The sequence below is a fragment of the Xanthomonas sp. BRIP62409 genome, assembly GCF_003992965.1.
GTDB lineage: Bacteria > Pseudomonadota > Gammaproteobacteria > Xanthomonadales > Xanthomonadaceae > Xanthomonas > Xanthomonas euroxanthea.
In genome coordinates this window covers 115,343-173,013 of the sequence record NZ_QEZJ01000026.1, presented here as the reverse complement: position 1 = coordinate 173,013, position 57,671 = coordinate 115,343, and the positions used below count along the sequence as shown (strand labels likewise).

Sequence of the window (57,671 nt, the reverse complement as noted above, 5' to 3'; positions counted from 1 at the left end):
GGCGTCAGCCATGTAGCGGGCCAGACCGTCGGAGATCTGCTTGCGATCACCGTCCTTGATCCCGATATCGATGTGTGGTGCCGATGCTGCGGCGACCGGCAGTGCGTCCAATGCTTCATTGATGACGACGGGCTTGTTGGCGTTCTTTTTCTTGGACATGGGAATGGTCCTCCTGAGGAAACAGATATCGGGTCACAATAGACAGGCTAAAGGATCTGCTGTCATTCAATCTTTCACATTTTTCGATCAATGAGCGCTATCGACACCGACCTTGCCAACACCTTGCGTGAGCGCCGCCGCGCCGTCGATGGCGCGATGAGCCGCGACCGTGGCCGGTTGCTCGGTCTATGGTCGCGCTGGCAGGGCAAGCCCGGCAACCCGCAGGTGCGCGAGGCCTTCGAGCAGGCGCTGGCAGCGTCGCAGGCGCAACGCCAGGCGCGTGCCGAGCAGCAGCCGGCGATTACGCTGGACGAGCAACTGCCGATCGCGCGCGAGGCCGAGCGCATCATCGCGCTGATCCGCGACCATCAGGTCGTGGTCATCGCCGGCGAGACCGGCTCGGGCAAGACCACCCAGCTGCCCAAGCTGTGCCTGGCGGCCGGGCGCGGCGCGGCCGGCATGATCGGCTGCACCCAGCCACGCCGGATCGCCGCGCGGGCGGTGGCCGCGCGCGTGGCCGAGGAGCTGAACACGCCGCTGGGCACCACGGTGGGTTTCCAGGTGCGCTTTACCGACCGGGTCGGCGAGCAGTCGCGGATCAAGTTCATGACCGACGGCATCCTGCTGGCCGAGATCGCCAGCGACCGCTGGTTGTCGGCCTACGACACCATCATCGTGGACGAGGCGCACGAGCGCAGCCTCAACATCGATTTCCTGCTCGGCTATCTCAAGCAGTTGCTGCACAAGCGCTCCGATCTGAAGTTGATCGTCACCTCGGCCACCATCGACACCGAGCGCTTCGCCCGGCATTTCGACAACGCGCCGGTGATCGACGTGGAAGGCCGGACCTTCCCGGTCGAGGTGCGCTACCGGCCGCTCGAGGGCGAGGCCGACGACGGCGGCGAGCGTGGCAATGGCCGCGATGGCGAGCGCACCGTCAACGATGCGATCGTGGCGGCGATCGACGAGATCACCCGCATCGATCCGCGTGGCGACGTGCTGATGTTCCTGCCGGGCGAGCGCGAGATCCGCGATGCGCACCAGGCGCTGGAACGGCGCAAGTACCGCGAAACCGAAGTGGTGCCGCTGTACGCGCGGCTGTCGGCGGCCGACCAGGACCGCGTGTTCAACCCGGGGCCGCGCCGGCGCCTGGTGCTGGCCACCAACGTGGCCGAAACCTCGCTGACGGTGCCGCGCATCCGGTATGTGGTGGATCCGGGCTTTGCGCGGATCAAGCGCTACAGCCCGCGCCAGAAGCTGGACCGCCTGCATATCGAGCCGATCTCGCAGGCCAGCGCCAACCAGCGCATGGGCCGCTGCGGCCGCATTGCCGAAGGCATCTGCTACCGCCTGTATGCCGAAGCGGATTTTGCCGCGCGGCCGGCATTCACCGACCCGGAAATCCGCCGCTCGTCCTTGTCGGGCGTGATCCTGCGCATGCTGCAACTGGGGCTGGGGCGGATCGAGGAGTTCCCGTTCCTGGAAGCGCCGGACGAACGCGCAGTCGCCGACGGCTGGCAGCAGTTGCTGGAGCTGGGCGCGATCGATGCCAATCGGCGCCTCACCGCCATCGGCCGGCAGATGGCGCGCCTGCCGGTGGACGTCAAGCTGGCGCGCATGCTGGTGGCCGCGCAACAGCACGGCTGCCTGCGCGAGATGATCATCATCGCCGCGTTCCTGGGTATCCAGGATCCGCGCGAGCGCCCGCCCGAAGCACGCGAGGCGGCCGACAACGCGCACGCGCTGTTTGCCGATGCACGCTCCGAATTCGTCGGCATCCTGCGGTTGTGGGAGGCGTACCGGCAGGTGCACGAGGATCTTACCCAGTCCAAGTTGCGCGATTGGTGCAACCGGCATTTCCTCGGGTTCCTGCGCATGCGCGAATGGCGTGAGCTGCATCGGCAGCTGCGCCTGTTGTGCGAAGAGCTGGGGTGGAGCGAGGAGCCGGCCGCTGCGATGCTGGCGCCATTGCTGGCAGGTGCCAGCGCGCCTGCGCGCGAGGACGGGCACAACGCCAACCGGCCGACGCGCGGGCAGTTGCATCGCGCTGCGCGGCTGGCGCGCGAAGGCAAGCCGGATCCGAATGCGCCACCTGCGCAAGCCACGTCCGCCGCAGCCGGCAAGCAGGCCGACCTTGCCGAGGCCTCGGCACGCATCGGCGAGCGCGAACGCGCGGCGGCGTATCAGGCCCTGCATCGTGCGCTGTTGGCCGGCCTGCCCACGCAGATCGGCCATCGCACCGAAAAAGGCGATTTTCTCGCCGCGCGGCAGCGCCGGTTCGTGCCGTTTCCCGGCTCGGCACTGGCACGCAAGCCGCCGCCGTGGATGCTGGCCGCCACGCTGCTGGATACGCAAAAAGTCTGGGGCATGACCAATGCCGCGATCGAGCCGGACTGGGCGATCGCCGAGCTGGGGCATCTGCTGGCACGCAAGCATTTCGACCCGCATTGGTCGCGTGCGCAGGGGCAGGTGGTGGCATCCGAGCAGATCAGCCTGTTCGGCCTGGTGCTGGCGCCGAAAAAGCCGGTCCACTTCGGCAAGATCGATCCGGCCGGCGCACACGACCTGTTCGTGCGCCAGGGCCTGGTCACCGGCGAGATCAATACGCGTGCGGCGTTCATCGCCGACAACCTCAAGGTGCTGGAGCAGGCGCGCGAGGAAGAAGCCAAGCTGCGCCGGGCCGGCATCGTCGCCGACGAAGACTGGCAGGCGCGCTGGTATCTGGATCGCATCCCGGCCGAGCTGCACTCGGCCAGCGGGCTGGATGCATGGTGGAAGACCTTGCCGCCGGACAAGCGCCGCAGCCTGCACTGGACGTTGAACGACCTGTTGCCGGGCGAAGGCAGCGAGGCCGACCGGTTTCCCAAGTATTTCCCGCTGGGCGATGCGCGGCTGCCGTTGCATTACCGCTTCGAGCCGGGCGCCATCGATGACGGGGTGACGCTGGATGTGCCGCTGCACCTGCTCAATGCGCTGGATCCGGCGCGGCTGTCGTGGCTGGCGCCGGGCTTCGTCGCCGACAAGGCATCGGCCCTGATTCGCAGCCTGCCCAAGGCGCAACGGCGCAACTATGTGCCGGCGCCGGATTTCGGGCGCGCGTTCTACGAGGCCTACAGCATCGCCTCGGCCGACGCTATCCGTGGCGAGCTGGCGCGCTTCCTGACCAAGGCCACCGGCACGCAGGTGGCGGCGCTGGATTTCGACGAAGAGTCGCTGGACACGCATCTGCTGATGAACCTGCGCCTGCGCGATGACGACGGCAAGGTACTGGCCGAGTCGCGCGATCTGGACGGATTGCGCGCACGCTTTGGCGAGCGTGCCGGCCAGGCCTTCGCCGCACGTGCGGGGCGCGCGCTGGCGGCCGAGGGCTTGCGCGATTTTCCGTCCACGCCGATTCCCGAACAGGTGGCCGGCGAGGCCGGCGTGCCGGCGTATCCGGCGCTGGTGGACCAGGGCGAAGACGCGGCGCTGCGCATTTTCGCCGACCGCAACGAAGCGGCGCAGGCGCATCCGCGCGGCGTGCGCCGGCTGCTGGAAATCGCGCTGGCCGACAAGATCAAGCAGGCGCGCAAGCAACTGCCGGTGTCGCCCAAGACCGGCCTGCTGTACGCGGCGATCGAATCGCAGGAGCGTCTGCGCGGCGATCTGGTCGATGCCGCGCTCAACGCGGTGCTGGCCGATGGCCTGGGCGCGATACGCGACCCCGGTGCCTTTGCGCAGCGCCGCGACGAGGCCGGCAAGCGCCTGTTCGGCGAGGCGATGGAACGGCTGACGCTGGCCGAAAGCATCCTTGGCGCCGTGGCCGAACTCAAGCCGCTGCTGGAGGCGCCGTTGATGGGCTGGGCGCGCGGCAACCTGGACGATATGGAACAGCAGCTGCGCGCGCTGGTGCATGCCGGCTTCCTGCGCGAAACACCGGCCGAGGCACTGGCCAGTTATCCGCGCTATCTCAAGGCGATGATCCTGCGGACAGAGCGTGCCAAACGCGATCCGGCCCGCGACCAGGCGCGCATGCTCGAACTCAAGCCGTTCGTGGATGCATTGGACCAGGCGGCCGCGCGTGGGTTGCAGCAACGTGATGAATGGCAGTCGCTACGCTGGGATCTTGAGGAATTGCGCGTGTCGGTCTTTGCGCAGGAGCTGGGCGCCAGGTCGGGCGTGTCGGCGAAGAAGTTGTCGCAGCGGGTGGCGGCGTTGCGCAACTGAGTGGTGCTGGATGCGCTGGTGACGACGGCTTGCCGTCATCACCAGCGCGCTGCATCAGCGCAGGTCCTGCCATCAACGGGTTGCTCATGCCGCGCGCTGCGCTTGAAGCCACCAACGAAACATAGCGAGCAGTGGTCGGCTGGGCGTGGACGGCGCGCTCGGAACCGGCGTATACGAGGTGTACGTGCCGATTCCGAGCACGGGCCACGCCCGCCTGGCGGCGAGCGCAGCCGTTTTGCCAGCCGCTGCTAGAACTTCATGTGCAGGCTCGCCATATAGCGGCGCCCGCTTCTGTAGCGACCAGCCAGGTGGTCGGTGTCGCCGAGATACTGCAGGTATTGCTCGTCCAGCAGGTTCTGCGCGTCGATCTGCAACGACCAGTTCGGACTGAACGCATAGCCGATGCTCGCGCCGAGTTCGGCATAGTCGTCCACGCTTGCCGGCGCGGCGCCGGCCACGTAACCGCCGGCCAGGTAGCTGTCGCGCCAGTTGTAGGTCAGCCGCGCGTTGAGCGGGCCCTTTTCGTAGTACGGGCTGACTGCCACGCTGTTGCGCGACTGATAGGGCAGGGCATCGCCGGTGTTGTTCTGGCCATTGGCGTAGGTGTAGTTGGCGGTCAGGCCGAAGCCGCTGTCGCCGAACGGCTGCTGGAATGCGATGTTGAAGCCCTTGACCTTGCCATCGCCGGCGTTGCGTGGCCGCTGGATGCTGTAATCGCAATAGCCATCGGCGGTGCAACCGTTGCTGCCGAGCAACTGCGCCCAGCTTTGCGGCGCGGTATCGCGTAGCGCGTTGTACTGGCGTTCCACGCTGGCGCTGGTATCGATGTAGTTGTCGATCTTCTTGTAGAACACCGACCAGGCCACCACCGACTGCTGGGCAAAGTAATACTCGGCCGACAGGTTGAAGTTCCAGGATTCGTACGGCGACAGCTCGGCATTGCCGCCGCTGCCGGTCAGCGTGGTGTCGTTGAGGAAGGTGTTGTTGACCATCTGGTTGTACGGTGCCCAGGCGATCACTTTGGCCGCGGCAAACCGGAACACCCAATCGTCGACGGCCTCGTAGGCCAGCGTGAGCGAGGGCAGCAGGAAATCCTCCTTGCGCGTGCGGGTCTGCCACAGGCTGTCGGCGTTCTGCAGGGTGGGCGTGCCGCTGTAGACGAAGCCGCTGCCCTCGGTTTTTGAATCCACATAACGCAGCCCGAGATTGCCGCGCAGGCCGCCGCCGGAGAAATTCAGCTGGGCATAGGCGGCGTTATTGGTCTGCTGCAGCGCCCAGGTGTTGTTGAGGTAGCTGGCCGGGTCTGGCGCGCCGTAGTCGACCGGGCTGTTGCGGATCCAGTCCAGCACGTTGTTGCGGCCTGCCTGCACATGCCGGCCGTGGTCGGGATGGAACTCCTGCAGGTCGGTGAGCCCGATGGTGCCCACATCGGCCAGCGTGCCTGGCGTCACGCCGCCATAGACGTTGAGCTCGAAGCGCTCCTCGTGCTTGCCATGACGCACGCCCAGCAGCAGTTGATTGAACACGCTGTCGAACTGCAGATTCAGATCGAGCTGGCCGTAGGTGTCCTTGCTTTCAGTCGAGAAGATGCCGTTATTGCCGAACCAGCCGCCGGCCGAGCCCCAGTTGGCCGGATCGCGCGCACGCGCCGGGTCGTCGAAGCGGATGCCGCGCCGCGTGTCCCAGCTGAAGCCGCCGTTGTAGAACGGCTCGATGAAGTACTGCGACAGATCCTTGTTCTCGGATCTGCTTTGGCCCACCTGCCCATTCAATCCCCAGCCATCGCCGCGGAATGCGCCGCGCAGGTCCAGGCCCTTGGTGGTCACTTCCGATTCGCGCACATTGTTGTCGTAGATCACGGTGCCGCCGAGCGGGTCGGCATTGGCGCCGGAATGCCCGCTGGTCACCACGCCGTTGCGCAGGCCGCCGAGTTGATCCACTGCCGCCACGGTGCCGGCATTCCAGGTCAGGAAGCTGTACATCGACTGGTTGTAGTTGTCGAAGTTCTCGTTGATGTACAGGCCGCTGAGGTTGAATTCCAAGGCCTCGCTGGGCTTGAGCTGCAGGTTGACCACGGCGCTGTCGCGCTCGCGATCCTGCTGGAACCAGGCCGCGTTGATCGAGTTGGGCACGTCCGCATCGGCGGGCACGCCGCCTGCGGCATTGGCAAATGTGCTGGCGGGTGCATAGCCGAACACTTCCATGCCGCGGCGATCGACGCGCTCTTCGTAATGCTGCGCCGATACCGCGATGCCGAAGGTGTCGGCCGCGTTTTTCCAGCTATACAGCAGCGCGGCATTCGGTTTTCCTTCGCTGGCCTGTGCGCTGTAGCTGTAGCCGATGGAGGCGGCCACCTCGTTGACGTCCAGGTCCAGCGGTTGCCGGGTGTGCATCAACACGGTGCCGCCCAGGCTGCCTTCGGTCAGGCGCGCTTCGGAGGATTTAAGGATTTCCGCGCGGCCCAGGATCTGCGGCGCCAGCAAGGTGTAGTCGAATCCGCGGCTGGGTTGCTCGCCGTAGAGCCATATCGCCTGCGCCACCGGGTGGCCGTCCAGGAAGGACAGATTGAGGCTGGGGTCGGTGCCGTCGATGCTGACGCGCTCGCCCTGGCCGAAGCGCCGGTCCAGGGTGACGCCGGGAATCTGCGACAGCGCCTCGGCCACGTTGGTGCTTGGAAACTTGCCGATGTCTTCGGCGGTGATCGCTTCGGAAATGCCGGCGTTGTTGCGTTTGGTGTCGAGCGACTTTTCCAGGCTGGCACGGATGCCGACCACCTGCACGGCATCCAGGTCGGTGGCCTGGCGGTCGACCGTGTCCTGGGCTTGCGCAGTGAATGCCAGCGACAACGCGATCGCGCTGGACAGCAGGGTGATGCTGTATTTCATGATGTCTCTCCTCATCACGCACAGGGAAGGACGGCGGGCTGCTGCTCGCCGGATGCGGGGTCTTGCAGACGCGCGCTCGGGACCGAGCGCGTGGTGGATCGCTTACGACAGGTCAGCGTGGTGTTGCAGATACCAGTTGGCCGCGCCAAGCACGCCCAGTTGCCCGTGCTCGACCAGCTTGACCGGGATGCGTTCGAGCACCGCGCGCATGCGGCCTTTGGCCAGAAAGCGTTCGCGGAAAGCGCTGTTCTGCAGGAACGGCCCGATCGTCGGCAAGAAGCCGCCGGCCAGATAGATGCCGCCGGCCGCGCCGTAGGCCAGCGCCATGTCGCCGACCGCGCTACCCAGCACAGCGCAGAAGATCTGCAGGCACTCGCGTGCCAGCGCATCGTCTTCGTGCAGCGCGGCATGCGTGATCGCGGCCGGCAGCCGATGGCGCGGGGTGGCGCCATGCAGTTCGCACGCGGCGTTGTACAGGTGCAGCAGGCCGGGCCCGGACAGCACATGCTCGAGTGGCAGATAGCGCTCGCCACGCAGCAGGATCCGCAGCACCTGCAGTTCCACCTCGTCGTTGCTGGCCAGGGCGACCTGGCCGGCTTCGGTGGCGAGCACGATCGGCCGCGGCCTGGCATCGATCCAGACCGCCGCACCCAGCCCGGTGCCGGGGCCGACCACCAGGATCGGGCCGGTGGCGCGCGCATGCCGCGGGGTCGGCCCGCTCAGTTGCAGCGCGGCGCGTTGCTCCATCAAGGGGGCGGCGTAGGCCACCGCTTCGAAATCGTTGACCAGGTGCACGCGGGGCACGGCGAGCGCGGCACGAATGCGGCCAGGCGAAATCGTCCACGGCAGGTTGTTGCTGATGAAGCTGCCATCGTCCAGTGCGACCCCGGCACTGGCGATCACCACGGCTTCGACATCGCGTCCGGTCTTCAGGAAGTCGGCAAGGATGGCGTCCAGACTGGCGTGTTCGGCGCAGCGGTAGGTGCGGTAATGCGCCAGCTCGGCTGCAGCGTTGTCCGCCTGCGCGATGTGGCCGACCCGCACATGCGTACCACCGACGTCGGCCGCGATGAAGCCGGTGGCAACCGGTGCGGTGGGCAGGCCGGTAGCGAGAGCAGAACGCGAAGTCGCAGCCACGTGCAGTCCTTTGGGTTCGTCCGGTCGGCCAATGCGATCGGCGAGTAGCGGCCTGTGTAGAAGCTGGTGACAACGATGTCAATGGTTCAGTCGGGTTGGATCGATCTTGTTGGCAGGCTCAAGTGCAGGATCGCCCGATTCAGCGCTGTCTGCGCGGAGGTGATTGCGCAGTGCGGAAGGCGCGCGCGGGCCACTGCGGACCGGTAGCGGTGGTGGTTGTCGCCATCCGGGGGGGCATCGTAGGCATCGACATCGACATTCGATACCGACAGCCTGGTTGTCAGTTGTCGGCGGAGTCGCCCACTCAGCGCGCAGTCGCCGCAGAGGCAGCGCCCGGCAAGGTGCTGCAGGCCGCGCCATCCGTGGGTGGCGCCTGCGTCGGGTACTGCTGCTTGCCGAGCACGTAGGTCTGGCTGGTGGCGACGAAGCCGTCCGCGTAGGTGGCCTCGATGAAGTACGCGCTCCAGCCGGCCTCGGGCATCCGTACCGGTACCGACACGGTGTTGCCGCGTGCAGGCGTGATCGGCGTGGCGCTGTAGCGAATGCCGCAGGCATGGCGGAAGTCGCGCGCCACCGGGTTGCTCGCCTGCCACAGGCGCAACTGCGCAGGGCGCTCGGAGGAGTGGAGGCGGAGCTGCGGGTGTTCGCCTGCGCGCAGCGAATCGCGCACCTTTGGCAGCGCGCGTTGCTGCTGCAGCCGGGTCACGAAGGGCACCAGGCTGTCGACGATGAAGGCGCGGATGCCGTTATGCGCGCTGTTGGGCACCATGCGCAGCGCCTTGCTGCCGGGCAGCGCGTTGTAGAAGAACTGCGTGTTGTCCGGCAGGAAAAAATCGTCGCCACTGGCATTGACGATGTACTTGGGCACGGCCAGGCGTTTGCGCTGCGGCGTGTGCAGATAATGCAGCGGGTCCTGCAGTTGCACCAGTTGCGCAAAGGCCGGCGTGTGCAGCTGCGTGGTGATGCCCTGCCTGGCGTAGGCGTTGAATGCGATCGGCCAGTTGCCGCCATAGCTCCGGTACATGTGCTCGAGCACTGCCGGCATGTTGAGGATGTCGATCACCAACGGCACCACGGCCTCCACGCGCGCGTCGGCGATGGTGGCATGCCAGCTTGCCCAGCCACGCTTGGAGGCGCCGGCGAGGATGAAGCGATGAATCTGCAACGGCGCCAACTCGCGTTCGGCCAGGCTCATGGTGCGCGCGATGGCGGCGGCCATCGGCACATGCAGCGGCAGGGTCTTGCGTTGCTGCGGCGATGCCAGGAACAGCGACCAGCTGTAGGCGACGCTGTCGTCCTCGCGGCGCGGCGTGCCGTCGTTGCGATAGGTCAGCGCCTGGCTGGGGATATCGCCGAGCGCAATCACCACGGTGCGGCTGCGCTTTGCTAGCGTCGCCAGGGCCTCGGGCGACAATTCGCTGGGCGGCTGCGGCGCGCCGCCATCGGCTGGATGACGGGTGCCATTGGTGGAGAGCAACAGTGCACGTGTCGGCAGCGCATCCGTGGGGACATAGATCGCGACATCGTGTTGCCAGCTGGCCGGCTGCACCAGGGCCTCGGGCGACCATTGCTGCGAGGTCAGCAGGTAATCGCGCCGCTCGACGCCGGCCACCGTGCTGGTGGCCACACGCCGGTAGACCAGCGGCTGGCGTTCGATGGCATCGTGATAGCACACCAGCGCCTGGTCGATGCCGACCTCGGGCGCGTCGGCGCACTGCTGCGCTGACAGGGCGGCTGCAGTGGCCGCGCCTGCAGGCGCAGCACCTGCGAACCAGCCCAGCGACGCCAGCAACACCAGGCTGCAACGTGTCATCGACCGCATGCATGTTCTCCCAGTGGCGTGGGTGCGCCAATCCCGCTGGCGGGCTGCGCGGTGCCCGGTTGGGCTTACTTGATCCGGCGGACCTTGGCCTGGGTGTTGTAGCCCTCGATCTGCAGATACCACACGCCGACCAGACCCGGCTTGATCTTGACCTTGGGCGCGGTCTTGCGCACGCCCGACAACGTGGCGGCGTCGGTCTGCTCCCAGTCCTGGCCATTGGCGAGCGTGTAGACGCGCCCGGTCGAAAAACCCTTGAACTCGCCAACGATGTTGCTCTCGATCGGCTCCTTGCTGCCGAAATCGAAGAAGCCGCGGTTCTTGACGATCACTTCCTGGCGGCCGGCTTCCTTGGCCTGTTCGACCACGACCGCAGCTTCCTTGGCGACCTTGCCCTGCAGCCAGTCGTTGAGCGCGGCCAGTTCGCCGGCATCGAGCTTGTCCAGGCCGGCGGCCTTGAACTGTTCGGCGCTCATCTGCGACTGCAGGTCGCCCTGCACCGCGCGCTGTGCCAGGGCCGGGGTGGCGTTCAGGGCAAGGGTCAGGCAGACCAGCAAGGGAATGCGGCGCGCGAGCGACATGGAAGCCATCCAGAAGACGAAGAGGCCGCTAGTGTAGACGCTGGAGCGCAGCGTGCAGCCTGAGACCACAGGTGCTGATGTGTGCGGGACAGCCCCGAGCCGCCTCGCACAGCGTGGAGACACCACCAGGGTGTGGGGCGCTCCGCCACCGGCGACGTAAGGTCTACGCGGGCACTTTCGCACGCTCGGGACGGCGGTAAACAAACTCCGGTGCCGGCGCTGCAGCTTCGCGTTCGGCGGTGGCGCGCACCTCGGCATGCCGCGGCGAGCGTTCGCAGACCGGGTCCAGCGTGGCGGAATCGCCACTGAGCGCCAGCGCCTGGCAGCGGCAGCCGCCCCAGTCGATCTCGCGCTTGGGGCAGCCCTGGCAGACCTCGGGCATCCACGCGGTGCCGCGGAAGCGCACGAAGGCCTCGCCGTTGTTCCAGATGTCGGCCAGCGAACGCTCGCGCAGGTTGTCAAAGCGCATGCCGTCGATGGTTTCGGCTGCGTGGCAGGGCAGCACGTCGCCGCGCGGGGAGATGTTGACGAAGCGCTGGCCCCAGCCGCCCATGCACGGCTTGGGCTGGCGGGCGTAGTAATCGGGGGTGACGAAGTCGATCGCCAGGCGGTCGCCGAGCTCGCGGCGGGCGGTTTCCACCGCATCAATCGTGGCCATCAGCTGCGCGCGGCTGGGCATCAGCGCGGCGCGATTGCGCAGGCCCCAGCCGTAGTACTGGGTGTGCGCCACTTCGATGCGTTCGGCCTGCCACTCCAGCGCCAGCGCGATCATGCCGGGCACGCGCTCGGCGTTATGGCGATGCAAGACCGCATTAAGCGTCAGCGGCAGGCCGCGCGCACGTACGGCGGCGGCAAACGCGCGCTTCTTCGCCAGGCTGTTGCGATAGCCGGCGATACGGTCGGCACCGGCCGGGTCGACATCCTGCACGCTCAGCTGCACATGCTCCAGTCCGGCCGCCTGCAGCTGGTCCAGCATCGGCTCGCCGCCGGCTACGCCGGAGGTGATCAGGTTGCTGTACAGCCCGAGCGCGCGTGCGTGCGCCACCAGCTCGGGCAAGTCCTTGCGCAGCATCGGTTCGCCACCGGAAAAATGCGCCTGCAGCACGCCCATGTCGGCAGCCTGCTGCAGCAGCGAGCGCCAGCCGGCAGTATCCATTTCCTCGCGCAGCGCCGCCAATGCGATCGGGTTGGAGCAATACGGGCAGGCCAACGGGCAGCGATGGGTCAGCTCCAGCAGCACCGACAGGGGTGGCGGGGCGATGGTCATAGCCGCAGCAGACGCTTTTGATGCAGCGTGTTGGTGAGTTCGATCACATCGACTTCGATATCGGCCGCGTCGGCGTCGAATTCGCCCGCCAGTTCCTGCGCGATCTGCGCCAGCGAGCGCGCACCGTCGTAGCGCTGCGCCACCACCAGTGCGATCTCGTCCAGCTCGACCACCCGTTCCGGCGCCAGCAGCACCCATTGGTCGCGCGCGCGGTCGTGCTGCAGGCGCACGCCTGCGCGCAGGGCCGGCTGGCTGTCGCGGGTGATGCTGCTCACGCCGCTGCCCGGCTGGCGTCGCGGTCGGGCACGAATGCATCCGGCCACACGATGCCCGGGGCGACGTAGGCCACGTGCAATGCGTCCAGCTGCGCCCACAGCACCGAGCACTTGAAGTGCAGCGCGGCCTTGACCAGCTCCTGTTTCTCGACGGTATCGGCGTGCTGCTTGACGTAGTCCAGCGCAAAATCCGAATCGCGTGGCGCCTCGGTCAGGCGATGCTCGAAATAGGCCAGCGCTTCGTGCGAAACGAAGTCGTAATGCTTGAGCATGCCGGCCACGCGCCGGCCGATGATGTTGGGAGCGAACAGCTCGGTCAGCGAGGAGGCGATTGCCTCGAGCAGGCTTTTTTCGCGCACGAACTGCAGATAGGCCTGCACCGCGAACCGGGTGCCGGGCAGCAGCGCACGGCCGGATTCCACCAGCGTGCGGTCCAGGCCGAGCGCGTCGGTCAGGTGCAGCCAACGGGCAATGCCGCCATCGCCGGGGCTGTTGCCGTCGTGATCGAGGATGCGTTGTCGCCAGATCCGCCGCAACGCCGGGTCCTCCATGCGCGCCAGGATCGCAGCGTCCTTCAATGGAATGCAGCGCTGGTATTCGAAGCGGTTCAGCGCCCAGGCCTGGACCTGGCCGCGATCGAGCTTGCCCTCGTGCAGCAGCGCGTGGAAAGGATGCTGGTCGTGATACAGGCGGGCGCCGATGGCGCGCAGGTCCGCCTCCAGCTGGTCCGGGGTGAGCAGGGTGGTCACAGGGTGATCTCCAGGCCGTCGTAGGCGACGTCCCAGCCGCTGGCACGCGCACTGGCGTACTCCGGCGAGTGGATGTCGAGCACGGGATTGGTGGTGTTGAGATGGATGAAGATCTTGCGCGCCACCTCCAGCGGGGCAAACGCGGCAATGGTGCCGTCGGGGCCGTCGATGCTCATGTGGCCCATGCGCTGGCCGGTCTTCTGGCTGATGCCCAGTTGCACCATCTCGTCGTCGCGCCACAGCGTGCCGTCGAAAAACACCAGCTCGGCGCCTTGCAGGCGCGCGCGCAAGGCATCGGTCATCGCCGCGCAGCCGGGGATGTAGTGCACGCGGTGCTGGCCATCGTCGATGGTCAGCCCGAGGGTTTCTTCATTGGAGCCGGCCAGGTCGCCGCCGCTGCGCGATTCCATGAACAACGGCACCTTGCCGGGCACCGAGAAGGGCGTCAGCTGCAGGCCCAGCAGCGATAGTGGCGTCTCCAGCGCAAACGGCTGGCGCTGCACGTAAGCCGGATTGACTGCATCGAAGATGGGGTTCTGCGACAGCAGGTCCAGCACGCGGCGGCTGGCATGCAGCGAGAACGCCTGGCTCTCGCGCATCGACAGCAGCCCGGCGATATGGTCGATCTCGCCGCTGGTCAGCAACACCGCTTCGATCGGTGAATGCCGCAGACCGCGTTGCGGCCAGAGCGCGGGCGTTGCGAGGAGTTGTTGACGGAAATCGGGTGAGGCGTTGATCAGGACCCAACGTTGGCCATCGGCGCTGACGGCGATGCTGGCCTGGGTACGACGTTGGGCACCGTCGGCTTGTTGCCATGCCCGCCGGCTGGCGGGTGTGTGGCAATTCCACTGCGGGTGCCCACCGCCGGCCGCCGATCCCAGAACGATGATGCGCATGGAGAACTGTTACCTATCTGCCGGCAATCGCCGGTCATGCATCGGGAGGAAGGGCGGCAGGTGCGCTCAGAATTCGCCGGAGACGTAGCAGTTGATCTCGGCGCCACAGTTGACTTCACGAACGACAGGCTTCTTCCAGGTCTTCATCGGCTACCTCGCAGTTGGTTGGAATGACGTGGCCGCGGCAGGACGCAGCGGCAACGCCAATGGAGGATAGGCAGGCGGTCTGGGCGAGTTGTAAAAAGCATGTAAAAAGCCGATTGACCGTGCTGATCGGCTTGCGGCGCTGCAGCAATCCCGGCCCGCAGCGGTTGCGAATCAAGACCTTGGCGGGTGAACCGACCATAAGCGCAGGCGCGTGCCGTTGCGCCGACCACGACGCACTGCGCGTTGTGGAGAAGGTGACGCGCACGTTACCGTAGCTGTCAGCCCCTTGTTGTTGCCGATCGCCGTGTCCACCGCTGTGACCAGTTCCTCTTTCGAGCGCCTGCATGCCTTGCTGCAGCGTCCTGCCCTCGCATCGATCGCGCCAGACCTGCGTGACGCGCTGGCGCAGGCCTGGCAGCAGCAGCCTTCGCCGAGCGAGGACGTGCCCTGGGCGCTGCTCGCCGACACGCTGGACGCGTTGGGGTTGCTGGCGGCCGACGAGGCGACCCTGATTGCGGCACTGTTGTTCGACCTGCCGGCGCTACGCGGCGCGATCGCCGGCCTGCCGTGGCAACCGGCCGAGCGCCGTGTGGCGGTGGAAGGGCTGCTGGACGGGCTGGATGCGGCCGACCAGGTCTGGGCCCTGCACGCCGGTCGCGAGGCCGGGCGCAACAGCGAAGGCCTGCGGCGGCTGTTGCTGTCCATCATCCACGACCTGCGGGTGGTGCCGATCCTGCTGGCACGGCAGTTGGCGCGCATGCGCGTGGCCGACCGCCTGAGCGAAGAGCAGCGCCGTGCACTGGCCCAGCTCACCCGTGACATCCATGCGCCGCTGGCCAACCGGCTGGGCATCTGGCAGGTGAAATGGGAGCTGGAGGACCTGGCGTTCCGGCACCTGGAGCCGGACACCTACCGCCGCATCGCCCGCGAAGTGGACGAAACCCGCGTGGCGCGCGAGCGCTATCTGGATGCGGTCAAGCGCACCTTGTCGACGACGCTGGCGCAGCAGGGCCTGCGCGCGGACGTGAGCGGGCGGCCGAAGCACATCTACAGCATCTGGCGGAAGATGCAGAAAAAGCGCCTGTCCTTCGACCAGCTGTACGACATCCGCGCGGTCCGGGTGATGGTCGACGACGTGGCCGCCTGCTATGCCGCCCTGGGCGCGGTGCACTCGCTGTGGGCACCCGTGCCGAGCGAGTTCGACGATTACATCGCCCGGCCCAAGGCCAACGACTACCGCTCGCTGCATACCGCGGTGGTCGGCCCGGAAGGGCGCACCATCGAAGTCCAGATCCGCACCCACGAGATGCACGCGCAGGCCGAGCTCGGCGTGGCCGCGCACTGGAAATACAAGGAAGGCGGCAAGGGCGGCGAGAAGGCCTTCGACCGCAAGATCCAGTGGATGCGCCAGTTGCTGGAACAGGTGCAGGACGGCGACCACGGCGAACTGGCCGGTGCGCTGGATGCCGAGCTGATCGAAGACCGCGTGTATGCGCTGACGCCCAAGGGCGAGGTCATCGACCTGCCGCAAGGCGCCACGCCGCTGGACTTCGCCTACCACGTGCACACCATGGTCGGGCATCGCTGCCGCGGCGCGCGCGTCAACGACCGCATCGTGCCGCTGACCTACCGGCTGCGCAGCGGCGACCGGGTGGAGATCATGACCGCCAAGGAAGCCGACCCGCGCCGCGACTGGCTGCTGGCGTCCAACGGCTTTCTGGCCAGCGGGCGCTCGCGCGACAAGGTGCGCGCCTGGTTCCACAAGCTCGACCGCGCGCGCAACGTGCAGGCCGGCAAGGACCTGCTCGATCGCGAGCTCAAGCGCCTTGGCCTGCAGCACGCCGACCTTGGCGTGGCCACGCGCAAGTTCCACGCCGAGACGGTCGACGACCTGTACATCCAGGTGGCGCTGGGCGATACCGGGCCCAACCAGGTCAGCCGCGCCCTGCTGGAGGCCGAACGGGCCGCCTCGCAGCCCGCGGTCCCGGCGCCACCGCGGCCCACCGCGCGCCGCGAGGGCCTGGGCAAGTCCAAGTTCACCGTGCAGGGCGTGGGCAATCTGCTGGTGCAGCTGGCGCGCTGCTGCCAGCCGGTGGCGGGCGAGCCGATCGCCGGCTATCTGACCCGCGGCCGCGGCATCACCGTGCATCGCACCGATTGCGCGGCATTGTCGCGGCTGGCGGCGGCGCATCCGCAGCGCGTGCTCCCGGTGGAGTGGGGCCAGGCCGGCAGCGGCTACGAAGTGGATGTGCAGGTGCGCGCGGTCGACCGCCGCTGGCTGCTCAAGGACATCACCAACCTGATCGCGCAGGAGGACGCGCACGTGCTGGAAATCAACAGCGACAACGTGCGCGACACCGGCAGGGCGCAGCTGCGCCTGCGCCTGAAGGTCAGCGATTACGGCCAGCTGTCCAGTCTGCTTGGCAAGCTGGACGCGCTGCCCGGCGTCAACGAGGTGCGGCGACTCGGTTGAGTGCGCCGCCGCTCGCCGGCGCCGATCGCTTCGGAACAGACGGCACCCACAGCAAGCGAGGGGTGCCTGCCTGACGATTCCCGATTCCCGATTCCCGAATCCCCCAAGCCCACATCGTCTTCGCAGCAGACAGCTACCATGACCCGGTGAACGCGTCCCCCTCAGGTCGCGCCAAGGACGGACGCCACCGCATGTTCCCGCTTCCGCGCTGGGCCCGATCGCCCCGCCTCTGGGCGCCATTGCGCAGCCGCGCGCTATGGCGCGTGGTGCTGGTGTTGTGCGCCTGCCTGTTGCTGGCCACGGTCGTGCTGCGCAAGCCGCTGGCCGATTGGCTATGGCCGGACACGCGCATCCAGCAACTGCTGCAGCGCGGCGATGCGGCGCTGTCACGCGGCCACCTCAGTACGGCTGACGGCAACGGCGCGCGTGAATTGTTCGCGGCCGCGCTTGCCCTGGACAGCGACCGTGGCGAGGCCCGCGCCGGCCTGGCGCGCACCGGTGCCGCCGCCGTGGTGCAGGCACGTGCGGCGGTCGCAGCCGGGGACGCCGCCGCTGCACAACGTGCGTTGACGCTGGCGAACGCGCTGGAGGTGCCGCAGGCGCAGACCGCCCCGGTCGCGCTGCGCCTGCGCGCGCTGCAGGCGCGTCGGGCCGGCCTGGACGCCTTGTTCGCCCAGGCGGTGTCCGCGCAACAGCAAGGGCGCCTGGATGGCAGCCCGGACAGCGCGCTGCCGTTGTACCAGCGCATCCTGACCCTGGCGCCGGACCGTACCGATGCGCTGGAAGGGCGCGAGGACGCATTGACCGATCTGCTGGCGCAGGCCCGCCACGCACTGGCGCGCGATGCGCTCGGCGATGCGGCGCTGTTGCTGGCCGCCGCCAAGCGCTATGACCCCGGGCATGCCGATGTCCCGCTGACCGAGGGCCACTACCACCGCGTGCTGGAACAGCGCCGTCAGCGCGCCGAGGGCCTGTTGCGGCGTGGTCGCCTGGCACCGGCCGCACGCGATTTCAACGCAGTGCTGGCGGCCGAGCCGGAGGATGCGGCCGCCCGGCGTGGGCTTGAGCGGGTGGCCGGCGAATATGCCGCGCAAGCCGGCCGGCAGGCGGCGGACTTCCAGTTCGACGCGGCGCTGAAGTCGCTGCAGGAAGCGAAAGCCTTGCTGCCAGGCGCTGCGTCGATCGCCCAGGCCGAGCAGGCCATCGCGCGTGCACGCGATGCACAGCGCAGCCCGGAAACCGGGCTGTCGCGCGGTACCCGCGAGCGCCGCCTGCGCGCGCTGCTGCAGCGGGTCACGGATGCCGAAGCGCGACAGCAATGGATGACGCCTCCCGGCGCCAGTGCCTACGACGCGGTGCGTGCGGCGCAGGCGCTGGCACCGCGCGATCCACGCGTGCTGCAGGCCGCCGCACGCGTGGTGCCTGCCAGTCAGCGCTGCTTCGAGGACGAGCTGCGCAACAACCGCCTGCGTGCCGCGCGCGGCTGTCTGGATGCCTGGCAGGCGCTGATGCCCGGTGACGATGCGCTGGCCGGCGCGCGTCGCCGGCTAGCGCAGCGCTGGATCGCGGTGGGCAGCGAACGCCTGGGACAGGAGGATGCTGCCTTCGCGCGGCGCGCGCAGGACGAGGCGCACCAGCTGGATCCGGAGCTGCCGGAATTGGCCGAGTTCACACGCCGGGTCAAGGCGGTGGCGGAGCAACGCTGACGCCGCGGCCGCCTGCGGCGGCGCCCTGCACGCGCTGCCCGAACCCCCGGCGGGCACTCACCCGGCAATAAACAGCTCGCGCACCGTGCTGCGTGCCGCATCCAGCGAAAAATGCCGGGCCACGTTATGCAAGCCGTTGTCGGCCAGGCGCTGCCACAGCGCCGCATCGCGATACAGGCGCACGATTGCATCGGCGAACGCGTCGGCGTCGTCGGCCACGCAGACGTCCTGGCCGTCGCGCAGATGCATGCCTTCCACCGCGCAGGTCGTGCCGACCACCGGCTGCCCATGCGCCATGCTCAGATTGATCTTGCCCTTGACGCCCGCGCCGAAGCGCAACGGCGCCACCGCAATGCGTGCGGTCTCCATGAATGGCAGCAGATCCGGCACATGCCCGTGCAATTGCACGCCGGGGCATTCGTCGGCCAGCAGTCTCAATGCCTCCGGCATGTCCGCGCCGATGCAATGGAAGATCACCTCCGGCAGGTGCGCGCGCACCTGCGGAAAGATCGCGCTGATGAACCACTGCACCGCATCCACGTTCGGGGAATGCCGGAAGCCGCCGACGAACACCAGGTCGTGGCGTTGCTCGAAGCGGCGGCCGCTGCCGGCCACCTCATGCAGGTTGGAGAGCAGGGCGGTGCGGATCTGCGGTGCGTCCGCCTGCAGCTGCGCCTGCTCGGCTGCCGAGACCAGCAGCGTGACATCGGTGGCGGCCATGATCTCCAGCTCGCGCAGGCGGGTGCGTTCGGCCGCGCGCAACAGGTTGGCATCGCCGGCCAGCTCGGCGCCGCGGCGCTCGCGCAGGTAATGCAGGTCGACGGTGTCGAACAGGGTGCGCGCCTGCGGGGCGTATTGCCTGAGCAGCGGCAGGCAGGCATGCGCAACGTGGTGACGCACCAGCAGCACCACCGCAAACCGCGGGCCGTGCGTGCGCAGCCAGCTGCCGATGCCGTCCAGGAACGGCGCGTACCAGACTTCCACGCCCAGTTGCTGCAGCGCCTGCGTGTGCCGTCCGGCGTGTTCGCGGCGGGTCGGCACGAACACCACGTGCGCGCCTTCTTCGCATAGCAGGCGGATCAGATTGAACTGCCGCAACGAGCCCGAGTCGCGGTCCGGTTGCGGCACGCATTCGTCCAGGATCAGCACCTGGCGTTGGCCACGATGCAGCAGCGCAGGCCCGGGGACCGTGCCGACCGGCAACTGCATTGCCAGCGCCTGCTGCCACTTGTCGGCGAACACGCCTTGGTTGCGCACTTGGTACGCCTTCACCCCGGTGCGGGTGTCGGTGCCATTGCTGGTGCCCTCGTCATGCACCACCACGCTGGCCGGCTGCACCAGCACCCGGTAGCCGGCGGCACGCACCGCAAACGCCAGATCGGTGTCTTCGTAGTACGCCGGCATGTAGCGGCGATCCAGCCCACCCAGCGTCTGCAACAGCGCGCGTGGCAGCGCGATCGCCGCGCCGGAGCAGTAGTCCATCGCACGCACATAGGCATGGCGCGGGTCGTCGGCCGATTCGAAACGGCCGTAACTCCAGGCGCTGCCGTCGGCGAACACCACGCCGCCGGATTCCTGCAGGCGTCCATCCGGGTACACCAGTTGCGCGCCGACCAGCCCGGCGCCGGGGTGCTGGGCAAATGTGTCGATCAGCCTATCCAACCAGCCGGGTTGCGGGATGGTGTCGTTGTTGAGCAGCACCACGTAGTCGCCGCGCGCCAGGGCGATGCCGTCGTTGCAGGCGGCGATGAAGCCGCCATTGCTGACGCGCCGGTGGTAGTGCAGCCCTTGCACCTGCGGCAGCTGCGCCTGCGTGGCGTCGCTGCTGCCGTCGTCCACGACGATGATCTCCACCTCCAGCAGCGGCGGATGTGCCGCCAGTGCGCGCAGGCACGCCAGCGTGTGCGCGATGTGGTTGTAGACCGGAATCACCAGCGTCACGCGCGGGGTGTCGCTGTGCGGAACCGCAAACGCGGCAAACGGTGCGGCCTCCGGCAACCACAACGGCGTGCCGAGCGCCACCGGTGGTGCCTGCGTATGCACGCGAATGCGCTGCCAGGTGGCGCGCCAGCCGCGTGTGCGCATGCTCGCCACGCTGCGGTGAATCAGCCCAAGCACGCGATTGAACAGATAGCGTGCATCGGCCAGTGACATCGACATTCCGTTGGAACTCCAGACGTGGCGTGACGAAGAAAACCCGGCGAGCAGTCGTCAGGCAGCGAGGACGGCGCAAGGCAAGCGCAGGGGACGCAGGGTACCCGCAGATGCCGGAGACGGTCCGTGCCCGCTGACGGTGAGCGTGGCCGTTTTGTTAGCCGCTCTTAAGTCAGAGGGGCCGGCCGGCCACAACCACGACAGCGCTGCGCTAGACTCGCCGGACTCTACATTCTCGCATTCCTGTGCCCCGACGCCACGACAACGACGCTCCCGACGATTTCGAGGACGACTCCACCGAGCAAGGTTCCCGCTGGCAACGCAGGCTGATTGTCTGGGCCTTTGCGGCATTCGCGCTGGCGCTCGGTTTTCTGATTCCCTACACGGTGTATCTGAACAAGCAGGTCACCCAGCGGTTTGGCGAGCTGCGTTGGCAGATCCCGACCCGCGTGTACGGGCGGCCGTTGGTGCTGGCACCGGGCAATGCGCTGGATGCGGCCACGTTGAAGACCGAGCTAGACGCCGCCTCGTACCGTGACGACGGGCAAGCCAAGCTGGCCGGCACCTACCAGCAGGACGGCAGCCGCTTCACCATCGCCAGCCGCGGCTATATCGATGTGGATGGGCGCGTGCCTGCGCGGCGGGTGGAAGTCAGCCTCTCCGGCGGGCGCGTGGCCAGCCTGCGTGACGCCAGCGACCGCAAGGCGCTCAAGAGTGCGCGGCTGGACCCGGCGCGCATCGCCACGCTGTACGGGCAGAAGCAGGAAGAGCGCCGCCTGGTGCGCATGGAAGAAGTGCCCGAGCTGCTGGTCACCGGCCTGCAGGCGGTCGAGGATCGCGACTTCAACAGCCACCACGGCATCGATCTCAGCGGCATGGTGCGTGCGGCCTGGATCATGGCGCGCTCCGGCGGCCAGGTTCGCCAGGGCGCCAGCACCCTGACCCAGCAGCTGGCGCGCAGCGGCCTGCTCGGCATCGGCAAGGAACAGACCGTCACCCGCAAGTTCAACGAAATTCTCTACGCAGTGATCATGGAGGCGCGTTACGACAAGCGCACCATCCTGGAGGCCTATCTCAACCAGGTGTATCTCGGTCAGCGCGGCGGGCAGGCGATCCATGGCGTGTCCTCGGGCGCGGAGCTGTGGTTCGGCCGCGAGCTCAATTCGATGACCACCGAGCAGATCGCCTTGCTGATCGGGCTGGTCAAGGGGCCGTCCTACTACGACCCGCGGCGCAACCCGGAGCGCGCGCTGGATCGGCGCAATTTCGTGCTGGGCAAGCTGCACGAAAACAACCTGATCGATGCGGCCGAATACAAGCGCGCGCTGGCCGCACCGCTGGGCGTGCCCACCGAGCCGGGCCTGGTCGCGGCCAACCGCTTCCCGGCCTATGTGGACCTGGTGCGGCGCCAGCTGGCGCACGACTACCCGGAAGGCGTGCTGCAGGGCGCCGGCATGAGCGTGCTCACCGGCATGTCGCCGTCCGCACAGGCCTATGCCGAAGGCGCGGTGACCGGCACCATCAAGCGGCTGGACAACAAGAAGCGCCCACCGCTGCAGGCCGGCCTGGTGCTGACCGACGTGCATAACGGCGACGTGCTGGCGGTGGTCGGCAGCCGCGACGTGGCCAAGCCGGGCTTCAACCGCGCGGTCGAAGCGCAGCGGCAGGTCGGCTCGCTGCTCAAGCCGTTCGTCTACCTGCTGGCGCTGGCCTCGCCGGACCGCTGGGCGCTGTCCAGCTGGGTCGACGATGCACCGGTGACGGTGCAGCTCAGCCGCGGCAAGACCTGGTCGCCGGGCAATTCCGACAACCGCAGTCACGGCACGGTGCGGCTGATCGATGCGCTGGCGCATTCCTACAACCAGGCCACGGTGCGCGTGGGCATGCAGGTCGGCCCGGAGCGCATCGCGCAGCTGATCCAGGTCCTGGCCGGCATCAAGGCCGACACCAATCCCTCGCTGATCCTTGGTGCCACCGACCAGAGCCCGTACGGCATGGCGCAGCTGTATCAGTTCCTGGCTGCCGGTGGCGAGATCCAGCCGCTGCATGCGGTGCGCGGCGTGCTCGATCCGCAGGGCAAGCTGCTCAAGCGCTACGACAAGACCCCGGCGCCGGCGCAGGAGGGCGATTCGGTGGCGGCCAACCTGATCAGCATCGCCCTGCAGCAGGTGGTCAGCGGCGGCACTGCGCGGCAGTTGCTGGGCGATGGCCTGGGCCGGTTGTCGCCGGCCGGCAAGACCGGTACCTCCAACGACGGCCGCGACAGCTGGTACGCCGGCTACACCGGCGACCACCTGGCGGTGATCTGGATGGGCAATGACCAGAACGAGCAGACCGGCCTGTACGGTGCCACCGGCGCGATGCGGGTGTGGTCGAGCATCTTCGCGCGGCTGCCGAGTGCGCCGTTGAAGGTCAGTGGCAAGGGCCTGGACTGGCAGTGGGTGGACGCGGCCGGTACCGGCGTGACCGATGCCGGCTGCCCGGGCGCGCGCCAGTTCCCGTTCGTGGTCGGCTTCACGCCGGCCTACGCCCCCTGTGCCGGCAATGCACCGTCGATCGAAGGCGTGCCCGGCGATGCATCCGCGCCGGCCGAGCAATCCAGCGGTGGTGGCTGGCGTCGCTTCTTCGGTCTGGAAAAGAAGCCGGAAGACCCCGCGCCGGCACCCGCCGCGGCTGCACCTGCACGTTGACTGGAGTGACCCGATGAACCGACTGCACCGTTTGCTTGCCCTCGCTGGCGTGTCTGCCGCACTCACCGCCTGCGTCAGCGCGCCGTCTGCGCCACCGCCGGCCCCGGTCGACCCGACCACGCCGACACAGCGGCTGCTGCTGATCGAACGCGAGGCCGGCGTCGACGATACCGAGCTGTCGGTACAGCCATTGCGCGACCCGCAGGTGGACGACCTGCGCGAGACCGCCAAGAGCAAGCGCCAGGCCGGCGACCTGGCCGGCGCGGCGGCGTCGCTGGATCAGGCCGTGGGCCTGGTTTCCGGCGATCCCGCCATCCTGCAGGAGCGTGCCGAAGTGGCGGTGCTGCAGGCCGACTGGCCCGCCGCCGAGCGTTTCGCCAAACAGGCCATTGAGCTGGGCTCCAAGACCGGGCCGCTGTGCCGCCGGCATTGGGCCACCATCGAACAGTCGCGGCTTGCGCGCGGCGAGAAGGAAAACGCCGCCTCGGCCAAGTCGCAGATTGCCGGCTGCACGGTGCCAGGCGTGAAGCGCTACTAAGCACGCAGCGATGCCGGTTGCGCTTGCCGCAAGGCGAGCGCGGCGGCGTGTGCTGCAGCCGGTGTCGCGCGCGCAGCCGTGCGACGCGCCATCGTCGCCCGCCCGCCGCCATTGTCGCCCGCACGCCGCCAGCGGCGCCGTGCAGTGCGGCATGCGGCATATGCCAGCTGCGGGGGGCGGTTGCCGTCGCTGGCCCGCAGGCGCAACCCACCCGGCATCACCGCGCACGCGCTAGGCTGTCGCGCTTGCCCCAGCTTTTGGTCCCATGTCCCAACTTGCCACTGCCAGCATCGAGGCGCTCAGCGAGGGCGGGGCGCTTGCGCGTCAGCTCGATGCGTTCGCACCGCGTGCCGCGCAGCTGCGCCTGACCGGCGCCATTGCCGAGGCCTTCGAGGCGCGCGATGTGCTGTTGGCCGAGGCCGGCACCGGCACCGGCAAGACCTACGCCTATCTGGTGCCGGCGCTGCTGTCGGGGCTGAAGACCATCGTGTCGACCGGCACGCGCGCGCTGCAGGACCAGTTGTTCCATCGCGACCTGCCACGCGTGCGCGCCGCGCTCGGCATCGGCCTGCGCAGCGCGCTGCTGAAGGGCCGCGCGAACTACCTGTGCAAGTACCGCACCCAGCAGGCGCGTGGCGAACCGCGCTTTGCCACGCCCGAGCAGGTCTCGCAGTTCCAGCGCATCGTGGCCTGGAGCGGGCGCACCCAGTTCGGCGACATGGCCGAGCTGGAAGCCTTGCCGGACGACTCGCCGCTGCTGCCGCTGGTGACCTCCACCGTCGACAACTGCCTGGGCACCGAATGCCCGTTCTACGGCGAATGCTTCGTGGTGCAGGCGCGCCAGCGCGCGCAGGCGGCCGATCTGGTGGTGGTCAACCACCATCTGCTGCTGGCCGATCTGGCGCTCAAGCAGGAAGGCTTCGGCGAGATCCTGCCCGGCGCGCAGGCCTTCGTCATCGACGAGGCGCACCAGCTGCCGGAACTGGCGGCGAACTTCTTCGGCGAAAGTTTCGGCATGCGGCCGTGGCAGGAGCTGGCGCGCGATTGCATGGTCGAAGCGCGCCTGGTCGCCGGTGCGCAGGCCAGCCTGCAGGAACCGATCCTGGCCCTGGACGAGGCCCTGCGCGGCCTGCGTGCGGGCATGGAAGGCCTGCCAGCGCGCGGCACGCAATGGCGCGCGCTGGCCAGGCCGCAGGTACGCGAAGGCTTCGATGCGGTGCTGTCGTCGCTGGCGCGCCTGGGCGAGGCCTTGCTGCCGCTACGCGAGGCCTCGCCCGGCTTCGATGGCTGTTCTGCGCGCGCGCAGGAAGCGCTGGCACGGCTGTCGCGGTGGCTGGGCGAGGACGCGCCGGTGCCGGATTTCGACCAGGAGCTGCCGGACACCGTCGACAACGACGTGCTGTGGTACGAGCTCAGCCCGCGCGGGTTCCGCTGCCAGCGCACGCCGCTGGACGTGTCCGGCCCGCTGCGCGAGCACCGCGAGAAATCTCATGCGGCCTGGGTGTTCACCTCGGCCACGCTGGCGGTGGGCGGCGAGTTCGACCACATCGCGCAGCGCCTGGGCCTGAGCGATCCGGCGACCCTGTTGCAGCCCAGTCCCTTCGACTGGGCGCGCCAGGCGCTGTGCTATCTGCCGCCGAACCTGCCCGATCCTGCCGCACGTGGATTCGGCACCGCGCTGATCGCGGCGCTGACGCCGGTGCTGGAGGCCTCCAACGGCCGCGCCTTCCTGTTGTTCGCCTCGCACCGCGCGCTGCGCGAAGCGGCCGAAGCCCTGCGCGGTGCACCGTGGCCACTGTTCGTGCAGGGCGAAGCGCCGCGTGCCACCTTGCTGCAGCGTTTCCGCACGTCCGGCAACGGCGTGCTGCTGGGGTCGGCCAGCTTCCGCGAGGGCGTGGATGTGGTTGGCGATGCCCTGAGCGTGGTGGTGATCGACAAGCTGCCGTTCGCCGCGCCCGACGACCCGGTGTTCGAAGCGCGCCTGGATGCGATCCGCCGCGACGGCGGCAACCCGTTCCGCGACGAACAGCTGCCGCAGGCGGTGATCGCGCTCAAGCAGGGCGTGGGCCGGCTGATCCGCAGCGAGACCGATCGCGGCGTGCTGGTGCTGTGCGACCCACGGCTGGTGAACAAGGGCTACGGCCGCACCTTCATGACGTCGCTGCCGCCGTTTGCGCGCACCCGCGAGATCGGCGATGTGCGCGCGTTCTTTGGCGTCGCCGAGCCGGTGGGCGACAATGGCGTGCTCGCGCTGCCGTTCGGCGACGCCTGAGCGTCCCCTTCCTGCCTGCGGTCCTGCCATGAAAGTCCTCGCGTTCGAGACCTCCACCGAAGCCTGTTCCGTCGCGCTGCACATCGACGGCCGCGTGCTCGAACGCTTCGAACTGGCGCCGCGTCGGCATGCCGAACTGGCGCTGCCGTGGGCCGAACACCTGCTCGCCGAGGCCGGGATCACGCGCCGCCAGCTCGATGCGATCGCGGTCGGCCGTGGCCCGGGCGCGTTCACCGGCGTGCGCCTGGCCATCGGCATCGCGCAAGGCATCGCGCTGGGCCTGGACGTGCCGGTGCTGGCGGTGTCCACGCTGCAGGTGCTGGCCTTGCGCGCGCCCGCCGAGGCGAGGCAGGTGCTGGCCTGCATCGATGCGCGCATGGGCGAGGTGTATGCCGGCGTCTTCGCGCGCGATGGCGACACACTGCAGGAGCTGGCAGCGGAAGTGGTGTGCGCACCGCAGGCCTGTGTCGTGCCGGACACGCTGCAGCGCTTTGCCGGTGTCGGCAGCGGGTTCGCCGCTGCCGATGCAGTGCTGCAACAGCGGTTCGCAATGCAGTTGACCAGCATCGATGCCGCCGCGTTGCCGCATGCGGCCGACCTGCTCACGCTGGCCGTGCCGGCGCTGCTGCGCGGCGAAGGCGTGGCGCCGGAGCGGGTGGAACCGGCCTATCTGCGCGACAACGTGGCGCTGACCCTGATCGAGCAGCAGGCCGCCCGCGCAGCCAAGGTCGCTGGCGCCGCGCCATGACCGACGCGTTGCAGCGTGCACGTTTCCGCGGTTGCCTGCTGGGCCTGGCGGTGGGCGATGCGCTCGGCACCACGCTGGAATTCTGCGCGCCCGGCAGCTTCACGCCGATCGACGACATGCGCGGCGGCGGCCCGTTCGCACTGCGCGCCGGGCAGTGGACCGACGACACCTCGATGGCCCTGTGCCTGGCGCACAGCCTGCTGTATCGGCAAGGCTTCGACGCCGCCGACCAGATGAACCGCTATTGCAACTGGTACCAGCACGGTTACCTCAGCAGTACCGGCGCCTGCTTTGATATCGGCGCGACCGTGCGGCAGGCGCTGGAGCGCTATCTCGATGGCGGGCCGGCCTTCAGCGGCAGCACCGATCCGCGCTCGGCCGGCAATGGCTCGCTGATGCGGCTGGCGCCGGTGGCGATGTATTACGCGCACCGCCCCGCCGAGCTGGGCGAGCGCGCCGCCGACAGCTCGCGCACCACGCATGCCGCTGACGAAGCGCTGGATGCCTGCCGGCTGTTCGCCTTCCAGTTGCGTGCCGCACTGCTCGGCAGCCAACGCCAGCAGGTGTTGCAGGCCCGCTGCGAAGGGCTGTCGACACCGGCGCTGCGTGCGTTGTCGGTGCGCGACCATCGGGCGGTTCCCGCCGCCGGGATCCGCGGCACCGGCTACGTGGTCGATGCGCTGTCGGCGGCGCTCTGGTGCTTCGCCACCACCGACACGTTCGCCGATGCGGTGCTGCGTGCGGCCAACCTGGGCGACGATGCCGACACCACCGCGGCCATCTGCGGTCAGCTGGCCGGTGCGTTCCATGGCATCGAGGCAATTCCCGCCGCCTGGCGCGCGCGCGTGCAGGATGCCGACGCCATCATCGACCTGGCCGATCAGCTCTACGCAGCGGCGCAGGTCACCTGAGGCCGCACGCACCGCACGCGCCAACGCCGTCGGCCGGGCAGGCATGCCGCAGAAGGACGCGTCCTGATCGGACGCGCGACAGCTCAACGATCGTCGTGCAGCTCGCCGCCAGGCAGGAACAGCCAGGTGCGGGTGACCTGCAGGATATCCACGTCGTCCTTGGTCCTGGGCAACGGCGGGAACGGCTGTGCCAGCTGCACCACCCGCAGCGCTGCCGCATCCAGGGTCGGGGTGCCGCTGGAGATCAGCACGCGGCTGCTTTCCACGCTGCCGTCGCGGCGCACGCCCACGCTGATCACCACCTTGCCGCCGAGCCGGCGCCGACGCGCCTCGTCCGGGTAGTTGAGGTTGCCGACGCGCTCGGCGCGATCCACCCAGGCACGCAGGTAGTTGGCGTAGGCGTATTCGCGGGTACTGGCCGAGACGAACTTGCGGTTGGGGCGCTTGGCGTATTGCTCCGAGCGCAGATGCACCTCGGCGGCGAGCCGGGCCATTTCCGCGTCGCGTTGCACGCGTTGCGCATCGGTGGGCGAGAGCGGGTCGGTCTGCGGGTTCGGCTGCGCGGTGGGCACGGTCTGCTCGCCGCGGCGACTGGTGACCACGCGGGTCTGGGTCGGGTCCGGCGCCTGCACCGTGGTCGCACGCTGCGCCTGCGGTGCCAGCCCGCTGCGGTCCTGCGGCACCACCCCGGGCTGGCTGTCGCGCGGGCGTTGCGCGGTAGCGTGGTCGCCGCCGCCCTGCTGGTTGGCCTGGGCCAGGAAATCGGCCTGCCTGGGCGTCAGCGGGGTGCTGGTCTGGCTGAAGATCACATCCAGCGTCGGCACCAATGGTGCGTCTTCGCTGACCGCAAACCCCACGCCCAGGATCAGCGCGCCGTGCAGCAGCAGCGAGATCACCAGCGTCGCGGTCAGCCGGCGACGCTCGTCCACGGCAGCCGGCTGTGCCGCGGCCGCGCTCATTGCGCCGCGCCGGCCTCGATCGCGTCGAACAGCAGCCCGGCGATGTTCAGGCCGAACTGCGCATCCAGCTCGCGCACGCAGGTGGGGCTGGTGACGTTGACCTCGGTCAGGTAATCGCCGATCACGTCCAGGCCGACGAAGCGCATGCCGCGGCGGCGCATTTCCGGGCCCACCTGCGCGGCGATCCAGCGGTCGCGCTCGGACAGCGGCCGGCCTTCGCCGCGCCCGCCGGCGGCCAGGTTGCCGCGGAATTCGTCGCCTTGCGGAATGCGGGCCAGGCAGTAGTCCACCGGCTCGCCATCGACCAGCAGGATGCGCTTGTCGCCGGCGGTGATGTCGGGGATGAAGCGCTGCGCCAGGGTCAGCTTGCGATTGCCGTCGGTCAGCGTTTCCAGGATCACGTTGAGATTGGGGTCGCCGGTGCCGCTACGGAAGATCGAGCGCCCGCCCATGCCGTCCAGCGGCTTGAGCACGGCCTGGCCGTGTTCGAGCACGAAGGCCTTCAGTGCCGCCGCATCGCGGCTGACCAGGGTCGGCGGGCAGCACTGCGGAAACAGCAGCGCGGCCAGCTTCTCGTTGTAGTCGCGCAGGCCCTGCGGGTCGTTGACCACCTGCGCGCCGGCGCGCTGGGCCACGCTCAGTACCTGGGTGTCGTAGATGAACTCCGCATCCACCGGCGGGTCCTTGCGCATCAGCACCACCTGGCCGGGACCGAATGCCAGCTCGGCGAACTCGCCCAGGGTGAACCAGCCGGTCGTGTCCTCGCGCACGCTCAGCGGCGCGACCTGCGCCACCGCGCGTCCCTCGCGCAAGCTGAGTCCGCCGGGGCGCACATACTGCAGGCGGTGACCACGCCGCTGCGCTTCCAGCAACATGGCGAAGGTGGTGTCTTTGGCGATCTTGATGGAGGCGATGGGATCCATCACCACGACGACGTCGAGCGACATGGGCAGCTAAACCTTTAGAACAGGCTGCCGATGGTAACTTCAAGCGGTGGGCGATGGCGCGCCCGGCCGGTCGTGGATGCGCGACTTGCCGGCCGACCCGCAGCCGTCCACAGTCGGAACGTCCGCCTGGCGGGCCCCCGGCAACGCACCCTTGACAGTCAATGCGGGTCTTGGGATATACATGTCGTTTCGCAGCGACGCCGGAAGGGAAGAAGCGTCGCGCGTCCGGGGATATTTGCATGACTGAAAACATGGCTGCGGGTGGGGAACTCGCAGGACTGAAGGTGATGGTGATCGATGATTCGAAGACCATTCGCCGCACCGCCGAAACGCTGCTGAAGCGGGAAGGCTGTGAAGTAGTGACGGCGACCGATGGTTTCGAGGCACTGGCCAAGATTGCCGACCAGCAACCTCAGATCATTTTTGTCGACATCATGATGCCGCGCCTGGATGGGTACCAGACGTGCGCGTTGATCAAGGGCAACCAGCTCTTCAAGTCGACGCCGGTGATCATGCTGTCGTCCAAGGACGGCCTGTTCGACAAGGCACGCGGCCGCATCGTCGGCTCCGAGCAATATCTGACCAAGCCGTTCACACGTGAAGAACTACTGAGCGCGATTCGCACGTACGTCCACGCCTGACCAGGGGGAAAGGCAACATGGCTCGAATTATATTGATCGAGGACTCGCCCACCGACAGGGCAGTCTTCAGTCAATGGCTGGAAAAAGCAGGCCATACGGTCGTCGCCACCGACAATGCCGAGGAGGGACTTGCGCTGATTCGCAGCCAGGCGCCCGATCTGGTGCTGATGGACGTGGTGCTGCCCGGCATGAGTGGCTTCCAGGCAACGCGTGCATTGGCGCGCGACCAGGCCACCAAGGACATCCCGGTGCTGCTGGTCAGCACCAAGGGCATGGAAACCGACAAGGCCTGGGGGTTGCGACAAGGTGCCAGCGACTACATCGTCAAGCCGCCGCGCGAAGACGACCTGATCGCCCGCATCAAACAACTGGTGCGTTGATGCGTTCTCCATTCGACATTCTCGAAGACTACGAGCGTCGTAGCCTTGCGCACGCCACGCCGCTGCCGGAACGCCAGTTCTCGGCCGATATCTGGCGCGGCGTCGGTTATCGCGTCGGTACCCGGCGGCTGGTATCGGATTTCCGTGAAGTGGCGGAAATCGTGCCGATGCCGCCGGTCACGCCGGTGCCGGGCGCCCAGCCCTGGCTGCTGGGCGTGGGCAACCTGCGCGGCAACCTGTTCCCGGTGATCGATCTGAAGCAGTTCCTGGAGGGCCGGCGGACGGTGCTGCAGGAAGGCCAGCGCGTGCTGATCATGCGCCAGAGCGGCGGCGACGTCGCGCTGACCATCGACGAGCTGTACGGCCAGCGCAGCTTCGAGCAGGCCCAGGCGGTCGAACCCGGCGAGCTGGCACAAGGCCGCTACGCCCACTTCATCGACCGTGCCTTCCGCAACGAGACGCAGGACTGGGGTGTGTTCTCCCTGGCGTTGCTGTCGCGCACCCCTGAATTCCGGCAGGCCGCGGCCTAAGCCGCGGCCCCGCCACGTCATACAGATCGAGGTCGAACCATGAGTACCGCCCCGGACGCCCGCAAGACCAACAAGCTCGGCAGCGTCAGCACCAGCTTCTGGCTTGGTTTGCTGGTGTTGTCGATGATCGTGTTCGGCGCCAATACCGGTGTCGCCACCTGGCAGGGCAGTCGCCTGGCCGGTGCCGGTACCGGTGCGGCCGATCTGCAGGTGCTGTCGCAGCAACTGGCCAACCAGGGCCGCGAAGCGGTGTCCGGCGACCCGAAGGCGTTTGCCGCGTTCAAGGAGACCAAGGGCCGCATCGACAGCACGGTCAGCGAACTGGATGGCCGCTACGGCAAGGAAGGCTCGGTCGCCAGCGCGATGGCCCAGCTCAAGGCGACCTGGGTGCCGCTGAGCAAGAACGCCGACCAGATCATCGCCAGCGAACCGGCGGTGCTCGGCCTGTCCGGCAACGCCGAACGCTTCTCCGGCAGCGTGCCGCAGTTGCAGGCGCAGTTGAACGAAGTGGTGCGCGCGATGACGGTCAGCGGCGCGCCCGCAGCGCAGATCTACAACACGCTGCAGCAGGTCGTGGTCGCCGGCACCATGGCGCGCCGGGTGACCGAAATGCGCGCCGGTGGCGCCAATGCCGCCGCCTCCGGCGATGCGCTGGCGCGCGACGCGGTGGTGTTCACGCAGATGCTCGAAGGCCTGCGCGCAGGCAACGACGAGCTGGGCATCGCCGCGGTGCGCAACCCGGCCGCGCTGTCGGCGCTGGAGCAGTCGCAGGCGCAGTGGGCGACGATGAAAAAGGACGTCGACGCCATCCTGGCCAGCTCGCGCAACCTGTTTGCCGCGCAGTCCTCGGCCGCTGCGCTGACCGCCGGTTCGAACAGGATGCTGGACGACAGCAAGAAGCTGTTCGATGCGTTCTCGGCATTCGGCTCGGTGCGCGACACGCGCCTGTTTCCGAACTTCTGGCTGGGCGTGGTGTCCGGCCTGCTGGCGTTGCTGGCCATCATCGGTTTCGTCTGGAGCTCGGTGCGGGTGCGCTCGCGCGAGCAGGACGTGCGTTACCAGGCGCAGGTGGAATTCAACAGCCGCAACCAGCAGGCGATCATGCGGCTGCTGGACGAAATCAGCTCGCTCGGTGAGGGCGACCTGACGGTCAAGGCCTCGGTGACCGAGGACATGACCGGCGCGATTGCAGACGCCATCAACTACGCCGTGGACGAGTTGCGCCACCTGGTGACCACCATCAACGACACCTCGGCCAAGGTCGCCGTGTCGACGCAGGAAACCCAGGCCACGGCGATGCAGCTGGCCGACGCGGCGGGACAGCAGGCCAACCAGATCACCACCGCCTCCGAGCGCATCAGCGAAATCGCCGCCAGCATCGAACAGGTCTCGCGCAACTCCACCGAGTCGGCCGAAGTGGCGCAGCGCTCGGTGGTGATCGCCGCCGAGGGTGCCGGGGTGGTGCGCGAGACGATCCAGGGCATGGACCAGATCCGCGACCAGATCCAGGAAACCTCCAAGCGCATCAAGCGCCTGGGCGAATCCTCGCAGGAGATCGGCTCGATCGTGGAACTGATCAACGACATTTCCGAGCAGACCAACATTCTGGCGCTCAACGCCGCGGTGCAGGCCGCCTCGGCGGGCGAGGCCGGCCGCGGTTTCGCGGTGGTGGCCGACGAAGTGCAGCGCCTGGCCGAACGCACCTCCGGTGCGACCCGGCGGATCGAAGGCCTGGTGCAGACCATTCAGGCCGATACCAACGAGGCGGTCAGCTCGATGGAGCAGACCACCTCCGAAGTGGTATCCGGTGCACGCCTGGCCGAAGACGCCGGCACCGCGCTGACCGAAATCGAGCGCGTGTCCAATGCCTTGAACAACCTGATCAAGAACATCTCCATCGCCGCGCACCAGCAGTCGGCCGCAGCGACGGACATCACACAGACCATGGGCGTGATCCGTCAGATCACCAGCCAGACGTCGCAGGGTGCGGAGCAGACGGCCGAGTCGATCGGCAACCTGGCTCAGCTCGCTGCCGATCTGCGCCGTTCGGTCGCCGACTTCAAACTGCCGGCGTGAGCACGACGCGGAACGGGAAAGGATCAGCAGATGGCGCGTAGTCGCATGACGTCGATGCAGGAACAGACCGGTGGCCGCCTTGGCGGTACCCCGGCCGTAGGCAGGGGGCTGCAATGAGTGCGCTTCGCGATGCGATGAGTCACGCCGCGCTGGGCTGGGTCAAGCCGGAGCTGGACGAAACCTTGCGCCAGGCGCGCAACGAGATCGAATACTTTGCCGAAGAACCGTCCGACACCAGTCGGATGCGCTTCTGCGCCGGCTATCTGCACCAGGTGCAGGGCACCTTGCGCATGGTCGAGTTGTACGCCCCGGCGATGGTGGCCGAGGAGCTGGAGCTGCTGGCCCAGGCCGTGCAGGTCGGCGAGGTGGCCGACCGTGACGAAGCCTGCGCCATGCTGATGCGCGGCACCGTGCTGCTGCCCGATTACCTGGAGCGCCTGCAGAACGGTCACCGCGATATCCCGATCGTGCTGCTGCCGCTGCTCAACGAGATCCGCGCCACCCGTGGCGAGCCGGGCCTCAGCGAGAGCGTGCTGTTTGCCTTCGATCCGCAGGCCGGCGTCGCCACCGAGGCCGAGCTGGATCATGCCCGCGGCAGTCTGAGCGGGCGCAATCGCGAGTTGCTCGACACCGTCGGCAACGCGGTCAAGGAGGAATTGCTGCGCGTCAAGGATGCGCTGGACCTGCACCTGCGCACCGGCGGCGAGATCGCCGAACTGCAGACCCAGGTCAAGGATCTGGGCAGCGTCGCCGACACGCTGGGCATGATGGGCCTGGGCGTGGCGCGCAACGTGGTCGTGCAGCAGCGCGATGCGCTGGCGCGCGTGGTCGACGGCCAGGTGCAGATGGACGAAGGCGTGCTGCTGGACATCGCCGGCGCGCTGCTCTATGTCGATGCCTCGCTGGATGACCAGGTCGCCAGCCTCGGCGCCGATGTGGGCGACGGCAACGAAGCCAGCAACAGCGCCACGTCGTCGGAAGTGCGGCGCACGGTGGACGTGCTGGCGCAGGAGGCGATCGCCAATTTCGGTGCGGCGCGCGAGCATTTCGTCGCCTTCATCGAGACCAACTGGGACCACGCGCGCCTGACCGATGTGCCGCATCTGCTCGGCGAAGTCGGCGGTGCCCTGCGCATCCTCGAACTGCCACAGGCGGCCGACTATCTGGAAGGCGTGCGCCGCTATGTCGACCTGGAACTGATCGGCAAGCAGCGCGTGCCCAGCGGTCGCCAGCTGGACACCCTGGCCGACGCGATGGCCAGCCTGGAGTACTATCTGGAAGCCCTGCGCGAGCGCCGTCCCGGCCGCGAAGAGATCCTGGACATCACCCGCAACAGCCTGGAGACGCTGCGCTACTGGCCGCTGCCCTCGGGCCAGCCGTCCGACCTGCCGGTCGGTGCCGACCAGCCGGGCAGCGTGGCCGAGCCGCTCGCCGCCTCGCTCGCACAGCAAGCCGGTGCCCCGGCGGCGGCCAACGACGCCGCACCGACGCCGTCGCTGGAATGGGCCAACGAAACCGTGGTCGAGGCGCCGTTTGCCGCCAGCGTGGTGCACGACACCGGCGCTGCCGCCACCGATACGGTGTTCTCGTTCGACCCGGTCGCCGCCGAGGAAACCGTCTCCGGCCAGGCGCACGTGCCGTTTACGGTGGCACCGCTGGACCTGTCCGACGATGGCGCGCAGGCGCCCGGCGACTGGCAGCTGGAAACCACCGAGCAGGCCGCACCGATCGCCACGTCCGTGTTCGACCCGGTGTCGGCCGAGCAGGACGGCAGCATGTCGGCCGATGCCGCGCAGGTCAGCTACACCGTGGACCTGAGTGCGCTGGAGCAGGACGACAGCGCCACGCCGGCGGTAGCCGAACCGGCGCCGCTGCAGATCGAGCAGATCGCGTTGCCGGGCGATGCCGACCAGACCGAGGTACCGCTGGATTTCATCGCGCAGGCCGGAAGCGGCCGCCTGCAGACCAGCATCGACGATGCGTTCTCGCCGCCACCGTTGCCGCCCGTCGCGCCGCAGGAGCCGGCCGACCCGTTCGTCGAATCCGTGCCCGAACCGCAGCCGGCTCCGGCCGACGCCGCCGCCGGGCAGGGCACTGCGCGCGTGCAGCAGGCGGTGGTCAGCGCGTTCGAACTGGACGCCGCATCGACGGCGTTCCTGGCCCAGCTCGACGCAGCCGCCGCGCAGTTCGAGGTGGAGCGTCCGCAGGCAGCGCAGGCGCCCGATGCCGATGCCCGGGCTGCGAAGGCAACGCCCGGGCCGGCCGTGAGCGAACCGCTCCAGGCCGGTGCTGATGCCGATGCCGGCATCTTCGGTGGCTTTGGCGATAGCGATATCGACGACGATATCCGCGACGTGTTCCTGGAAGAATTCGACGAAGAACTGGTCAACCTTGGCCAGCTGCTGCCGGTATGGCGTGCCGCGCCGCACAGCCAGGACAACCTGCGCCCGATCCGCCGCGTCTTCCACACCTTGAAGGGCAGTGGCCGTCTGGTCGGTGCGCACGTGCTCGGCGAGTTCAGCTGGAAGATCGAGAGCATGCTCAATCGCGTGCTCGACAATTCGCGGCCGGCCAGCCCGGCGGTGGTGGCGATGGTCGAGCTGGCCTACGAGGTGCTGCCGCAGTTCAACGCCGCCTTGCGCGACCAGGGCCGCATCAGCGCCGACCTGCCGGCCATCCAGGCAGTTGCCGAGCGCGTGGCTGCGGGCGAAGAGGCCTATTACGTGGCCGCACCGGCGATGCCGGTGGCGGCGGAGCTTGCCTTCGTTCCGGCAGCGGCGGGCATGTTCGCTGCGAGCGGCGGCACACCGGCGTCGGTGGACAGCGTGCTGCGCGAGATCCTGGAAGCCGAAGTCGCCACCCATCTGGACACCGTCAACGCGTGGCTGCAGGCCAGCCAGGCCGAGCCGCAGTTGGCGAGCGAAGAATTGCTGCGCGCCGTGCACACCATGAGTGGCGCGTTTGCGATGACCGACGTGCCGGAAATCACGCTGGTGACCACGCCGGCGGAGAGCTACGTCAAGCGTCTGCTCGCCGCCTCGCTGACCCCGTCGCAGGAGGGCATCGACGCCATTGCCGCAACGGCGGCGGCAATCGCCACCACCGTGACTGCCCTGCGCGCCGATGCGCCGTTGATTCCGTCGTTTGCGCCGTTGACCGAGCGCCTGCGCGCGCTGGTGGAGACGCTGCCGGAAGCGCAGTGGCCACCGCAGGCGTTCCTGGACGAACTGGAGGATCTGGAGGCGCCGGGCGAGACGGCCGTCGGCAGCGCGTCGGCGGTCGAGCTGACCGGTGCGCAGGACCTGTCGCCGTATCTGGACGCCAGCGCACTGCCGTCGGATGCGGCCGATACCGGCGCGCCCGTGCATGCCGCCGATGACGTGGCGCAGGATGCCGCAGCGCCCGCCGACGCCGACGCAGCGATTGCGGTGGACGAACTGTCCGAGGCCGAGGCCGAAGACACCTCGGCACTTGCGCTGGAAGCACCGGCACCACACGACGAGGCGCAAGCGGCTGACGTTGCTGCGCCGGAGCAGGAGCAGGGCGCCGATTCGCTCGAGGCCGCACAGGCGGCGGCCGCGGATGCGCGCGCATCCGATGCAGTCACCGGGCAGGCCGTCGACGCGTTGCACGGCGATGCTGTCCAGCACCAGCACCAGCACCAGCACACAGACGACGCCGAAGCCGCGTCGCTTGGCACCGATGCGCACGACACGCCGGCCGATGAGCCGGTAGTCGATGCCGAAGCCTGGGATGCGACCGGACTGCAGCAGGCCGGCGGTGTCGATGCGGTGTCGCACGAGCCAGCAGGCGACGTACCCGGGGCAAGCGAGCACGTGGCCGTGGACGAGCTGTCCGACGCGGAAGCCGCGTTGGGTGAGACGCAGATGCTCGCCACGCCGGACGCCGGGCAGGTCGATGCCGAGCACGCAGACGCCGGGCAGCAGTGGCCGGGCGAGCATGCGGCCGTGCACGACCAGCAGGATCAGTACGACGGCAACGTCACCGCACAAACCGAGGCAGGGTCGGGTGATGGCGTAGCGTCCACCGACGACGCGCCTGTCGAGACCATCGAAGCATTGGAAGCGGTGCACGCGCAGGCCCCGTTGGCCGATCAGACGCACGCGGAGACGAACGAAGACTGGACGGCGGATACCGCGGCGCTGGACGGCGAATCGGCCGGGCAAGACGACCACGTTTCCACATCTCACGACGAGGCTATCGGTGCGCAGGCCCAACACGCGCAGCTGCCTGTCGACGAGGCAGCGCAGCACGACGCTGCCGTGTTGCCGCACGCTGCCGACGCGCACGTTGGCGAACAGCAGCAGGTGGAAAACACTGCGCGGTCGGGCGAGCAGGCGTCTGCCGGACAGCACGCCCCGTTGGACGAGCCGGTGTACCTGCAGGAACCTGCGCATGCGTACGAGCCGGCGCAGTCGGAAGCGCACGTCGATTCGGGTGAGCAGGAGCGCGTGGACGGACAAGCGCATGCGCATGCCGATGAAATCGAGCACGTTGCAGAAGAGGATGACGCTGCGGCAGCGCAGCAGACGGCAGAGGCAGAGCAGACTGCAGAAGCAGAACAGTCCGCAGACGCGGAGCACGCTGCGGAGGCACAGCAGGCTGCCGAAGCGCTACCCGAGCGCACCATCGCGTCGGTGCAGGCCTTCGAGATGGCGCAGGTCGCCGAGCAGGTCGAAGAGACCGGCGATCCGCAATCGGAAACTGCACCGGAGCTGCAGTCGGACCTCGTTGCTGATGCGGATGCGGATGCGCAAGCCGATGCCGATGCGGAGGTCCACGCGCAGCATCCAGACGCAGACGCAGACGCAACACTCGGCGCGACTACCGCAACCGATGCTGCCGAGCATTCCGAACACATCGAGCAAGTTGAAGGCGTTGGGCAAACCGAACACGTCGAATACGTCGAGCATCTGGAGCCAGGCGAACCCGGCGAATCCGCCGACGAATCCGCACGCGAACACGAAGACGCCGCAGCCGTGGCCTTCAGCGCGCCGGTGGAAGACGCCGCGGCGGCCGAGACCACTGCCAACGCTGTGGGCGCAGCCTTCGATACCGGCCCGCTCAACTTCGACCAACTCGATGGCGAACTGGTCGACATCTTCGTCGAGGAAGGCCGCGACCTGCTGGACCATTGCGATGGTCTGATCGCCCGCATGCGCGAAGTGCCGGAAGACCGCGAGGTCCTCAACGGACTGCAGCGCGACCTGCACACGCTCAAGGGCGGCGCGCGCATGGCCGGCATCAATGCCATCGGCGACCTCGGCCATGCGATCGAGTCGCTGCTCGAAGCAGTGGCGGCCAACCGGACCGATATCGACCGCGACGACGTGCGCCTGTTCGAGCGCGGCTTCGATCGCCTGCATCAGCTGTTGACCCGCACCGGCATGCACCGCGCCGTGGCGATGCCGACCGACCTGGTGGACGCCTTCGAAACCCGCACCCGTGGCCGCAATGCCGCAGAACCCAGCGACGCCGATGTGCGCGCGATCGCCAGGGCATCGGTGGAGCCGGCACCGCTGTCGGCGCCGGTGCCGGTCGAGGGCCAGAGCGAGGACGACTTCCTGCCGCGCGTGCAGCAGGAGCAGGTGCGCGTGCGTGCCGACCTGCTCGACCGCCTGGTCAACCACGCCGGCGAAGTGGCGATCTACCGTTCGCGGCTGGAACAGCAGATGGGCGCCTTCCGCGGCGCCATGGGCGAACTGGATCGCACCAACGCCCGTCTGCGCGACCAGCTGCGGCGTCTGGATCTGGAAACCGAAGCACAGATCGTGGCGCGCTATCAGCGTGAGCAGGACCAGGGCGACCGCACCTTCGATCCGCTGGAACTGGACCGCTTCTCCACCCTGCAGCAGCTCAGCCGCGCGCTGAACGAATCGGCGGCCGACTTGGGCGGCTTGCAGGGCGTTCTGGAAGACCTGTCGCGTCAATACGACGGCCTGCTGCAACAGCAGTCGCGCGTGAGCTCCGAGCTGCAGGACGGCCTGATGCGTGCGCGCATGGTGCCGTTCGACGGCCTGGTGCCGCGCCTGCGTCGGGTGGTCCGCCAGGCCGCGACCGATACCGGCAAGCAGGTGCATCTGCTGCTGGAAGGCACCCAGGGCGAGCTGGATCGCAACGTGCTCGATCGCATGGTCGCGCCGCTGGAACACATGCTGCGCAACTCGGTGGCGCATGGCCTGGAAGCGCCGGAGCAACGGCGCGACGCAGGCAAGCCGGAAGAGGGCAGCATCGCGATCCGCCTGCGCCGCGAAGGCTCGGAAATCGTGCTGGAAGTGGCCGACGACGGCGCCGGCCTGGATCGCGAGGCGATCCGTCGCCGCGGCGAGCAGCGCGGCCTGATTGAACCCGGCCAGGAGCTCAGCGAGGCCGAGCTGGACGGGCTGATCTTCGCCTCCGGCTTCAGCACCTCCGAGCAGGTCAGCCAGCTGGCCGGCCGTGGCGTGGGCATGGACGTGGTGCGCAACGAAGTGCGTCAGCTCGGCGGCTCGGTGGACATCCACTCGGTGCGCGGCCAGGGCGTGACCTTCACCTTGCGCCTGCCGCAGACGCTGGCGGTCACCCAGGCGGTGTTCGTGCGCATCGGCGACACCACCTTCGCGGTGCCGGTGGGGTCGGTCAGCGGTATCGGCCGCATCTCGCGCAGCCGTTACGAGTCGGGCGAGGGTGGCTACCACTACGCCGGCGAAGAGTACGTGCTGCACGATCTCGGCTCGCTGGTCGGCCAGGCCGCCGCGCGTGCCGATGGCCAGGCGCAGGTGCCGTTGCTGCTGGTGCGTGCAGGCGACCTGCGTGCAGCGGTGGCGATCGACCAGGTGCTGGGCAACCGCGAAATCGTGGTCAAGCCGGTGGGCCTGCAGATCGCCTCGGTACCGGGCATTTACGGTGCCACCATCACCGGCGATGGCCGCGTGGTGGTGATCCTGGACGTGGCCCCGCTGGTGCGTCGCTATCTCAGCCAGCCGGCGCGTCCGGCGCCGGAAACCCCGGCCGAATCGCAGCGCCAGGTGCCGTTGGTGATGGTGGTGGACGATTCGCTGACCATGCGCAAGGTCACCAGCCGCGTGCTGGAACGCCACAATCTGGATGTGACCACCGCACGCGATGGTGTCGAGGCACTGGAACTGCTCCAGGAGCGCGTGCCCGACCTGATGCTGCTGGACATCGAAATGCCGCGCATGGACGGCTACGAGCTGGCGACCGCGATGCGGGCCGACCCGCGCTTCAAGGCGGTGCCGATCGTGATGATCACCTCGCGCAGCGGCGAGAAGCATCGCCAGCGCGCCTTCGAGATCGGCGTGCAGCGTTACCTGGGCAAGCCTTACCAGGAGTTGGATCTGATGCGAAACGTGTACGACCTGCTGGGGATCGCCCGTGTCCGAGACTAATGGCGCAATGGGAACTCCGGTCGCCCTGCTGGGCCGGCCCGGGCAGGCGCGCGAGCGCCTGCGTGAAGCGCTCGGCCTGGCCGGCGCCCACGTGGTGCTGGAAGACGAACCGGCGGCGGTGGACGTGCAGATGCTGCGCGATGCCGAGCCGGTGGCGGTGCTGGTCGCGCTGGAGCCGTCGATCGAAGACGCGCTCGAAGCCCTGGAGCCGGCCTTCAACATGCCCGGCGTTACGGTGATCTTCGACGAGGCCGAGCTGACCGTGCGCCGCGAGGGCTGGGAAGCGCAGCGCTGGGTGCGCCATCTGGCCGCCAAGCTGCATGGCCATGCCGACGTATTGCCGCCAGGCACCGAGAGCGAGCCGTCGCTGCATCCCGAACCGGGCCTGGAACTGGCGCCGCGGCAGCACTCGGACCTGCAACTGGACCAGCATCTGCAGGCAGCCGCGCACGCGTTCGACAGCGTGCCCGGCGATGCCTTGTTCGCGCGTGGCGCGGGCACGTCCGAGGCCGCAGCGGCGGCCGACAAACCGGCCCTGACGCTGGGCGATTCCAGCACCTGGGGCCTGGTCGACGAGGTCGCGGTGGTGGTGCGCCCGCGCGCCGAATTGAACATGGACGCGCTGTCGACCGGCGGGCTGTCGCTGGTGGAGCTGGATCAGGTCGGTACGACCACCGGTGCGGTGCTGGTGCTGGCCGGCATCGGCGGCCCGGATGCGATCCGTCGCCTGCTGTCTGCGCTGCCGCCGGAGTTTCCGCGCGCCGTGCTGGTGCGCATGACCCTGGATGGCGGCCAGTACGGCAACCTGGTGCGGCAGATGGGACGCGTGTCGGCGTTGCCGGTCGACCTGGGCGAAGCCGGCCAGGTGATTACGCCGGGCAGGGTCTATGTGCTGTCCGACGACATCGGCGTGCAGCACCATGACGGCGCGCTGGCATTCGTCGCGCAGGCCGATCCGGCCGGGCTGGTGGCCGCGTTGCCGCCGGCCGACAGTGCGGTGCTGATGCTCAGCGGCGCCAACGAGGCGCTGGTCGAGCCAGCGCTGGCGCTGGCCGAGCAGGGCGGCTGGCTGGCGGGTCAATCCGCCGACGGCTGCTACGACCCGGCCGCGGCGGCACGTCTGGCGCGTCAGGGCATTCTGACCGGCGACCCTGCGCAGTTGGCGCGGGCGTTGGCACAGCGCTGGCCGGCGTAAGCCGGGCGCTTCCTCTCAAGATCGGAACAGGTGCGATGAGCTACGCCAACAATGACGAAATCCGCGGCGTCCTGATCCAGGCCGGTAGCGAGCGCGTGCTGCTGCCCAACGCCACGGTGGCCGAGGTGATGTCGCGGGTGGCGGTCGAGCCGATGGCGGAGATGCCGCGCTGGGTGGTCGGGCGCATCGACTGGTATGGCTGGAAGGTGCCGCTGCTGTCGTTCGCGCGTCTGAGCGGCATGGGCGACGAGCCGACCGCGGTCAACAACAAAGTGATCGTGCTCAAGGCCTTGGGCGGCAATCCGGCGCTGCCGTACTTCGCCTTGCTCACCGCTTCGTTCCCGCAGCTGATCTCGGTGCCGCGCGATGGCCTGCTGGCCGATGCGTCCGAAGATGCGCTGCCCGACGGCGTGCACATGCGCGTGCTGCTGGGCGAGCAGAGCGCATTGCTGCCGAACCTGGACGCGATCGAAGCGCAGCTTGCGCAGGTGCTGGCGGCGCTTGCCGCGTAACACGCCGTTGCTGGACGACGACACTGCCGGCTTGCCGGCGATGTCGCGATGAAGGGCGGGATGGGCGCAGCAACGGCCAGGCATCGCCGTTGCTGGGTGCAATGGGTGCCGGCATGGCCGATGCCTGAGATCTCTTGCTGCCTGTGGGCGGCCGTTAGCAGGGGCGTGATCTGTATGCATCAGCCTGATCCACACAGCACGCATGCCGCGCGCACGGCGCGACCGCGGCCGTGACGAGCCTTCCCGTCTTCGCACCCGTCCAGCACGCCGACGGTGTGATGCTGTGCGATCTGGCCGTCGTCGATCCGGCGGCGATGGCCGACTACCACAGCCGTAATCGCGCGCATCTGGCCGCTGCGATGCCGCTGCGGCCGCCGGCGTTCTACACCACCGACGGCTGGCGTCGGCTGAGCATCGCCTACCGCACCGCGGTGCCCGGCGAGCGCGAATTGCAACTGGTGTTGCTGCGCGAGGCGCAGGTGATCGGCACGGTCGGCCTCACCCAGATCCAGCGCGGTGCCTTCCAGGGCTGTCATCTGGGTTACGGCCTGGATGCGCAGCAGCAGGGGCGCGGCTTGATCCAGTGGGCGGCCACGCAGGGCATCGCGTTTGCGTTCGGCCCGCTTGGCCTGCACCGGGTGATGGCGCAATACGTCCCCGACAATCTGCGCAGTGCGCGCGTGCTGCAACGGCTGGGCTTTCAGATCGAAGGCTATGCGCGCCGTTATCTGCAATTGAACGGCGTCTGGCGCGACCATGTGTTGACCAGCAGGTTGCGCGATGACGCTGACGCCTGTGGCGGGTGAGTCTTTTCGCCCCTGATCGTGGGGGCAGCCCGGCAGCGGCGCGCATGCAGCAGGCCCGATGCAGCGCTGGTTGTGCGCGGATCCGCAGCCGACAGCGCCGCAAGGCGGTTTATCCGCGCGCGGCGCTCCCGCATGATGGAAGGCTGTTGCCGCGCAGTGCGGCTGCCTGTTTTCTTCCTGCATGGAGTTCGCCCGGATGATCCAACGTCGTCACTTCCTCAAGAGCGCCACGCTTGGTGCGATCGCTTCCGGCCTGGCCGGGTGGGGCGCGCGTGCGCAGGCGGCCGTCGGTGCCGGCACGGGCGGACGCGTTGCCGCGTTGCCGCGCGGCGCGGCGCGGGTGATTTCCACCTGGGATTTCGGCATTGCCGCCAACCAGGCAGCCTGGAACATCCTCGGCAATGGCGGTATCGCACTGGATGCGGTGGAAGCGGGCGTGCGCGTGCCGGAAGCGGACCCGAGCAATCCCACGGTCGGCCTGGGCGGCTATCCGGACCGCGACGGGCGGGTGACGCTGGACGCCTGCATCATGGATCATCTGGGCAATTGCGGCGCGGTGGCATCGCTGGAAGACGTGGTGCACGCGATCTCGGTGGCACGCGCGGTGATGGAAAAGACCCCGCATGTGATGCTGGTTGGCGATGGCGCGCGGCAGTTCGCGCTGGAACAGGGCTTTCCGCAGACCAAGCTGCTCACGCCCAGCTCCGAAGCGGCGTGGAAAGAGTGGTTGAAGACCTCCAAGTATTCGCCGGAAGCCAATATCGAAAACCGCGCCTGGCGTGATGCCAAGCTTCCGGGCGGCAAGGACAACCACGACACCATCGGCATGCTGGCGCTGGATGCGCACGGCAACCTGTCCGGCGCGTGCACCACCAGCGGCATGGCGTGGAAGATGCACGGCCGGGTCGGCGACAGCCCGATCATCGGTGCAGGCCTGTACGTGGACAACGAGGTGGGCGGCGCGACCTCGACCGGCGTCGGCGAAGAGGTGATCCGCAATGTCGGCAGTTTTGCGGTGGTGGAAATGATGCGCCAGGGCAAGTCGCCGGCCGATGCCTGCCGCGAGGTGGTGATGCGGCTGATCCGGCGCAAGCCCGAACTCACCCGCACCTTGCAGGTCGGATTTCTGGCGATGAACAAGCGCGGCGAGGTGGGGGCGTTCGCGATCCAGAAGGGTTTCAGTTATGCGGTCTGCGATGCGCAGCGGCAGGACCTGCTGGTGCCCGGCGAAAGCCACTACACCACCGAGCCCGCGGCATGAGCGTGTCGGGGCTGGAGGTGGCCGCCGATTCGGTGGGTTCGGCATTGGCGGCGCAGGAAGGTGGTGCGATGCGGGTCGAGCTCTGCGGCGGCCTGGACGGCGGCGGGCTGACGCCGTCGTTCGGCACGCTGGCGGTGGTGCGTGAGCGGTTGCAGATTCCGCTGTATGTGTTGATCCGTCCGCGCGTGGGCGACTTCGTCTTCGATGCGGCGGAGGTCGAGGTGATGCGGCGCGATGTGGAGCAGTGCGTGCGGCTGGGCTGCGATGGCGTGGTGTTGGGCGCGCTGGATCCGCATGGGCAGGTCGACATGGGCACGATGCGGGTGTTGATTGCCGCAGCCGGGTCGCTGGGTGTGACCTTCCACCGTGCGATCGACGTCAGCGCCGATCCGGCGCGTGCGCTGGAAGATGCGATCGCACTGGGGTGCGAGCGCGTGCTGACCTCCGGTGCGCGTGCGAGCGCGCTGGAAGGGATCGACACCATCGCAGCGCTGGTGCAGCAGGCGGGCGACCGCATCAGCATCATGCCCGGTGCGGGCGTGTCCGAAAGCAACGTGCTTGCGCTGCGTAACGGTACGGGCGCGCGCGAGTTCCATGCCTCCTCACGCGGGCCGGTTGCGGCGCAGGTGCATGCGCCGCATGCGTACATCTCCGACCTGGGTGGCGATTACCAGCGTACCGATGTGGCGCGCGTGCGACGGATTGTGGGGTTGTTGCAGGAGCTGTGAGGCGCTGTGTCCCGATGGTGGAGCATGTGATCCGGGACCTCCTTGCACACTGTGGCTGGCAAATCCAGGTGAAGTGAAGGCGTAGCATGGGATCTGTAGTTTGGCTGCCGGGTCCTCGACCAATCAGGCTTTGTTGCGTTGAAACGGCGGCAACGCTCAGGAGCATGTTGTGTTGAGCTCAGACGGGGCACTGTGGAAGAAACGAACGCAACGCGTTTGATCTGCTGCTTCGTTGCAGGGCCCTTGCCCGCCCACCATCGCGGGACACGCCGCAAGTACGTCCTTGTAGGCTCTGGCGCGGCATCCATGCCGCTCAAGGTCCCGCAACGGTGCACGGGCAAGGACCAGTCGAAATGGTCGGTATGCGTGGACAAGCGCAGGAGCGGCGGTCGGCGAGTTGCTTGTGCAGTTCCATCAGTGCACGACCAACGTAGGAGGCGCGATGTCCTTGCTGGTTCCTGGACCCGTGGCGGCATGGATGCCGCCGAGAAGCCTCCACGGACGGATTCACGGCGTGTCCCGGAAGTGGTGAGGGGCATCGCGCCCTCGACCAACCAGGCTTTTTTGCGTTGAAACGGCAGCAACGCTCAGGAGCATGCTGTGTTGAGCTTAGACGGGGCACTGTGGAAGAAGCGAACGCAACGCGTTTGATCTGCTGCTTCGTTGCAGGGCCCTTGCCCGCCCACCATCGCGGGACACGCCGCAAGTACGTCCTTGTAGGCTCCGGCGCGGCATCCATGTCGCTCAGGGTCCCGCGACGGTGAGCGGGCAAGGACCAGTCGAGATGGTCGGTGTGCCTGTTTGCAAGCAGAGCATGAGGGATGCCGCCGAGAAGCCTCCACAGACGGATTCAAGGCGTGTCCCGTATGTGATGAGGGCGCCGTGCCCTCGACCGTTCGATCTACTGCGCACTTTCCGGCAATGACTGCGGCGATCTCGTGTCATCTGCCTCGCTGCCAAGGCGTGTCGGATCCAGGACGACATGCTTGATGCGTTGGCGCTTCCAGGTGTAGCTGATATGGACCAGACCATCGCGGGTCTGGATCACCGCCGGATAGGAGAACTCGTCCTTTGCGCTGTGTTCCAGCGTGAGGGCGCGTTGCCAGTGCACGCCATCGGTTGATAGCGCCACCGCAAGCGTGCCGCGACCGTCCCACCAGTGCTTGCCGGCGATGCCGGGGTTGTAGACCAGCAGGGCGCGGCCGTCGCGCAGCATCACCGCGTCGGTGCCGGCGTTGGGATTCTCCACGTCCAGCAACTGCATCGGTTGCCAGTGCAGGCCGCCGTCGTTGGAGAACGTACTGAACACCTTGTCCTGCTGGCTGCGCCCGAGCACCTGCACGCGCCCGTCCGCATGCAGCAGGACGCTGGGCTGGATCGCGCCGATCACCGCCGGATCATTGAGCGGCATGCCGCGTTGCCAATGCGCGCCGTCGTCGTCGCTCCATTCCAGATGCGCGCGCCAGCCACGGTCTTCGCTGCTGCTGGGCGAAAGGATGCGTCCGTTCGGCAATTGCACCGGCTTGTTCTTGATCGGGCCGAGGATGCCGTCGGGCAGGCGCTGCGGTGGCGACCAGTGCGCACCGTCATCATCCGAGGTAATGCGCAGGCCCCACCACTGCCGTGGATTGGGGCCGAGCTTGTAGTACAGCTGCACCGGGCCGGCGCTGGACTGGAACAGCACCGGATTCCAGGCCGGCAACGCAGTGCCATCCGCGCCGGCATGCGCGCCGTCGGCGATGCGTCGCGGCGGTTGCCATTGCCGCACGCCGCGCTGCGCGAGCCAGACACCGACATCGGCCGCTCCCTCGTGCGTGCCGCCGAACCAGGCCGCCAGCAGCGTGCCGGCGCGGGTTTCCAGAAGCGTGGAGGCGTGCGCCTGTGGCGTCGGTGCGGGGTCGGCGATGAACTCGCTGAGCACAATGGGCGAGGGCGGCGGCATGCGCGGTTCGGCGTGGACGGCGAAGGCGGCAAGGCTTGCGACCAGGCAGGTCGACAGACGTGACGGATGCATCGTGGTCCAATCCTGTGCGGATTTTAAAGATACCTATTTATCATCTATTAAATACCATATGCTCTGGTCATCCCAGGCGGCCGTGGTCGCCGACCACTGCGAGGACCCGCGATGTCATCACACCCGCTCTCCCCGTTACGCTGGCTGGCCGCCCTCGGCCTGACCGCGCTGACCCTGCCCACCGCCATCGCGCAGAACTTTGCCGAGGTCAAACCCTCGCCGCAGCAGGTGGCCTGGCAGGATCTGGAATTCGGCGTGATCGTGCACTTCAATCCCAACACCTGGCTGGACCAGGAGTGGGGTGACGGGACCGTCAGCGCCAAGACCTTCAACCCGACCAATGTGGATCCGGGCCAGTGGGCGCGCGCGGCCAAGTCTGCCGGTGCGAAGTACGTGATCCTGGTGGCCAAGCACCACGACGGGTTTGCGCTGTGGCCCACCGCCGAGAGCAACTATTCGGTCAAGAACAGTCCGTGGATGGGCGGCAAGGGCGACCTGGTCAAGCTCACCAGCGATGCGGTGCGCAAGGAAGGCATGGGCTTTGGCGTGTACCTGTCGCCGTGGGATCGCCACGAGCCCAAATATGCCGATTCCAAGGCCTATGACAAGTTCTACGCTGCGCAGTTGGTGGAGCTGGCCTCGCATTACGGCCCGATCACCGAGTGGTGGCTGGACGGCGCCGGCAGCGCCGGTCACGTGTACAACTTCGACAAGTACATGGAAGAACTGCGTACCTACCAGGCCAACGCGATGGTGTTTGCCGATACCGCCTTGTTCGAGTACGGCGACGTGCGCTGGGTGGGCAACGAGGCCGGCTTCATCGAAGGCGAAAACTGGAACGTGATCGATCGCCACGGCTACCTGCGCTGGCGCCCGGTGGAAGTGGATACGCCGCTGCACAAGCTGCAGTGGTTCTGGCATCCCAACAGCGACCAGACGCTCAAGAGTGTCGACGAGCTGGTGGAGATCTGGGAAAAGAGCGTCGGCCTGGGCGGTCAGCTGGTGCTGGGGCTCGCGCCGGACAAGCGCGGCCTGTTGCCGGAAGCCGACGTCGCACGCCTGCAGGAGCTTGGCCAGGCGCTGCAGGCGCGCTACGGCGCAGACAGGAATCTGGTGGCCGGCAACATCAAGAAGACCGACGGCATCGACGCGGCAGTGGACGGCGATCGCGAGACGTTCTGGAGTGCGCCGGCCGGTTCGCATAGCGCGGTGCTGGAGCTGCAGTTCAAGCAGCCGGTGACCTTCGACAGTGCGCTGAGCATGGAGTGGATCAACGACGGCCAGCTGGTGCAGAAATACGCGGTGGAAGCCTGGCAGGACGGCAAGTGGGTGCCGTTGGCGAAGGCGCAGGCGATCGGGCGGATGAAGATCGATCACTTCGCGCCGGTGACCGCCTCGCGGGTGCGCCTGAATATCCAGTCCAGTGCGGATGCGGTGCATATCCGCGAGTTCCAGTTGTTCAATACCGGCAAGGGTGCGGCGACGCGCTGAGCGCGGTTGATCGGGTTGTAGGCGCTGGGCAAACGTGCCGATGGCCCGGACCGGCTCCCGACCGGGAGCCGGTTGGCCATGCGTTGACAGGTGGCATCGCACAGCGGTTGCGCGCGCCACGGTGCGCCGGCGACGCAGAGATTGCGCACTGGTGTCGCAAGGACTCAGTCGTACGCGCGCAGGCCGTTATCGAGATGACACGGTGTGCAGTGTCTGCTGCATGGGCGACGCGCAGCGCTCGATGCATTCACGTGATCCGGGCCGCTGGCACCGCAGACATGCTGTCGCCGGCGCGCGGCTGGGCTCAGGCGGCGCTGTCGTCGCGTTCCTGTGGCGGCAGCAGGATCTGCGGCTGCCTGGCCGAGTGGGTCTGGCTCAGGAAGGTCATCAGGTGCGCCGCTTCGGTGCTGCCGATCGGCTGGCCGGGGGCGGGCTTGCTGTGGACGTGTTCGGCAAACGCGTGCTGGGTCTGCTCCGGAACCGCGGAGACAGGGTCTTGCGTAACGGTGGACGACGACATGAAACGCTCCTGGAACTCACGAACTGACCGTCGCCCGATGGAACGACGGGAATGCGCCACTGCCTTCCACAACGGCGTGAGCCGGTGATCTTGCCTGGAATGCGATCAGTCCGATACCGCACAGGTAGCAGACCCTATGCGGGCAGTTGACCTTCAGATAGCGGCGGGCGCGCGGTAGTCTGAAGGCCGGCCAGCCCCGGGAGCGCCAGGCGGGTTGCCTGGCGGTTGGTTTGGCCCATCGGCGGACACGCACAGGCGGCCTGCGGTTGCCAAGCCGGCGGGTGCGCGAGCGTCAGCCGCCGGCCATCCGTCTGCCCCCTACTCCTTCGGCGTGATCCACACCTGCTGCTGCAGGCCGCGCACGCCGGGCTTGGCGGTGCTGTCCAGGTCGAACACCACCACGGTGTTGTCGCCCTTGCGCTGGAACGGGGCCGGGAAATACAACGCCCGCTGCGGGCCGATGGCCCAGTGGCGGCCCAGGTTGACGCCGTTGGCCCAGGTCACGCCCTTGCCGAAGGCGCGCATGTCCAGGTAGGTGTCGGCCGGTGTGCCGATGCGCAGCGTGCCGCGATGGAAGGCGGGGCCTGCGACGGCGTTGCGGGTCCAGCCGCGGATGCTGTCGGGCGAGCGCATCGGCAACGGGAAGGCCTGCCAGCCGGTGAGCTGCCGGTTGTCCAGCAGCACCGGATCGACCAGGCCGGCGCGGCCGTCGGCCATGCGCGGGCCGTAGTTAATGCGGCCGCTGTTTTCGACCAGGACATCCAGTGTGTGCTGGCCTGCAGGAATATCCACATCGGTGGAGACCTGCTGCAGCCGGCGTTCGACACTGCCGACCGGCTTCTGATCGACGTACACCCGCGCCACATCGCGCACCTCGCCCAGGTACAGCGGCCCCTTGCGCGGGCCGGTGACGGTGGTGCGGTAGAGGATGTAGCCGTAGTCCTGGCCGAAGTGCTCCATCGGCTGTGGGGTGTCGATGGCGATCGGTGCGGGCAGGTTGTCCCACAGCGAGGCGGATTCGCGCAGCGGCGTTTCCGGCAGGGCCGCCGTGTCGATCGGTGCCGGTAGTGCCGGCGGCTGCACGCCGGTGACCCGGGCGATGGCCTCGCGCATCAGCGCGAACTTGGGCGTGGGGCGGCCGGCTTCGTCCAGGATGGCGTCGTAATCGTAGCTGGTGGTCTGCGGTGCGTAATGGTCGCTGGGGTTGCCCTGGAAATTGGCACCATTCATGAAGCCGAAACTGGTGCCGCCGATGAACATGTAGAGATTGGCCGAGTGGCCCTGGCGCAGGATCCACTCCAGCTCTTCGGTCTGTTGCTTGGCATCGGTGCTGGCATGCGGCTTGCCCCAATGGTCGAACCAGCCGGCCCAGTATTCGCCGACCATTCGCGGTTGCCCGGGGCGGAACTTGATCAGTTTGTCGAACGCACTCTTGGCCTCGCCGGGTGCGAAGTTCACCACCGCCAGGGTGTCCGGCAAGGTGCCGTTGGCGAGCATGTCGGCGCCGTCGGAGGTGAACAGCAAGGCGTCGTCGAAGCCAGCCTTGACGTACATGGCGCGGTTGTCGGCCATGTAGGCATGGTCGTCGTCGTAGGAGCCGTATTCGTTCTCGACCTGCACGGCGATGATCGGCCCGCCGTTGTGGTTGAGCAACGGACGCACCTGTTGGGACACCGCATCCAGGTAGGCCTGGCTGGCGGCCAGAAAACGCGGGTCGCGGCTGCGCACGCGGATGTTGTCCTTGCCGAACAACCAGGCCGGGTAGCCGCCGGCTTCCCACTCGGCACAGGTGTAGGGGCCGGGACGCAGGATCACGTTGAGGCCTTGTGCGGCCGCTTCGCGCACGAACGCGGCCACGTCGTTGTTGCCGGAAAAATCGAACCGGCCTTGCTGCGGTTCGACCAGGTTCCAGAACACGTAGGTCTCCACCGTGTTCAGGCCCAGTGCGCGCGCCTTCTGCAGGCGGTCCTTCCAGTAGGCGCGCGGGATGCGCTGGAAATGGATGGCGCCGGAGAGCAGTTGATACGGCTTACCGTCGCGCACGAACTGCGTGCCTTGCGTGCCGAAGCTGGGCCAGGTGTCGGCGTGGGTGTCGGCGGCACTGGCGGCGGCGGGAAGTGCCAGCGCGAGGGCGAGGACGAGGGGGCTGAGGGTGCTACGCAACATGGACGATTCCCGGCGGTGACGAGTGACTGGTGACGATGGGGGTGGATTGGTTTTTGCGTGAGGCCGCTTGCGTGTTGGCCCTCATCCGCCCTTCGGGCACCTTCTCCCGCTCGCGGGAGAAGGAAAAGCAAGCCTCCCGCTCGCGGGAGAAGGAAAAGCAAGCCTCCCGCTCGCGGGAGAAGGAAAAGCAAGCCTCCCGCTCGCGGGAGAAGGAAAAGCAAGCCTCCCGCTCGCGGGAGAAGGAAAAGCAAGCCTTCCGCTTGCGGGAGAAGGAAAAGCAAGCCTTCCGCTTGCGGGAGAAGGAAAGGCAAGCCTCCCGCTCGCGGGAGAAGGAAAAGCAAGCCTCCCGCTTGCGGGAGAAGGAAAAGGCAAGCTTCCCGCTTGTGGGAGAAGGAAAAGCAAGCCTCCCGCTGCGGGAAAGGGAAGGGCGGCCTCCCATTGCGATTGGCGCGATGCCGGGCAAGTACGCTATGCGAACGACGGCGGTAGATCCTCCTTGTTCGCGCCGAAGGCCGGATTCGGCTTGGCGCCCATCGTGAATTCCAGCGTGCCGCCGGCGGCCAGATCGGCATGCCGCATCCAGCTGCGGTTGATCGGTTTGCCGTTCCAGGTCAGCGACTGCACATAGACGTTCTGCGCGCTGTTGTTGTTGGCCACGATGCGCAGCGTGCGGCCGTTGCCGATATCCAGTTCTGCGCGCTTGAACAGCGGGCTGCCGAGAACGTAGTTGCCGCTGACCGGGTCAACCGCGTACAGCCCGAGCGCGCTGAGCACGAACCAGGCGCTCATCTGCCCGCAATCCTCGTTGCCGGACAGGCCATTGCGCGCATCGTGGTACTGCTCGCGCAGCAGCCGGCGCACCATGGCCTGGGTCTTGTACGGCTGGCCCGCGTAGGCGAACAGATAGGCCACGTGATGGCTGGGCTCGTTGCCGTGCGCGTACTGGCCGACCAGGCCGTCGATATCCGGTGGCGCATCGGCCGGCAGCTCGGAGCTGGTGGAAAACAGTTCGTCGAGCTTGGCCACGAAGCCGTCGCGGCCGCCGTACAGGTCCATGTAACCGTACAGGTCGTGCTGGTTGAGGAAGGTGGCCTGCCAGGCGTTGGACTCGGTGAAGTCGCGCCACTTGCTGATGTGGCCCATGCCGCGCGGGTCGAACGGGGTGGCCCAGCTGCCGTCTTCCAGCCGCGCCTGCACGAAGCCGCTGTCGCGATTGAACACGTTGCGGTAGTTGCGCGAGCGCTCGCGCAGTGCGCGTGCATCATCGGTGGCACCAGCGGCCTGGGCCAGGTGCGCGCAGGCCCAGTCGTCATAGGCGTATTCCAGCGTGCGGCTGACCGCTTCGTCCACCTTGTCGGCGGGGATGTAACCGAGTTTGCGGTAGTCCGCCAGGCCGTGGGTGGTGTCGTCCATCGCGCGCTTGCGGTAGGCCGGCCAGGCGGCTGTGTAGTCGATGCCGGTGAAGCCCTTGGCATGCGCTTCGGCCAGCACCACCGCCGAGTGGTAGCCGATCATGCAGCCGGTTTCCACGCCTTGCAGCGGCCAGATGCCCACGCCGTCCGGGCATTCGTTGGCGCCGCGCACCAGGCACTGCACCAGGTCCGGCACGCGCTCGGGCTGCACCAGGGTGAGCAGCGGGTGCGCGGCGCGGTAGGTGTCCCACAGCGAATAGGTGCTGTAGTTGTGATAGCCCTTGGGGGCGGTGTGGATCTGCAGGTCCATGCCGCGGTAACGGCCATCCACGTCGCTGAAGAGTGTGGGGGCGAGCAGGCTGTGATACAGGCCGGTGTAGAAGATGCGGCGTTGCGCATCGTCATCGCTGTCGATGCGCACGCGTGCCAGTTCCTTCTCCCAGGCAGCCACGGCCTGCGCATGCACGCGGGCGAAGTCGAAATCGGGCAGCTCGGCATCCAGGTTGGCCAGCGCATTGTCGGCGCTGACGGCGGAGATGCCGACCTTGACCAGCAGCGGTGCGTCGGATGCATCGGGAAAGTGCAACGCCGCCTTGAGGTGGGTACCGTCGCGGCTGCGCGTGCCGGCAGGCAGCGCTTGATCTTCGTCGTACAGCTGCACGCTGGCGAACGGCCGCGACAGCCGCAGGGCAAAGTAGATGTAGCGCCCCTTGGCCCACTGGTGGACGCGGCGCCCGCCTGTGATGGTCTGTGCATCGACCACGCGCAGCTGCGCATCGCTCACGCGGGTGGGGATGCCGGGCTTGTCCTGCATGCCGTGGCACAGGTCCAGCAGCACGTGCGCCGGCTTGCCCTTGGGGAAGTGGTAACGGTGCAGGCCGGCGCGCGTGGTGGCGGTGAGCTCGGCATGCACGCCGCTGTCCTTGAGCCGCACGCGGTAGTAGCCGGGCGAGGCGGCTTCATCGCCGTGGTCGTAGCGCGAGCGGTAGCCGCTGTCCGGCGCATCGAGTGTGCCCGGCACCAGCTTGACCTCGCCGGTGGCCGGCACCAGCAGGACGTCCAGCATGTCGCCGATGCCGGTGCCGGACAGATGCGTGTGCGAAAAGCCCATGATCGAGCCGTCGGACTCGTGGTAGCCGGAGCACGAATCCCAGACCGCGTTGTAGGTGTCCGGGCTCAGCTGCACCATGCCGAATGGCAGCGTCGCGCCGGGAAAGGTGTGGCCATGGCCGCCGGTGCCGATGAACACATCGACATGGCGCGTGAGCTCGGCGCGGGCGCGCGCATCGGCCGGCAGTGCGTAGTTGCCGGCGCGTGCGCGGGCAAGCCCGGGCAGGCCGGTGCTGCCGAACAGGGCTGCTGCGATGGCGCCTTGAAGAAAACCGCGTCGTGTTGCCATGGTGTGGTCTCTGAATTTGCGGGCCGATGCCGAGGCACCCTCATTCGCCCTTCGGGCACCTTCTCCCGGCGGGAGAAGGGAACATCAAGCGCTGCGCCGTTTCTGCCCGGGATGGCAGATCGCGCGCTTCGAACCATCAGCTACTGCGCAGCAGCTGGGGTTTGCGTTGGTGCAGGTCGATGATCAGTTCGCCGAACAAGGTGTTGGCCCAGGCGAACCAGTCGCGGGTGAAGGTGCTCGGGTTGTCCTTGTCGAAGGCTTCGTGCATGAAGCCGGTGCCGGCGTGGGTGGTCTTCAGCCATTGCAGGCATTGGCGCAACTGTGCATCGTCGTCGCTGACCAGCGCGTACTGGATGATCGACATCGGCCAGATCGTGCCCATGCCGCTGTGCGGGCTGCCGACGCCTTCGGCCGCACGGCCGCGCGAGAAGTACGGATTGCGTTCACTCCAGGCCAGCTGGCGGGTGCGCAGGAACACCGGGTCGGCGCGGTCGCAGCAGCCCAGGTAGGCCAGGCTGAGCAGGCCGGGGGCGTTGGCGTCGTCGATGAACAACTGGTTGCCGTAACCGTCCACTTCGAACGCCCAGTACGCCTGGCCGTCGCTGTCGCGCAGTTGGCCGAACTGGCGCGTTGCCGTTTCCACCTCGTCGGCCAGCGCGGTGCAGTCGGCGGCGAACGCGGCATCGCGATGCAAGGCCGTGCTCATCGTCGCCAGCTGCCGCAGCGAGGCCACCGCGAACAGGTTGGCCGGCACGAACAGCGGATACACGCAGGCATCGTCGGAGGGGCGGAACATCGAGTGGATCATGCCGTTGGGCCGGGTCGGCTGGCCGTAGCCTTCCAGCACCAGCGTTTCGGTCGCCAGCGGCGAGGGCCGCTGGAACACGTAAGGGCCGCGGTTGTCCTTGCGCTGCTGCTCGCGGAAGGTCCTGACCACCACGTGCATTGCCGCGCGCCAGTCGTCGTCGAACGGGGCGGCATCGCCGGTGGCGCGCCAGTATTCGTGCGCGATGCGGATCGGGTAGCACAGCGAATCGATTTCCCACTTGCGCTCGCCCACGCCGGGCTTCATCTCGGTGATGTCGTTGAGCGACCACTTCAGGCGTTGGGTCTGGCCATCGGGCAGGAAGGCGTTGGCATACGGGTCGAGCCGGATGCAGGCGGCCTGGCGCTGGATCAGGCCATGGAACATGCGCCGCAACGCAGGGTCGCGCCTGGCCAGCGGCACGTATGGATGCACCTGGGCGGAGGAGTCGCGCAGCCACATCGCGTGGATGTCGCCGGTGATGACGAAGGTGTCCGGCTTGCCGTTGCGGGTGCCGGTTTCCACCGTGGTGTCCAGCGTGTTGGGGTAGCAGTTCTCGAACAGCCAGGCCAGCTCGGGATCGGCGATGCGCGCCTTGATCTGCACGATCTGCTGCTCGACCGCCTTGCTGACGAAGCGGCGCTGCGGCTTGGGTGGGCGCTTGCTGACGAAGGTGCCGGCGGCCGTGGAGGTGCCGGCCGCAAACGCGGGCAGTGCGCCGGCCAGCAAGCCGGCGCCCGCGCTGGCGCCGAGCAGCTGAAGGATGTCGCGGCGGGTGTGCATGAGCTGGAACTCCCTGGATTTCAGCAAGCGGTCGACGCAGCGGACATCGTTCCATCGGCGGCATCACGTGCCCGGCCGATGATGAGACCTATGCATGACCAATTCCCGATGACCATACAACGTGTGCGCCGAATGTGCATAGTGCGTCCGCACAATTCGGCGCCGTATGCGTGGCCTGCGGCAGTGGTGGTGGTGGCTGGTCCACGTCTATTGCGGTCGTACGACATCGCCTGGCTGCCGTGCAACCACGGTCATCGCGGTGGAAACGTGCGGCGGGATCGGCAGGCCGGCACGGCGCCGACCGGCCTGGTAGCGGAGCCTGCGCGTGCCGCCTCGCCTGATCTCGGGCAATGTCGCCGACCGCAACGTCCTTCCGCTGCCCCATGCAACAGGCGCCGGCCCTCACAGCCGACGCCGTTGCCTGCCGCACCCCCAACCGCTCATTTCGGCAATGGCGAGCGCCCCGAGATCGAAAACGCTGCCGCCTCGCCGACCGCGCCGGTACCGGGTTGGCCACCGCCGACAAACAGCGTGTAATCGCCGGCTTCCACCGCACGCTGCCCGGTGCGATCCACATCGCTCAGGGCGCGCGCATCGAGGGTGAAGGTGAGCGTGCGCTGCTCGCCCGGCTGCAGGTGCACACGCTGGAAGCCGACCAGGCTGCGCAACGGCGACTGCGGGCGCTGCGGATATTGCAGATACACCTGCGCCACCTCATCGCCGGCGCGCGTGCCGGTGTTGCGCACGGTGGCGGTCACCTGCAACGCACTGCCAGCTTGCAGGGTTGCCGTGGACAGCTGCGGCGCGCTGTAGGCAAAGCTGGTGTAGCTCAAGCCATAGCCGAACGGAAACAGCGGCTCGCCCTTGAAGTAGCGGTAGGTGCGGCCCTTCATGTCGTAGCTGACGTAGGGCGGCAGGTCCTTGGTGGAGCGATAGAAGGTCACCGGCAGGCGCCCGCCGGGGGTGTCGTCGCCGGCCAGCATGCGTGCGATCGCGGTGCCGCCGGACTGGCCCGGGTACCACGCCGCCACGATCGCGTCGGCATGGGCCTTGGCCCAGTTCAATGCCACCGCGCTGCCGCTCATCAGCACCACCACCAGCGGCTTGCCGGAGGCCTTGGCGCGTTCGAGCAGCGCCTGCTGCGGAGCGGGCAGGGCGATGTCGTTGCGGTCGCCGCCATCGAAGCCGGGCACGTCGATGCGCAGTTCCTCGCCTTCCACATCCGGCGACATGCCGACGAAAGCCACTACCGCATCGGCCTGCGCCACCGCCTGCTCTGCCTCGGCCAGTTGCGCCGCCGCCGGTGCCAGCCACTCCAGGCGCAGGCCCTGGTCCTGGCCGCGGTGCTCCATTTCCAGGCGGATCCTGCGCGGGCGGGTGTCGTCGAGGTGCAGCACGGTTTCCACGCTGCGGCCATCGGCGTTATGCATGCCGGCCGGCACGTGCTTGTCTTCGGCATTGCCGGCGACCACCAGCTTGTCGTCGATGTACAGCCGCACCGGATCGTGGCCGGCGCAATCGAAGCAGCGCGCCACCCGTACCGCCAGCGTGTAGTCGCCCGCGCTCGGCGGCAGCAGCTCGCCGCTCCAGCGCACCGCATAGCGATCGGCCGGCACGCCCTTGGCAGGTGCGACCTGGTCCCAGTTGAAACTCACCACACGGTCCTGCCGCACCACGCGCGCAGCACCGGTCATCTCGACGTTGTCGAAATATTCGCCACGCAATCCCGGCTTGTCGTCGCTGCGCAGCGCGGTTTCCGGAATCATGCCCGGCACGCCGGCGGCCAACGGTGCACCTTGCGCATAGCTCACCTGCTGGGTGCCGAAGCGCTGGCGCAGGCCGAGCAAGGGCGTCACCGGCTCGGAGGAGGTGCCCTGATAGTTGGCTTCCAGCGCCGCCAGGGCATCGGCGTTCGGGCCGATCACCGCCAGCCGCGTGCCGGGTTTCAGCGGCAGGGTGCCGGCATCGTTCTTGAGCAATACGATCGACTCGGCGGCGGCCTTCAACGCCAATGCGCGGTTGGT

General features: G+C 68.0%; 40 protein-coding genes and 1 other RNA gene (2 of these 41 running past the window's edge). 20 read left to right on the top strand and 21 right to left on the bottom strand.

Annotation, left to right across the window (positions count from 1 at the left end; all coding sequences use genetic code 11):
- Positions 1–159 carry the 5' portion of a Dps family protein gene (locus EO170_RS16345; protein WP_102580821.1) on the bottom strand. Its footprint begins 399 nt before the window's first position, so the window shows 159 of its 558 coding nt (coding positions 1–159); it begins with the start codon at positions 157–159; its stop codon lies beyond the left edge, outside the window.
- A gap of 90 nt (positions 160–249) precedes the next feature.
- Between EO170_RS16345 and hrpA the strand changes: the two genes are divergently transcribed.
- A complete protein-coding gene (gene hrpA, locus EO170_RS16340; RefSeq protein WP_126946510.1) occupies positions 250–4,365 on the top strand; it encodes an ATP-dependent RNA helicase HrpA in 4,116 nt (1,371 codons plus the stop codon).
- A gap of 109 nt (positions 4,366–4,474) precedes the next feature.
- Here the strand turns inward: hrpA and EO170_RS16335 are convergent.
- From EO170_RS16335 to EO170_RS16290, 11 genes are all read right to left on the bottom strand, one after another.
- A non-coding RNA gene (locus EO170_RS16335) (sX9 sRNA) lies at positions 4,475–4,551 on the bottom strand.
- A 62-nt stretch (positions 4,552–4,613) separates the two neighbouring features.
- Positions 4,614–7,250: a TonB-dependent receptor gene (locus tag EO170_RS16330; protein ID WP_126946507.1), complete on the bottom strand. Its 2,637-nt coding sequence runs from the start codon at positions 7,248–7,250 to the stop codon at positions 4,614–4,616.
- A gap of 102 nt (positions 7,251–7,352) precedes the next feature.
- On the bottom strand, positions 7,353–8,387 hold the full coding sequence (locus tag EO170_RS16325; RefSeq protein ID WP_126946504.1) for a glucokinase family protein: 1,035 nt from the start codon (positions 8,385–8,387) through the stop codon (positions 7,353–7,355).
- 304 nt (positions 8,388–8,691) lie between these two features.
- On the bottom strand, positions 8,692–10,209 hold the full coding sequence (locus EO170_RS16320; RefSeq protein WP_126946501.1) for a PhoPQ-activated protein PqaA family protein: 1,518 nt from the start codon (positions 10,207–10,209) through the stop codon (positions 8,692–8,694).
- Positions 10,210–10,274: 65 nt separating this feature from the next.
- The gene (locus tag EO170_RS16315) at positions 10,275–10,787 is read right to left on the bottom strand and encodes a hypothetical protein (protein ID WP_104584661.1); all 513 of its coding nucleotides are present in this window, start codon (positions 10,785–10,787) and stop codon (positions 10,275–10,277) included.
- Between the two features lie 163 nt (positions 10,788–10,950).
- A complete protein-coding gene (pqqE, locus tag EO170_RS16310; protein WP_241239458.1) occupies positions 10,951–12,054 on the bottom strand; it encodes a pyrroloquinoline quinone biosynthesis protein PqqE in 1,104 nt (367 codons plus the stop codon).
- A complete protein-coding gene (pqqD, locus tag EO170_RS21830; protein ID WP_115677205.1) occupies positions 12,051–12,329 on the bottom strand; it encodes a pyrroloquinoline quinone biosynthesis peptide chaperone PqqD in 279 nt (92 codons plus the stop codon). Before pqqD ends, pqqE begins: the two co-directional genes overlap by 4 nt.
- Positions 12,326–13,078, bottom strand: a complete 753-nt coding sequence (gene pqqC, locus EO170_RS16305) for a pyrroloquinoline-quinone synthase PqqC (RefSeq protein ID WP_126946495.1) — start codon at positions 13,076–13,078, stop codon at positions 12,326–12,328. The genes pqqD and pqqC overlap by 4 nt, the downstream gene beginning before the upstream one ends.
- A complete protein-coding gene (pqqB, locus tag EO170_RS16300) occupies positions 13,075–13,974 on the bottom strand; it encodes a pyrroloquinoline quinone biosynthesis protein PqqB (protein ID WP_104584653.1) in 900 nt (299 codons plus the stop codon). The genes pqqC and pqqB overlap by 4 nt, the downstream gene beginning before the upstream one ends.
- A gap of 66 nt (positions 13,975–14,040) precedes the next feature.
- The gene (gene pqqA, locus EO170_RS16295; RefSeq protein ID WP_002812057.1) at positions 14,041–14,121 is read right to left on the bottom strand and encodes a pyrroloquinoline quinone precursor peptide PqqA; all 81 of its coding nucleotides are present in this window, start codon (positions 14,119–14,121) and stop codon (positions 14,041–14,043) included.
- A complete protein-coding gene (locus EO170_RS16290; RefSeq protein WP_126946492.1) occupies positions 14,090–14,467 on the bottom strand; it encodes a hypothetical protein in 378 nt (125 codons plus the stop codon). Before EO170_RS16290 ends, pqqA begins: the two co-directional genes overlap by 32 nt.
- On the opposite strand from EO170_RS16290, the gene EO170_RS16285 reads away from it, so the two are divergent.
- Both EO170_RS16285 and EO170_RS21535 read left to right on the top strand, forming a co-directional pair.
- A complete protein-coding gene (locus tag EO170_RS16285) occupies positions 14,411–16,594 on the top strand; it encodes a bifunctional (p)ppGpp synthetase/guanosine-3',5'-bis(diphosphate) 3'-pyrophosphohydrolase (protein WP_164739768.1) in 2,184 nt (727 codons plus the stop codon). The two genes, EO170_RS16290 and EO170_RS16285, sit on opposite strands and share 57 nt — an antisense overlap.
- 191 nt (positions 16,595–16,785) lie before the next feature.
- Positions 16,786–18,300: a hypothetical protein gene (locus tag EO170_RS21535; RefSeq protein ID WP_164741074.1), complete on the top strand. Its 1,515-nt coding sequence runs from the start codon at positions 16,786–16,788 to the stop codon at positions 18,298–18,300.
- 57 nt (positions 18,301–18,357) lie between these two features.
- On the opposite strand, the gene EO170_RS16270 is transcribed toward EO170_RS21535, so the two are convergent.
- A complete protein-coding gene (locus tag EO170_RS16270; protein WP_164741073.1) occupies positions 18,358–20,460 on the bottom strand; it encodes a glycosyltransferase in 2,103 nt (700 codons plus the stop codon).
- A gap of 239 nt (positions 20,461–20,699) precedes the next feature.
- On the opposite strand from EO170_RS16270, the gene mrcB reads away from it, so the two are divergent.
- The 5 genes from mrcB (at position 20,700) to EO170_RS16245 (ending at position 27,613) form a co-directional block, all read left to right on the top strand.
- Positions 20,700–23,144, top strand: coding sequence for a penicillin-binding protein 1B (gene mrcB, locus EO170_RS16265; RefSeq protein ID WP_102251495.1), 2,445 nt, complete (start codon positions 20,700–20,702; stop codon positions 23,142–23,144).
- A 13-nt stretch (positions 23,145–23,157) separates the two neighbouring features.
- A complete protein-coding gene (locus EO170_RS16260) occupies positions 23,158–23,682 on the top strand; it encodes a hypothetical protein (RefSeq protein WP_126946483.1) in 525 nt (174 codons plus the stop codon).
- A 265-nt stretch (positions 23,683–23,947) separates the two neighbouring features.
- Entirely contained in the window at positions 23,948–25,954 is a 2,007-nt protein-coding gene (locus tag EO170_RS16255) for an ATP-dependent DNA helicase (RefSeq protein ID WP_126946480.1), read from the top strand.
- Positions 25,955–25,982: 28 nt separating this feature from the next.
- A complete protein-coding gene (gene tsaB, locus EO170_RS16250; protein ID WP_126946477.1) occupies positions 25,983–26,702 on the top strand; it encodes a tRNA (adenosine(37)-N6)-threonylcarbamoyltransferase complex dimerization subunit type 1 TsaB in 720 nt (239 codons plus the stop codon).
- Entirely contained in the window at positions 26,699–27,613 is a 915-nt protein-coding gene (locus EO170_RS16245; protein ID WP_115677714.1) for an ADP-ribosylglycohydrolase family protein, read from the top strand. The genes tsaB and EO170_RS16245 overlap by 4 nt, the downstream gene beginning before the upstream one ends.
- Positions 27,614–27,696: 83 nt before the next feature.
- Here EO170_RS16245 and EO170_RS16240 read toward each other — a convergent pair whose 3' ends face one another.
- Complete coding sequence (locus EO170_RS16240) at positions 27,697–28,572, bottom strand: energy transducer TonB (protein ID WP_104584634.1); 876 nt, start codon at positions 28,570–28,572, stop codon at positions 27,697–27,699.
- Positions 28,569–29,519: a glutathione synthase gene (gene gshB, locus EO170_RS16235; RefSeq protein WP_104584632.1), complete on the bottom strand. Its 951-nt coding sequence runs from the start codon at positions 29,517–29,519 to the stop codon at positions 28,569–28,571. The genes EO170_RS16240 and gshB overlap by 4 nt, the downstream gene beginning before the upstream one ends.
- A 239-nt stretch (positions 29,520–29,758) precedes the next feature.
- On the opposite strand from gshB, the gene pilG reads away from it, so the two are divergent.
- The 10 genes from pilG to EO170_RS16180 all read left to right on the top strand — a co-directional run bounded on the left by pilG (position 29,759) and on the right by EO170_RS16180 (position 45,057).
- Complete coding sequence (gene pilG, locus EO170_RS16230; RefSeq protein WP_104562659.1) at positions 29,759–30,160, top strand: twitching motility response regulator PilG; 402 nt, start codon at positions 29,759–29,761, stop codon at positions 30,158–30,160.
- Between the two features lie 17 nt (positions 30,161–30,177).
- A complete protein-coding gene (locus EO170_RS16225) occupies positions 30,178–30,540 on the top strand; it encodes a response regulator (protein WP_024940328.1) in 363 nt (120 codons plus the stop codon).
- A complete protein-coding gene (locus tag EO170_RS16220) occupies positions 30,540–31,070 on the top strand; it encodes a chemotaxis protein CheW (RefSeq protein ID WP_014508568.1) in 531 nt (176 codons plus the stop codon). The genes EO170_RS16225 and EO170_RS16220 overlap by 1 nt, the downstream gene beginning before the upstream one ends.
- A 39-nt stretch (positions 31,071–31,109) precedes the next feature.
- A complete protein-coding gene (locus EO170_RS16215) occupies positions 31,110–33,146 on the top strand; it encodes a methyl-accepting chemotaxis protein (RefSeq protein ID WP_104584630.1) in 2,037 nt (678 codons plus the stop codon).
- Positions 33,147–33,259: 113 nt separating this feature from the next.
- Positions 33,260–40,555, top strand: coding sequence for an Hpt domain-containing protein (locus tag EO170_RS16210; protein ID WP_126946474.1), 7,296 nt, complete (start codon positions 33,260–33,262; stop codon positions 40,553–40,555).
- Between the two features lie 7 nt (positions 40,556–40,562).
- On the top strand, positions 40,563–41,750 hold the full coding sequence (locus EO170_RS16205) for a chemotaxis protein CheB (RefSeq protein ID WP_126946548.1): 1,188 nt from the start codon (positions 40,563–40,565) through the stop codon (positions 41,748–41,750).
- A gap of 35 nt (positions 41,751–41,785) precedes the next feature.
- Positions 41,786–42,262, top strand: a complete 477-nt coding sequence (locus EO170_RS16200) for a chemotaxis protein CheW (protein ID WP_126946471.1) — start codon at positions 41,786–41,788, stop codon at positions 42,260–42,262.
- A 278-nt stretch (positions 42,263–42,540) separates the two neighbouring features.
- Positions 42,541–43,068: a GNAT family N-acetyltransferase gene (locus tag EO170_RS16195; protein WP_115677709.1), complete on the top strand. Its 528-nt coding sequence runs from the start codon at positions 42,541–42,543 to the stop codon at positions 43,066–43,068.
- A gap of 196 nt (positions 43,069–43,264) precedes the next feature.
- Positions 43,265–44,329 (top strand): N(4)-(beta-N-acetylglucosaminyl)-L-asparaginase, encoded by a 1,065-nt coding sequence (locus EO170_RS16185; RefSeq protein ID WP_104584712.1) that lies wholly within the window; start codon positions 43,265–43,267, stop codon positions 44,327–44,329.
- Entirely contained in the window at positions 44,326–45,057 is a 732-nt protein-coding gene (locus tag EO170_RS16180; protein ID WP_104584622.1) for a copper homeostasis protein CutC, read from the top strand. Before EO170_RS16185 ends, EO170_RS16180 begins: the two co-directional genes overlap by 4 nt.
- Before the next feature lie 901 nt (positions 45,058–45,958).
- On the opposite strand, the gene EO170_RS16165 is transcribed toward EO170_RS16180, so the two are convergent.
- Complete coding sequence (locus tag EO170_RS16165; protein ID WP_126946465.1) at positions 45,959–47,071, bottom strand: sialidase family protein; 1,113 nt, start codon at positions 47,069–47,071, stop codon at positions 45,959–45,961.
- 111 nt (positions 47,072–47,182) lie between these two features.
- On the opposite strand from EO170_RS16165, the gene EO170_RS16160 reads away from it, so the two are divergent.
- Positions 47,183–48,562, top strand: a complete 1,380-nt coding sequence (locus tag EO170_RS16160; RefSeq protein WP_126946462.1) for an alpha-L-fucosidase — start codon at positions 47,183–47,185, stop codon at positions 48,560–48,562.
- Positions 48,563–48,866: 304 nt separating this feature from the next.
- Here the strand turns inward: EO170_RS16160 and EO170_RS16155 are convergent, their stop codons facing one another.
- Together EO170_RS16155 and EO170_RS16150 are read right to left on the bottom strand one after the other, a co-directional pair.
- The gene (locus EO170_RS16155; RefSeq protein WP_104648211.1) at positions 48,867–49,082 is read right to left on the bottom strand and encodes a hypothetical protein; all 216 of its coding nucleotides are present in this window, start codon (positions 49,080–49,082) and stop codon (positions 48,867–48,869) included.
- A 318-nt stretch (positions 49,083–49,400) separates the two neighbouring features.
- The gene (locus EO170_RS16150; RefSeq protein WP_126946459.1) at positions 49,401–51,248 is read right to left on the bottom strand and encodes a beta-galactosidase family protein; all 1,848 of its coding nucleotides are present in this window, start codon (positions 51,246–51,248) and stop codon (positions 49,401–49,403) included.
- A 41-nt stretch (positions 51,249–51,289) separates the two neighbouring features.
- On the opposite strand from EO170_RS16150, the gene EO170_RS16145 reads away from it, so the two are divergent.
- Positions 51,290–51,787 (top strand): hypothetical protein, encoded by a 498-nt coding sequence (locus EO170_RS16145; RefSeq protein ID WP_164741072.1) that lies wholly within the window; start codon positions 51,290–51,292, stop codon positions 51,785–51,787.
- Here the strand turns inward: EO170_RS16145 and EO170_RS16140 are convergent.
- The 3 genes from EO170_RS16140 to EO170_RS16130 all read right to left on the bottom strand — a co-directional run.
- A complete protein-coding gene (locus tag EO170_RS16140) occupies positions 51,717–54,059 on the bottom strand; it encodes a GH92 family glycosyl hydrolase (RefSeq protein WP_126946453.1) in 2,343 nt (780 codons plus the stop codon). The genes EO170_RS16145 and EO170_RS16140 overlap by 71 nt on opposite strands.
- Positions 54,060–54,195: 136 nt before the next feature.
- Complete coding sequence (locus EO170_RS16135; RefSeq protein ID WP_115677704.1) at positions 54,196–55,647, bottom strand: glycoside hydrolase family 125 protein; 1,452 nt, start codon at positions 55,645–55,647, stop codon at positions 54,196–54,198.
- Between the two features lie 440 nt (positions 55,648–56,087).
- Positions 56,088–57,671 carry the 3' portion of a glycoside hydrolase family 3 C-terminal domain-containing protein gene (locus EO170_RS16130; protein ID WP_126946450.1) on the bottom strand. The gene runs 1,077 nt beyond the window's last position, so 1,584 of the gene's 2,661 nt are visible here — the last part of the coding sequence; the start codon falls outside the window, past its right edge; it ends in the stop codon at positions 56,088–56,090.

Excerpts from the sequence above, each read along its gene's own strand:
- hrpA (WP_126946510.1), top strand. The coding sequence starts at position 250 with ATGAGCGCTATCGACACCGACCTTGCCAACACCTTGCGTGAGCGCCGC.
- EO170_RS16330 (WP_126946507.1), bottom strand. The coding sequence starts at position 7,250 with ATGAAATACAGCATCACCCTGCTGTCCAGCGCGATCGCGTTGTCGCTG.
- EO170_RS16320 (WP_126946501.1), bottom strand. The coding sequence starts at position 10,209 with ATGCGGTCGATGACACGTTGCAGCCTGGTGTTGCTGGCGTCGCTGGGC.
- EO170_RS16315 (WP_104584661.1), bottom strand. The coding sequence starts at position 10,787 with ATGTCGCTCGCGCGCCGCATTCCCTTGCTGGTCTGCCTGACCCTTGCC.
- pqqE (WP_241239458.1), bottom strand. The coding sequence starts at position 12,054 with ATGACCATCGCCCCGCCACCCCTGTCGGTGCTGCTGGAGCTGACCCAT.
- pqqB (WP_104584653.1), bottom strand. The coding sequence starts at position 13,974 with ATGCGCATCATCGTTCTGGGATCGGCGGCCGGCGGTGGGCACCCGCAG.
- pqqA (WP_002812057.1), bottom strand. The coding sequence starts at position 14,121 with ATGAAGACCTGGAAGAAGCCTGTCGTTCGTGAAGTCAACTGTGGCGCC.
- EO170_RS16290 (WP_126946492.1), bottom strand. The coding sequence starts at position 14,467 with ATGCAGGCGCTCGAAAGAGGAACTGGTCACAGCGGTGGACACGGCGAT.
- EO170_RS21535 (WP_164741074.1), top strand. The coding sequence starts at position 16,786 with ATGTTCCCGCTTCCGCGCTGGGCCCGATCGCCCCGCCTCTGGGCGCCA.
- EO170_RS16270 (WP_164741073.1), bottom strand. The coding sequence starts at position 20,460 with ATGTCGATGTCACTGGCCGATGCACGCTATCTGTTCAATCGCGTGCTT.
- EO170_RS16260 (WP_126946483.1), top strand. The coding sequence starts at position 23,158 with ATGAACCGACTGCACCGTTTGCTTGCCCTCGCTGGCGTGTCTGCCGCA.
- EO170_RS16255 (WP_126946480.1), top strand. The coding sequence starts at position 23,948 with ATGTCCCAACTTGCCACTGCCAGCATCGAGGCGCTCAGCGAGGGCGGG.
- tsaB (WP_126946477.1), top strand. The coding sequence starts at position 25,983 with ATGAAAGTCCTCGCGTTCGAGACCTCCACCGAAGCCTGTTCCGTCGCG.
- EO170_RS16245 (WP_115677714.1), top strand. The coding sequence starts at position 26,699 with ATGACCGACGCGTTGCAGCGTGCACGTTTCCGCGGTTGCCTGCTGGGC.
- EO170_RS16240 (WP_104584634.1), bottom strand. The coding sequence starts at position 28,572 with ATGAGCGCGGCCGCGGCACAGCCGGCTGCCGTGGACGAGCGTCGCCGG.
- gshB (WP_104584632.1), bottom strand. The coding sequence starts at position 29,519 with ATGTCGCTCGACGTCGTCGTGGTGATGGATCCCATCGCCTCCATCAAG.
- pilG (WP_104562659.1), top strand. The coding sequence starts at position 29,759 with ATGACTGAAAACATGGCTGCGGGTGGGGAACTCGCAGGACTGAAGGTG.
- EO170_RS16225 (WP_024940328.1), top strand. The coding sequence starts at position 30,178 with ATGGCTCGAATTATATTGATCGAGGACTCGCCCACCGACAGGGCAGTC.
- EO170_RS16220 (WP_014508568.1), top strand. The coding sequence starts at position 30,540 with ATGCGTTCTCCATTCGACATTCTCGAAGACTACGAGCGTCGTAGCCTT.
- EO170_RS16215 (WP_104584630.1), top strand. The coding sequence starts at position 31,110 with ATGAGTACCGCCCCGGACGCCCGCAAGACCAACAAGCTCGGCAGCGTC.
- EO170_RS16210 (WP_126946474.1), top strand. The coding sequence starts at position 33,260 with ATGAGTGCGCTTCGCGATGCGATGAGTCACGCCGCGCTGGGCTGGGTC.
- EO170_RS16205 (WP_126946548.1), top strand. The coding sequence starts at position 40,563 with ATGGGAACTCCGGTCGCCCTGCTGGGCCGGCCCGGGCAGGCGCGCGAG.
- EO170_RS16200 (WP_126946471.1), top strand. The coding sequence starts at position 41,786 with ATGAGCTACGCCAACAATGACGAAATCCGCGGCGTCCTGATCCAGGCC.
- EO170_RS16195 (WP_115677709.1), top strand. The coding sequence starts at position 42,541 with ATGCTGTGCGATCTGGCCGTCGTCGATCCGGCGGCGATGGCCGACTAC.
- EO170_RS16185 (WP_104584712.1), top strand. The coding sequence starts at position 43,265 with ATGATCCAACGTCGTCACTTCCTCAAGAGCGCCACGCTTGGTGCGATC.
- EO170_RS16180 (WP_104584622.1), top strand. The coding sequence starts at position 44,326 with ATGAGCGTGTCGGGGCTGGAGGTGGCCGCCGATTCGGTGGGTTCGGCA.
- EO170_RS16165 (WP_126946465.1), bottom strand. The coding sequence starts at position 47,071 with ATGCATCCGTCACGTCTGTCGACCTGCCTGGTCGCAAGCCTTGCCGCC.
- EO170_RS16160 (WP_126946462.1), top strand. The coding sequence starts at position 47,183 with ATGTCATCACACCCGCTCTCCCCGTTACGCTGGCTGGCCGCCCTCGGC.
- EO170_RS16155 (WP_104648211.1), bottom strand. The coding sequence starts at position 49,082 with ATGTCGTCGTCCACCGTTACGCAAGACCCTGTCTCCGCGGTTCCGGAG.
- EO170_RS16150 (WP_126946459.1), bottom strand. The coding sequence starts at position 51,248 with ATGTTGCGTAGCACCCTCAGCCCCCTCGTCCTCGCCCTCGCGCTGGCA.
- EO170_RS16140 (WP_126946453.1), bottom strand. The coding sequence starts at position 54,059 with ATGGCAACACGACGCGGTTTTCTTCAAGGCGCCATCGCAGCAGCCCTG.
- EO170_RS16135 (WP_115677704.1), bottom strand. The coding sequence starts at position 55,647 with ATGCACACCCGCCGCGACATCCTTCAGCTGCTCGGCGCCAGCGCGGGC.